The following is a 56,523-nucleotide window of genomic DNA, read 5'->3' on the forward strand; positions in this document are numbered from 1 at the left end:
GTAAAGTACATGATGCGTCCTCTAGTTGTGTCCAACTATTCGTCCGCATCCCCAATTGTGACCTTAAAACTTTCCCAGGATGAACTTTTTCCATGTTTTACCCCCTTGGATAACGAAGTTTTGTTCCGCATTTCGGGCACCGCAAAACCATTTCCTTGAGCCGTCTGATTTCAGCGTCCTTTTCTTCCAGGGTCTTGGCGAAATCCCCTATGCCGTTGTTATTGCTGGGGCTTGGACTCCCGTTAAATTTTCCGAAAATTTCTTCGAACATAAAAACTCCTTGTTGAAGTAAGTCCTCAACATGTTAGCAGGAATGCGCCTGCGAATACAGAACGCATTACGCCTTTGTTTGTTTTTGAATGTTTGGGATGATCTTGCGATGTTGTTGGCGGGGGCTTTCCCCGGCGTTACTTGCCACCCCCGAAGGGGTGAACTCGAGCAGGTCGTGTTCCTGCCAGCTATCCAACAGCATCAACAAGAAGGTTGATGGGCCCCACCGCGGATGCACGTACGGACCGAATGGTCTATGCCGACTGTCGCAGGGATTATCGAATTACGAAAATAATATACATAAACAACGTGGCATTGTCAAGCAACATAAATTTCGCCACTTCAGAAAACAAAAAAACGACCTGCAAATTGCGAGCCGCTGTACTTCTATAAACAGAAATGTAAGGAAAGGGCGTTCTCCACTGACGTGGGTCGGGCTATATTTTAGCGGCAACCGTCATTGCTTAGCCGCGGCAAAGCAGCCTTCGCCTGTAATTGCGATAAAGATGTCGTTCCCCAGCATCAGTGTGTCACCCGCCCCGATGTGATAAATTTTCCAGACCTCGATGCCATCAAAACGGTCATCGTGACAACGTTTGTAAGGCGGCGTTGTCTCGCGGCATTCAGTGTAAGTATAGTCCAGGCGTGTATCGAAACACCTTTCGAACTCAGAAATCCGATAACAGACTCGCAGCGGATCGTCCTTTTTTTGCAAGACCTTTACACGAAAGTCAACTTGCGTTTCCTCAGAAAGCGCCGTCCGGTTTAGACAATGGATCTTTGTAATGCTGTTGAATCTGGCAGAAACGAGCGTGTCGAAGCGGTTCTCCCTGTCGTGTGTCGTAGCACAAGCGCAAATAAGCAGGGCAAACGCAAAGGCGATGATAAATTTTTTATTTGCCCATCCGTTTCCCATACACGCTCCCCGGTCGCTCCCACTGATCCCATCCGTAGCCTGGCTTCAGCTGTATCCAGTCGTATGTGTCGCGATACCTTATCTGGTTCTCGTATTTCTTGTCGAACCTGTCCAGCACCTCCCTGGTATTCGATAGGGTCTGTCTGATTGGGGCTCCATCTTCGTAATATATGGTCTGGTTTTCCTTCGGCTTGAACCAATATTCTCCAACCACGTCGAACCCGCCGTTGACGGTTGCCAAAATGTCCGGGCAATTCTCACGGTACACGTCATTGGTCAGAAAATTACCGCCCATATCGGGAAAAGACCAGTCGTATGCACAGTACAACCCGATAATCTTCCCGTTCTCTTTCATGGCTTGCGCTTTGGCTAGGTGTAAGATGAGTATGTCGTCACAGGTGCCGTCCCTGTTGGGCGGAAAGTTAATCTGTCCGACATAAAGGCATACCTGCCTGTCGCCCAAGTCTATGAGTTCGCCCGGATGGTTCCAAGCTGTAGATTGCATGGAATTTGTGCGGGCGAAACGCCACACGCCGGTCGGCTTGTCGGCAAAAGCTAGGACAGAGAACGCGAGTAAAAACAGGATGTATTTCATGAATAATTCACTAATTTACATCTACTTTATTTGTTGTGAAAGTTTTATTTGCTCTAACAACTTCAACATTTGTGGTAATGTAAATATTGATTCTCCTATAAGGTTCGCCAGACCTAAAACTCTAGAATCAACAGAATCACCGAGATGTTCAATTTCATAAAGAAAATTTTCTATTTCTTTTTCATTCAAAAGCAACCGAATCAAGTCATCGATGCTTTTTACTTGATTGATATTTCTATTCTGTTTTAAAAGCAGAGCTTTCCTTTCATATTCTCTTACCGAAGAATCGTCCATAGTCAATCCTCTTTTTATAAACAACCAAATGTTGTGAAAAAAAATGTCTACAATATCTACATTTTGTATAAAAGCCATTAATTAATTTCACGAATTTTATCCATGCCTAATTGTAACTCTTCAAGAGCCTTCTTTTTTCGAAAATTCGAAACATTAGACATGTTTTGAATTGCTGTCTGCATATTATCAACATTTAAATCTGTTTCTTTTTTAGCTGAGCGAGCTAAGAATACATATACAACGCTCATCAGTTCATTGGCGGCGTTAATTTGTTCCTGTGAACCCTTAAGTCCCATTTTGTTATTATGAAACTTGCCAGCAATGTCAAAATAGAATTGCGACAAATCGTCACTATTGTTGATGTCGTCAATTCCATTAAGATAACTAGATGTCTTCGGAGTTGAAGGTTGTTCTGAAACGGATTCAGTTTGGCTATGTTCTACTTGTGATTTTTGATTTGCTTTCGCTTCGTCCACATAACCACAAAATTTGGGAATAAGCAACAAAGCGAGAAACATAACGATAAGACAACCACACCCTTTTCCAACTGCTTTGTTGACTTTTTTTCCGGTTGGTGTATTATTCCACGACTTCGCTTCTCGCTCAGCTTCTTTTGCGTCCCGTTTTGCAGTGCAGCGTGGGCAGTAATCAAAACCAAGGATTCCACCTTTTGTCCATCCGTCAGGCAATCCCGTGTGTATAGGGGATCGCCCCGTTGCCCTACATCCATCGCATCTATAGACATCATATTTCGGATGCTCATTGTAATTATCAACTTCGAGACTCATAAGAGAACTCCTTAATTTGAAGATTTATTGTCCCGTAGAAAAAACTACACACTATGTCGTACGGGTTTCGACTAAGTGTGGCATGACCTCATTTAAGATTGCTGTTTAAGTTCTTTTCGTATTTCATTAATGGCATTGAGAGCTCCCTCTATATCAGGGGATTGTGTTTCCAAAGTTCGACCTTCAAAATCGCCACTATACGAGGTTTTCTGAAAGTCAATTACAGCTTTTAAAACTTTTTCAATTTTGTTTAAAGAATCGTCAATCATTAGCAACATCCTTACTATATCCCACACTCTATTGCACACCATATCGTGCGGGTCTCGACATGATGCGTTTTGCATATGCAAAAAGTCTTAGTCAGGTTCTGTTAAAAACCAGGAGTTCCGCCCCTGCTCAGCAAGGAACTTCGCCAAATTTTGTATGGATACAAAAAAAGGCGCAGATCGTTGCGTTTACCTGTACGGGGCTCTAGACATGCCTCAATGCGATAAACGCAAACGACCCACGCCCCAAACGGGCTGTTGCCCTTGGTCATACGACCAAAGACCGGTTGAAAAGCCGGTCACGACAAACCGAGATACACCGCAAAACGGCATACCTGCGTGAGCGTTCGCCTTGTCCTCGCATTGGGAAATTGTCTAGATTTCGTACAGAGGGCAAGAGCTAAACTCTCTATTTCTTACTAAAAATAACATAAAATAGTCTAAAAAGCGCACGAAAGTGCAGAAAAATTCTTTTTTTTCGGAAAAAAGGCGTTTTTTCTCAAATGTGTATTCCATAATCGGCTCTTCCTTGTAGTTTGGACGTACCCTATCATAGTATTGTTTTTTGTGCGGGAAATGTAAAAGGCTACGTCCAAAGCGTTAAAGACATCTTTTACAATTTTCGATGGGGAAACGGAAATCTTAAAATTTGACGTTTTTCGCCATTTTCGGTCCAATTAGCCACTAGCGATGACTTTAGCCCGTGCATACCGATGAAAACGGTTTTTTGATTACGGGAATTATCCACTTTCTGAAAACAGGTGCCGACAAACTTTTGGGATAGCGTATAAGGCTTCACAACGCGTAAAAGGCATAGTGAGTCATAGCAAATAAGTATTAATTGCTTATGCAATTATTTATTTTCGGTGGAATAAACGTATATTTAAGCCAAACGCCTGGTACACAACCTTGTGGACCACAACTTTGTGTACTTTTTGGTGCACAACCTTGTGTACCGATGAAAAATAATGTGACCTTGGTTGCTTTTTCACGCCAGCGTATAGCTTTTATCCAGCAATTTTTTGATTTCGGTTAGCGGCACAGTCCCGTCAAGGAGGACGGTTACCCAGCTTTTCTTGTTCATGTGGTATGCGGGGAGGTAGCCGGGCTTTTTCAGGAGTCCCGGCAATTCCTTTGGGACTATCTTGAAGTTCGCCACTTCGATAATCTCGTCGCCCTTGAGGCCAACTTTTGATTTTTCGACAGTCCCCAATAGGCAATACCATTTCTTGTTTTCGTGCTTGCGGATGGCGGCGAATTGCGGAAACCGTTCCCACAGATATTCGGGCTTGTCTCCGTATTTTTGCTCCGCGTAGCCAATCAGGTCGTTTGCTGATTTCCTTTTAAAAATCTGCGTCTCGAAACATTCGCTGATGAATTTATCCGTAATAGCGAAAACTTCTTTGCGGATGCGGCCCACGAGGGCCCCCTGCACAGACAGCACCGAAAACAGTAGGTATTCTTCGCCGGAATCGTTGTCGAAGACCTTGACTGAAACCTTCTTGCCCCGTCCCACTCTGATTTCCAGACGGAATTGCCCGCCAAGTATTTCGCGGACGAGCGCATAGTTAGACCCTTCCTTCGTGAACCCGAACGGAATGAGCTTCTTGACAAGGAGTTTCTTGCCGTTGAATTGTTCTTCGATGCCTGTCACGAACGAAAAAATAGATAAAATTATTTACGGCTCAGTTAGAAACAGCGACTTCCCGGCGGGCGTCGCGGTACTTGTGCAGGCCTAGCATCACGCGGCGTGCAATCGGCTGCGCGATCAAGATTTCTACTGCGAGCGAAATGGCAAAATTGCGAGGCCACTTGTAAAAGAAATTCACCAGCGGCTCCATTGTAATTTCGCGGTTTCCGACCCAGGTACCTACAATCGTCAAGATGATGGACATCAGGAAAACCGTGCACATGATGTTGAGTGTAATCACCGCATGGAAACTGTCGCCCTTCTGCGTAAGCTTTGAAGTCAGGAACGCCGCAGGCTTATATGTGACAAGCACCGTCGCGATGACGCACGGCCAGAGTATCGGCATAATCGGGAATACGTGCGCCCAGCTTTCCATGCTAAAGCCCATCTCGAAACAGGTGATGAGTGGCGCGATGATGTTCATCGAGATAATCGAAAGCGTCACGAGAAAAAGGGTGAATTCGCGTTTGCCGCGCGGGAGTTTCATGTAAAAGTCCATTTTATCCTCTTTTGTTGCGGGCCCTGCGCAATAAAAAAGGCGCAAAACCCTTATGTTTGAGTTTCACGCTGAACCATTATACGCAATGAAATTTCGTGCCCATAAATAAAAATTTTTTTTGGCTTTGTCAAGAACTTGCCAACGGAAAAATTTTTTCCTAAATTCGCTTGCGAAATCAACGTGTAGCGGTCCCGCATAAGTCCAGTTGTAAGGCTTTGCGGGCTTTTTTTATGGCGATTCCATGCGGTTTCGCCAAGAGGAATTTATGAGCGGAAAACAGAAATTTACTTTCCTTATGCTGTTGCTTGGGCTGCTTTCGGCATTTGGCCCCTTCGTGACAGACCTTTACTTGCCGGCCCTCCCGAGCCTTGCCGATTACTTTGCGGCAAGCCCCTCGATGGCGCAACTGAGCCTCACCATGAGCATGCTCGGACTTTCGGTGGGGCAAATCTTTGTAGGCCCGCTGAGCGACAAGTACGGCCGCAAAAAGTTGTTGCTAGTTTGTCTGTTGCTTTTTGTTTGCGGGACAGTCGCCTGCATTGTCGCACCGAACATCGTAACCTTCAACGTGTTTCGTTTGTTGCAGGGCATGGCTGCGTCTGGCGGCATCGTGATTGCGCGTTCTATTTCGGCGGATTCCTACCGTGGTCCCGTCCTCACCAAGTTCCTTGCCATGGTGAGTGCTGTGAACGGAGTCGCCCCGATTATAGCCCCGGTGCTAGGCGGATTCTTGCTGAATTTCATGAGTTGGAAGGGAACTTTCGCGGTGTTGCTCCTGTACGGCGCTTTGCTGCTCTTTATGTCAGGGAAATTCCAGGAATCGCTCCCGGTAAAACGCCGCAGCAAAAAGTCTGTCTTGGCAAGTTTTAGCTTGTACGCAAAAGTGTTCAAGAACCGCACCTACGTATTGTATTTTCTGGTATGCACGTTCCCGATGATTATCTTGTTCGGGTATATCGCGTCTTCGCCGTTCATTTACCAGAAAATCTACGGCCTTTCGCCTGTGGGCTTCAGCCTCTGCTTTGCGTTGAATGCGTTGTTTACGGCGTTTGGCTGCGTCTTGTCGGGCAAAGTCGGCGATGAACGCAAGGCTCTCAAAATCGCTGGTGCAGGAATGTTCGTTTTCGCGATTGCCGTTGCTGCCGCCCTCATGACGCACGCTTTACTCCCGCTTCTGCAGGTCGCCTTCATGGGGCTTACGTTCATGTTCGGCATGAGTCAGCCCCCTGCAAACGCATTGGCTTTGAACGCCGAACGCGCAAATGCAGGCACCGCAGCCGCGGCCATCGGGGCATCAGGCTTCTTGATGGGCGGAATCGTCTCTCCGCTGGTCGGCATGGGCGACATTGCCACAAGTGTTTCGATCGTCCTTGTTGTGGGTGCCGTTTTGACGCTTGTTTCGGTTCTCGCCATCGGTTCACTATGCGCAAAAGGCATAGTGAGTCATAGCAAATAAGTATTTTGAATCGCTCGCACAATTATTTATATTGTGTGTATGCGAAACATTGTCCTTATAGCGTTGTTCTTTCTGGTAGCCTGCAGCGATGCTGCGAGCCATTCAACGCAACCTGAAACTCAGACGCCGAAATCGTCCGCAAGTAAAACGCCCGACGCAGTGCCCGCAAGTTCATCGGCCGGTTCAACATCTAAAGCGGGGGAGGCTACCATGAAACTCAAAATCCATGTGAACGACACCGCCTTCACGGCAACGTTCGAAGAAAATTCCTCCGCCAAGGCCTTCGCCGAATTCCTTGCGCAGGGCGACCTCACGCTCGACATGCACGACTACGGCAGTTTCGAGAAGGTGGCCGACTTGCCGCGCAGTTTTCCGCGTAACGACAAGCAAATCGACACCGACGCAGGCGACATCATCCTTTACCAGGGCAACTCCATCACCATCTACTACGACAAGAACTCCTGGAACTTCACGCGCCTGGCCCGTATCGACAGCGTGAACAAGAAACGCCTCCAGCAGATCCTCGGAAAAGGGAACGTGAAGGTGACATTCTCGGTGGAATAAACGTTTTCTTGTCACCTCAAGAAAAAAACAATAATTCCCTTGCTTTTCAAAAATAATGTTTGTATATTTACGAACAACAAACAGGAATGAAATGGCCCAAAAGAGCAAATACTGTGAAGAAACAGAGACCTTGGCGAGGTATGCCAAGGCTTTGGCGCATCCCGCACGCGTAAGTATCATGCAGTTCTTGGCCAAGCGCAATACCTGTTATTTTGGCGATATCCACGAAGAATTGCCCATTGCGAAGGCCACGGTTAGCCAGCATTTAAAGGAACTAAAAGAGGCCGGTTTGATTCAGGGTGAAATTGAAACGCCCAAGGTCAAGTACTGCATAAACAAAAAGAACTGGAAAAAGGCTCAGGCATTGTTCAGTGATTTCTTCAATAAAGATTTTTGCAATAGGAAATGCGATTGCTAAAAAAATTTGCCATATATGTTCGTTATTCTACGAACTACAAACAAAAAGAGGATAAAATGAAAAACATAAAAATACTCATGAGTCAGTGTGGCTGCAATATCGCCTTTGCTGCAACAGTTGAAAAAATCGTTAAGGAATCGGGCATAGAAGCTTCAGTTTCCCGCATTGACGATGTTGTCCAAATGCTTCCGTACAATGTCATGACTTTACCCGCGCTTGTTGTCGATGAACGGCTTGTGTCCACAGGTAAAATTAGCGAAGATAAAATAAAAGAACTTATCAAAGGTGAAATGTGAAGATACTCTTTCTTTGTACAGGCAACAGGTGCCGTAGTCAAATGGCCGAAGGATTTCTCAAGGCTCTGGATTCGTCGTTGACCGTATGTTCTGCAGGAACGTTTCCGGCAAAGAACGTGCATCCGGCTGCAATCGAAGTGATGAAGGAACGAGGGGTTGACATTTCCCTTAATAAGCCCAAAAATGTATCGCAGTACCTTGATACATCGTGGGACTACGTTGTCACCGTCTGCGACAAGGCGAAAGAAAGTTGTCCGATTTTTTTGGGGGGTGTTAAGAACAGAATTCATCTTGGCTTTGATGATCCTGACGCGTTCAGAGGGACTGAAACCGAAATTCTGCAGGAATTTCGTCGTGTAAGGGATGAAATAGACACGGCAGTAAGGGCTTTCTATGATACAATCATTCACCGATAATCTTGTTTACAACATCATTGGATTGGATGGCTCGTCTCCTTTGGGCTCGACGATAAATTTCTTCGTTTACGACAGCCTCAAAATTATCCTGATATTGCTTTTTATTAGTTTCCTGATGGGGCTGCTGAATACATTTTTCCCGATTGAGGCGATTCGCAATTTTTTGTCGTCGCATCGTTTGTACGGAATCCAATATTTCCTCGCCGCAATCTTCGGAGCGGTTACCCCTTTCTGCTCATGTTCCAGTATTCCCCTGTTCATCGGTTTTGTCAGGGGCGGCATCCCCCTTGGCGTCACGTTCAGTTTTCTTATAACATCGCCACTTGTAAACGAGGTTGCTATTGCTATGCTTGCGGGAACATTCGGATTGAAAGTGACTGTGATTTATGTAGGTTCCGGCGTGTTTCTTGGAACATTTTTAGGGATGTTCCTGGAACGGTTCAAGCTGGAAAGATTTCTAAGCGATTGGGTGAAAAATTTGCAGCGGACAAACGAATCCGTCAACAACGATGCAATGCCATGTAGCCTTAAGCAAAGGGGCGTTCAAGTACTGCAGAAAATACCCCAAGTAGCAAGGGATGCCCTTGGTGTAACGCGTTCGGTTTTGCCCTATGTGCTTGCAGGCATTGCAATCGGCGCATTAATGCACGGTTATGTTCCCTCGGGATTTTTTGAAGAATACCTGTTAAAAGACAAATGGTTTGCCGTTCCCTTGGCGGTAATTCTTGCCGTTCCCATGTACGCAAATGCAGCTGGAGTTATTCCCATTGTCGAGGTTCTTGTTCAAAAGGGTGTCGCTCTTGGAACGGCACTTGCCTTTATGATGGCCGTTGTGGGACTCTCGCTCCCCGAAGCCATGCTTTTGAAAAAGGTCATGACACTTAAGCTGATATTCGTCTTTTTCGGAACGGTTACAGCGGCAATCATCGTTCTTGGGATCGGTTACAATCTTTCTATAAGTTCCTGATTATTTAGTTTGTGTTAATGTCGGCGAACCAAGTGAATCATCGTTTTGAATTAGTTTTGGCGATTTTACTTCTATAAATCTACCAAAAATGGACTTTTCATGACTATTAAAGGTAAAAAACGTGCGCTCAGTCGAATAATTTCATTTCAAAGGAGATGTCGCCACGGTCGTAGGGGAATTTTTCCTTGTCGACAATATAAAAATTTCCGAACCGTAAAACCGTTAATCCCGGCCGTATTTTTACTATTGCGAATCGGTATTTTTTTTATCTAATTTATATTTAAGAAAGGTAGCCCAAAAAGGAACACTCCATGAAAAAACTCGCTAGAATTTACACTCTTGTCTTAACGTTCGCGCTTGCCCTGCTCTCCTTGGCAGGCTGCGCCGAACGCAACAGGACCGACCAGAATGCCGATGCGGATTTCTCGAAAAAAGGCGATGTGCTGGTGGTGTATTTCACCTGGTCTGGGCACTTGCGGAGCATGGCGCACTGGATTGCCGACGAAGTCGGAGCCGATTACGCCCGCATCTTGCGCAAGGAAGAATACCCTGTTAGCTACAACGAAACAGTCGATGTCGCCAAAAAGGAAAAGGACGGAAATATTTATCCCGAGATAAACCTCTCCCTGAGCGACAAAGAAATGGAACGTTACAAGACCGTGTTTGTCGGCTTTCCGGTCTGGTGGTACGACGTGCCGATGCCCGTGATGACTTTCCTGAAGCAGGCTAACCTGCAAGGTAAAAACGTCTACGCGTTTTTCTCTCACGAAGGGTCGTCCGACGGTGCCGGGAGCCTACCTACGCTCGAAAAGTTGATGCAGGCGAAGGGTGCTGCATTCGACAAGAATACCGCCCTTTCTGTGCGCGGAAGCAAGGTCAAGGATTCCGAAGCCGTTGTCCGCGATTGGGTGAAGGCGCTCTCGAAATAATAAACGAGGTCAAATCTTGATTTTTCGTCTAGACAAAATAGCGCTTCGTTGGATGGTGGTTTTGGCTTTTGCCTGTGCCACGGGTTCCGCTGCTGTCGAAGCAGATTCCGTAGCGGCTTTAGTGGGTGCTGATACCGCGCCAAAGCTTTCCCCGTTCGATCACCTGGGACACAACATGTTGCTGAGTGCGTTCGGCTGGCCGCTCGGGTTCCACATGCTCGGCGGAGCGCTTACGTACAAGTTCTCGATGGAAAATAACGACTTGATGGTTGCCCGTTTTGCGGCCCGTCAGGACCAGCTCACGTATGGCATTGCGTTCACTCCCGGCATGATGATGGGGACGTTCTTCCCGATTCTTATTCCGGGCTACATGTACTTTATCAGCGACAACCGCGCGCTGAACAACACCGGTGCCGTCGCCGTGCAGGCCACCGCCGTAGCGTTCCTCTACAACAACATCCTCAAGGCGATTTCGGCACGCGAGCACCCCGACGCAGAACTCAACAGCGGCGAGCGTTCCCGCGATTTCAAATGGGGATTTTTTAGGCGCGGCGTTTTTTACGGCTGGCCCTCGGGACATTCCATGACCAACGCTGCCATGGTCATGAGCATCGCAAGCTACAACCGCGATAAGCCCCTTGTCGTGGCAGGCTGCGCCCTGTATGCGGGCTATATCGCGACAAGCATGGTGCTCGGTGCAAAAGGCGAAGCCCACTGGTTCTCCGACGCCGTCGCGGGAACCCTGATGGGAGCATCCATCGGCTGGTACATCGGCAGCGTGTTCTACAAGGAAAAAGCCGGCGAAAAGCAGGCCCTGCCCAAGGTCACCATCGCCCCGCTATTTTACGACGATACCAAAGGCGCCGTGCTCAGCGTGAGAATATAAGCCTAATGTCTGGTTCACAACCTTGTGTAACGATGAAATTTACTTTTCTTTCGCCAAAACTCATCGTTTGAGCGAGTTATGGCGAAAATAAAGACAAAATCTCGCCAAAACTTAAATTTTTATTGACTTTTGGCGAAAAATGTTATAAATTTAAGATCATGAGTATAATTGGAAGAAATTCTGAAATCGAACTGCTAGAGCGATATATCGCCTCTAAAAATGCAGAATTCATCGCTTTATACGGTAGGCGCCGCGTAGGGAAAACCTTCCTCGTCAACCAGACCTTCAAAAGCCAATTCGCTTTTTCAATGACCGGAGTCCTGGAAGGTAAAAAGGACGACCAAATAGACGCGTTCCTTGACGCCATGGACATCTTCGGTTACAAGAGCAATGAACGTCCTAAAAATTGGATGGAAGCGTTTTCTCAACTGCGCAAAGCCCTTTCGGACAGAATTTCTAACGGCAACCCCTGTATCGTTTTCATTGACGAAATTCCAAGCCTCGATACACAAGGTTCTGGTTTTACAAAAGCCCTTGGGCATTTTTGGAATAGCTGGGCTTCGACCCAAGACAACTTTAAACTCATCGTATGTGGTTCCGCAACATCCTGGATGATAAAGAACCTCATCGACAGCAGAGGAGGGCTGCACAACAGGATTACACACGAGATAAAGCTTCTGCCTTTTACGCTCAAGGAAACCGAGGAATATCTACTCTCAAAAAACTTCACCTGGTCCAGGCAAATGGTCTTGCAGTCGTACATGTTCACAGGCGGTGTTGCCTACTACCTCAGCCTCTTCGACGAAAGCGAAAGCCTTGCCCAAAACATAGACCGACTTTACTTCTCCGAAAACGGGGAAATGCGGCGCGAATACAAGCGACTTTTCAAGACTCTTTTCAATGCGGCAGAACCATACATGCGTATTGTGGAAACACTCGCTCAAAAAAAACAGGGCATGACCCGCAAGGAAATCATCGCGTCAATGAAGGCTGAAAAAGGCGGAACCCTCTCCGAGCAGATTCAAAATCTCATCGAATGCGGATTTATCCGAAAATACATGGTGCGCGAAAAGAAGGTCGTCAAGGAAAACAGCGGCATTTATCAGCTGGTCGATCCGTTTACCTTATTCCACCTATACTTCAACAGCAAAGCCAAGGGTGACACCCGCTTTTGGGAGAACCACATCAATACCCCCGTCGTGAATACTTGGCTTGGGCTCGCTTTCGAAAAAGTCTGCCTGCTCCATACTCAACAAATTAAAGAAGCTCTCAGGATTGATGCGATTTCGACACAGCAGTATTCTTGGCGCAGCAAAGACAAGAAAACACCTGCCCAGATTGACCTGATTATCGACCGGGCCGACGGAATGATAAACCTTTGCGAATTGAAATACTCCGAAACGGATTACATCCTTACCGAATCGGAATTCAACAAGATGGAACGCCGTTTTGCAGCGTTCGTGAGCGAAACCGGAACCCGCAAGGGAATATTCAAAACGCTCATTACGGCATGTCCCTTGAAAAAGAACCAATATTCAGAATCAATTCCCGTTAAGCTTACTGCGGATTGCTTATATTGAAAAGCGCTTGCTTCCACTATGCGTCCTGCGCATACTGAGCATGAAAAATAAGCATTTTGCGCATACTCCGAAAATATTTATATTACATATGAAACACTTCGGAGTGACAAAATGAAGCTCAAGTTTTTAACAATTTTTTCAATCCTTGCGCTCGCTGCGAGCGTGTTTGCGGAGAGTGCCATGAGCAACATTACGGTAAACCTGCGCTATACGGGTAAGAACGGGGCGGCAAAGAAGTTCGCCGAAGAGATGGTCTCTAGCGGGACGGTGGCGAAAATCCGCGCCGAGAAGGGAAACGTCCGCTACGAATATTTCCAGTCGCTGGACGATCCCGAGACCATCTTGCTGATTGATGCGTGGGAAAGCCAGACGGCCATCGACGCGCACCACGCTTCACCCATGATGAAGACGATTGCAAAACTCCGCGACAAGTACGACTTGAAAATGACGGTCGAGCGCTACACGCCCGACAACACCATGCCCAAGACCGACGAAAAGTTCATCAGGAAATAGCCCGATGAAATCGCTCGCGTTGTTTTCGACTTTGCTCCTGGCTCGAAAGCGAGCGCTTCGCCATCGGCACCAGCCGCGAGGAAATCGAAGAATGGCTGGAAGACGTTCTGCACCCGTAACCCATAGTTGACCGATCTAGCTTTTTTGTAATTTCCGCAATTAAAAGTGTGTTTTATTGTCGTACTTTGGTGACTTGAATAATCAAGATGTGCATGTATGTTTAATCTGCAGAATTTGTCGCTCCGTCAGAAAGTTGCGAATATGCCCTTTTTAAACGACGTGATAATTCTTAAAATTGTGCCGTGAAGTTCCTGAAAGTTCTAAAAGCGTTTGTTATTCTTGTCATATCTTTTTGCGTTACCGCGTATGCACAAAATTTGGACAAAGAATTTACACAACTTCCGGACAGCCTCCGAATAAAGATTCTAGATAAGGACGCTGTTTTCAGCGTGCAGGAAGCGCGGGATCTGTTCAATTTCCGCAGGAGTATGGGTGACACCCTGGTTCCCAAAGAAAATGCTCCCGACACGACCATTATTCCCAAAGACAGCCTGTTTGGCACCCACGTGAATCCGCTTATCGTCGGGACCGAAGTGCTCGGGCTCAACGCCTTTGTTTGGGCTTGGGATTACTGGGTCTTGGACAAGAGTTACGCACATACGGGCCCCAGCTATTGGAAGCGGAACTTCCGCGAAGGCTGGGAATGGGACCATAACCATTGGGCCATCAACTTTTACGGACACCCGTATCAGGGCTCCATGTACTACGCCACGGCCCGTGCCGGTGGCTACGGCTTTTACGGAAGCATGGCGTTTGCCGCCCTTGGGAGCTCCACCTGGGAAATGTTCTGCGAAACGGAATACCCGGCGCCGAATGACTTAATTTCTACGACAGTAGCTGGCTCCATGTTTGGCGAAGTCCTCTACAGGCTTTCCCGCGCATCGTACAACGGTTCCAAGGTGCCCTGGTACAGGCATCTGCTCGCTTTCGCCCTGGAACCCGCCGGATATGCCCAGCGCAGGGTGTTCGGCAACAGGGATTTTTACACGGGCTGGACACCAATCGAGTTGACGGTTGCCACGGGTATTGGCTCCAGGTTCGGTTCTGACTATCGGTTCGGTGGCGAAGATGCCGACGAGCTGGATGCCGAATGGAACGACCGTCACGGAATGATGGCGGTTTCCCTTGAGTATGGTCGGCCCTACATGAGGGTAAGGCGGCCGTTCGATTACTTCACTTTAAACTTCTTCGGCGAAGGCGGACTTGAAGGGGATGTGTTGCAGATGGATATCATGGGGAAACTTGTGAACAGAGGTATCCACGGGCGAGGCCATTGGCTTGATTTTTCGGTGAATCTGGATTACGATACTTTTTACGGGGACCTTGCTACGGTAAGCACGCTTTCGCTTGGCGGGGCCATGGACATAGCCCTTTGGCTGACTCCCAACTTGCGGTTCCGTGTCATGAACCAGGTTTACTGGATTATGCTTGGCTCTGCCGACATGGGCTACGATGACATTATCCAAGAATTTCACCCGGATTACAAGCCCGACATGGATAGCTACCAGTACAATTCCGGCGTGAAATACAGCCTGATGATAGAAACCCTATACAAGAGGTGGAGAATCTACAACAAGACGACGATAGATGCCATGAAGACCATCGAGGGAACGACTGCGGAATATGGCGTTTCGGGCTGGGATTTCTTGCTCCTCAACAATACCGCGGTGGAATACAGGCTGTTCTCCTGGTTGGATCTGGGCCACAGGCTTGATACCTACGTGAAAATGGCTGCCTATTCCTCGGAATATGCAGAACCCATGTCCAGGCGCATCCATGCCTTTTCGTGGTACCTGAATTTCCACCTGCTAGGGAGTTGACGCCAGCGTCACCTTGAAAAATTCCACGTTCATTTCGCGGTCGGCGAGCGGCACAATCTTGCGGTCCTTGGGAATTTCGTAATCGAACTGGTGGTCCGAAACGAAGGTCAACAGCGAAGACTGCTCAATGAGCTTTGAAATGCCCTTCACGCTGTCGTGTTTGATGAAGGTGGCGTCGGGAATCTTCTTGCGCTTGACCTGCTCCCAGAAACCAACGTTGCTGCGCTGGATGATTGTTTCTCCCTTGAGTTCCCGGAGCCGGATGGACTTGCGCTTGGCCAGCGGGTGTTTTTTCGGGAGCGCAATCGAGAGCCGCTCCTGCATATACTTTTCGGCGCGGTATTTCTTTGCGCGCGGGGCCTTGAGCGTGATGCCGATATCCGCCGAACCCTCGTTCAGCGCCTTCAGAACGCCCGCCTCGTTGTCGATAATCTTGTAGGTGACCTGTGCCCCCGGGTGCTTTTCTTGCAGTTCCTGCACCATCCGCATGGCGGGGAGGATCGCCACCGACGCGATAGAGAACGTGCGCGTACCCGCTCCCTGCGGGCTCACCTTTTCCATCATCTCGCTTTGCAAGTCCATGATGCGCTTAGCGTATTCGGCGACCGTGCGTCCCTTCTCGTTCATCTCAATGCGGTTCTTTTTGCGCTCGAAAAGTGGAGCGCCGATTTCGTCTTCCAGCTTCTTGAACGCGCGGCTCACCGCCGGCTGCGAAGTGTAGAGCTTGTCCGCAACGGCAGAAAGCGTCCCGTATTCCAGGAACCCGGCCAGCAATCGCAAGATGTAAGTCTCGACAAACATAAAAAGCCCCTTTTGGGGGAGAATATAATAAATCCGCTATGCGCCAAGTGAATAGTGGGAAGATTTTCACCAGTTTTCGTAGCGGTGGCCCGTATCGAGGGTGGCGATTTGCTTCATTTCGTCGTCTGTCAACTCGAAGTCGAAAATCGATATGTTTTCTGCGATGTGGTCAGGGTTCTTGGAGCCCGGAATGGCAATGTAGCCCGATTGCACATGCCAGCGCAACACCACCTGTGCGGCCGATTTCCCGTGAGCCTTCGCTATCTTTGCGACAACCTTGTTCCCCAAGACGTCTTCGGTGTGGCCGCGCCCGCCCAGCGGGTAATAAGATTCCACCACAGCGCCATAGCGTTTTGCGTATTCCTTGAATTTCGTGTTCTGGTAAAACACGTGGTTCTCATTTTGCACCACGGCAGGCTTGATTTCGAAATCGGCAAAAAAGCGCTTCGCCGTCTTTTCGGTGTAGTAATTCGAAATGCCGATGGAACGGATCTTCATCGCCTTCACTGCGCGTTCCATAGCCTTGTAAACCGCCTTGTCCTCGGCGTCGCTCCCGTGCTGGTGCAACAGCATCAAGTCGATATATTTGAGCCCCAGCTTTTCAAGAGAGTCGTCGATGTCTTCGTCTAAGGAGTTGCTCCACGGCACCAGTTTCGACGTCACGAACAAATCTTCGCGCTTCACAAGCCCGTCGTCAATTGCTCGGCGGATTCCCCTACCCACGGCTTCTTCGTTGTCGTAATATTTTGCCGTGTCAATCAATCGATACCCGTTCTTGATGGCGACATAGACAGCGTCTTCAGCCACCTTGCCGCGCAAAGTCCAGGTGCCAAGCCCGAGAACCGGCATGTCGAAACCCGAATTCAACTTGACCGTTGGGGCTGCCCCTTTGCTATTCTGCACGATTGAACCTCCTTTGTCCGAAACCTTCGGCACCGCCTGCGACGCTGCATCGCTCGAACACGCCATGAACAGGAAAACGAACAAGAAACTGAACCACCTCATGCCCTAAAAATAACCAAATCCCGCAACAAATCAAAATACTTATTTTGCATAAAAGATATGCTTTGAAGGCATGGGCGGGGGAAGCCTCCCCCTCGCTCACCTTCGTTGGCTCAAGGACCAGGCCGGGAAACGCTCAATAAATGGCTAAATTTCAAAAATTATTTAGTAGGAAAATTATTTTTCTGCTAAATAATTTGTTATATTAGGGGTATGGAATTCCTAGATCGTGAAGAAGAATCGAAAAGGCTGAAGGCGGAACTCTCCCGGAAGGGGGCGTCTTTTGTCGTTGTCTATGGCCGTCGCAGGTTGGGCAAGTCCACCTTGTTAAAGCGCGTCTTGAAGGAAAACGATATCTATTTTATGGCGGACCGTTCGGAAGAATCCGCCCAGCGCCGTTTCCTGGCCATGGCGATTGCAGTCCGGTATGAGGGTTTCGATTCCGTTGCTTATCCCGACTGGGAGTCGCTTTTTAGGGCCTTCAACTACAGGTGCGCGAAGGGTTCTACGCTCTGCCTGGACGAGTTCCCGTATCTTGTGAAGTCGTGCGAGATGTTGCCCTCTACGCTGCAAAAGCTGCTGGACGAAAAGTCCTTGAACTTCAACTTGGTGATTTGTGGCTCGTCGCAACAGATGATGTTCAATGTCGCCCTCGACGAAAAATCGCCATTGTATGGGCGTGCCCATGAAATTCTCCGGTTGAAGCCTATTCCGGTTTCTTACTTGCCTTCTGCGTTGAAAATTTCGGCAAAGGAGGCCGTTTCTGAATATGCCGTTTGGGGCGGAGTGCCCCGATATTGGGAATTGCGTGAACGGTATCGGAGTTTCATGTCGGCCCTGAGGGAATTGGCCCTCTCTCCCTTGGGCGTCCTTCACGACGAGCCTGTGCATATTTTGCGCGACGACATGCGCGACCTGGTGCAGGCGTCCACACTTCTAGGAATCATCGGGAACGGCGCGAACCGAATTTCGGAGATTGCGGCGCGTGCCGAAAAGAATGCGGCGACTTTGAGCGCCCCTTTAAAAAGGCTCGTGACCATGCAGCTTGTGGACCGGGAAATCCCTTTCGGTGAAAATCCTAAAAATAGCAAGCACGGCATTTACCACTTGTCCGACCCGTTCATTAATTTCTATTACCGGTTTATCAGCCCGTATCGTTCGCTGTTGGAACTGGGGCGTGTTGATTACGTGGAAGAAATCGTAAAACAGCATTTCCCTGAATTTGAAGGTTTTTGCTGGGAACGCCTTTGCCGGCAGGCTGTTAGCGGGCAGGTTGTCGGTGACGAAATGTTCAATGTGGCTTCCAGGTGGTGGGGCAATGTCGGCAAGTCAGAACGGATCGAAATCGATGTCGTTGCCGAAAGCATGGACAAGAAAACGCTACTTGTCGGGGAATGCAAATGGACGAATAGCGAAAATGCAGGGCGCCTGTTTGCTCATCTGAATGAGCAGGTCCAGAAATTGTCGTTCGTCTACAAGTATAGAAAAATCGTCCCGGTTCTTTTTTTGAAAGAAAGACCTCGCGACAAGACGGATGGAATTGTCTTTTTGCCGGAAGATGTCCTTAAAATTATTTAGTAGGAAAATTATTTTTCTGCTGAATAATTTTCGTGATGCCCGTTTTTGTAATTGGATTGCTCGCCTTTTTCTTTTTTACTCCCGGTTCGCGAAAGCCTTGATGCCGCCTTCCATGAGGGTTGCGGCAAGGTCAATCATTTGCTGGAGCGGGATTTTGCGGCCGTCTTGCACCCACTGGCGGCAAAGTACAAGAAGTCGCCCGCGCAGATTATCCTACGCTGGCATGTGCAGGAAGGCTTCTCTACGATTCCGGGGGCCCGCAACCCGGATTACATCAAGGAAAACATCGAGGTCTATAACTTCAAGCTTTCCGAAGACGACATGAAAAAGATTCGCGGCCTCGACAAGGAAAAGCGCTTCTTTACCTCGACCCTTGCCGAAATCCAGCATTTCAAGGACTGGAACCCCGGCGACTAAAGACCTTCATTGCCGCCGACCGTTTGTTCACTATGCACTACACGCATAGTGATCATAAAAATTACGCATTACGCGGCCGTCCTGAAATTATTTATATTAAAGGCAACCGGTTCAAGAAATTTTTAACAGAAAAGGCGGATTCCATGAAAAAAATCACCTTGATTCTTTTATCACTTCTTCTAGGAGTCTCTATGGCAGCAGAAAAGAAAATCCTCGTCGTTTACTATTCCCGTGCCGATGAAAACTATTCCGTCGGGAACATTTCCAAGGGCAATACTGAAATCATTGCCGAGATGATTGCGAAAAAGACGGGCGGCACGCTTTTGCACGTGGAACCCGCGAAGGAATACCCCAAGGGCTACGACGACTGCATCAACGTGGCCAAAAAGGAACTTGCGCAGGACGCACGCCCGGCCATCAAGCCGGTGAACGTGAACCCCGAAGAATTCGACGAAATTTACGTCGGCTACCCGGTGTGGTGGGGCGAAATGCCCATGCCCATGTTCACCTTCTTCGAGAAGTATAACCTGAAGGGCAAGACGATTCACCCGTTCGTGACCCACGAAGGCAGCGGCCTCTCGGGTGTTGCGCGCCTCAAGAAGGTGACCGGTGCGAACGTGACTCCCGGCCTTGCCATCTACGGACACGTGGCCCAGAACGAACGCGACAAGGCCCAGAAAGAAGTCGACAAGTGGGTGAAGTAATCGGCTAGCGCCTTATGGGCGGAACTGGCTTATTGTTTCCACTCTTCGGTGATGGCGCAGAAAAAGTTCTCGCTCCAGAGATTCAGTTTGTCGCTGTCGGCAATGAACGGCCGGACATCCCTTTTCGCCTCCTCGAAATCGACGGAGTGGAAACGTTCCTTTAGTAGATCCTTGAGTCCATCAAAAGTCAAGGTGTCCGCACTTTTCCAGTGCCCAGTCTGTTCCATTCTCTTTTGCAGGTGCGGCAAGTTTACGCCCGTGTTCTGCGAGATATACCATACAAAGTCGTAGAAATCGCGACCCTTGACCCTGCTTTTCCATCCGCGACAAAGTAACGCGTGGAGTTTGCCCGCAAAAAGCGAGGGCTTGTCGTAGAGTCGGACCATGAACGGCGATGGCAGCAGCCGATACTTGCTTTCGTAGGTGGCTGACTCTGGTGGATTCGTGTCCACCTCGAATTTGATTTTCAGGATTTCGTTCCCGGGAACGGGCAAGGGGGAGTGCTTTGCGGGAACAATTTTAAGCAAGTGCTTGAGCGTGTTGCCCTTGAGAAAGGCCGACTGCACCGGAGATCCGTGCGGCTTGCTTTTCGCTTCGACAGACATCTCCAGGCCGACAGAGTAGAGCTCTTCTTCAAGCACGCCAAAATAACGTGAAAGCTCGAAACCTTCGTCTGGCTTGATCAACGAAAAGTCCAGGTCCTCCGAAAAACGGTCCAGCCCATAGAATATGCGGAGCGCTGTGCCGCCATAGAAGGCGGCCTTGTCGAAGAACCCTCCACGTGAAAGTCCGCACAGGGCGACTTCCTGCGAAATTTCCTTGAGGGCGTTTCTGTAGTCCGAAACGTTTTTGCAATTATATTTCGCAAGCATTGAATCAAGTACGTGAGCCATGCCTACCTCATCTTGGATAGAATTTGTAGATTCTTCTTTCTGTACAAGGGGGCGACCTTTTCGATGAAGTCGAAATCTAGGTTCCGTAAATCACCGACTTCGATGCGCAAGTTTTCGAACAGGAACGTTTCCATGGCGCGCTTGCCTGCAATCGGGTGCTCCTTGTAGAGCTTGTCGCAAAGGGCCTTTTCACAGGTGGCCATTGCGTAGGGCCTGTCTTCTGCGTTTTCGATGTTGACTCCGTGCGGAAAGACGTCGGGCGGGACATCGGAATACGAAAACTCGCCGAAGGGCGTCTTGTACAGTTTGGTCTTGTTCTTCTTGAACGATGCGGAAGTAAAGAGATGTACGGCTTCGGGAATGAGCCCGTGCCTTGAAAGGGCATAATCGAAGGAAAGATACGATGGGCCGTAAATCGCCCCTGCAAGGGCTTCGCCCGGGGTGTTCTTGTCGGTCTCGTACAGCCCGCGGATAACTTGCGTTATTTCGCCGCGCAGGGTCATTTGACGCAACTTCATTTGGGGCTGCCTGTATTTTTGACCAAGGTCTGAAAGAATTTCTGATACGGTTCTTATCACGATTTCCTCCAATAACTATAAAAATAATATATTAACTGGAGAAAATCAAGTGATTTTTTGAAAAATACGTTTTTTATGTCTTATACTGAAAAAAGTTGACACTACTCAAAAAAGCAGGAGTAGTGCCAATGAAGACAAAACAGGTAATAAAGAGAGTCGCGGAATACGACCAGTTCGGATATCCCCGATGGACTAGCGTTACCAGCGAAAAGCGCATCTTCGACGACGAAGACAAAATGGCGGTTGTCGCCGAATACCAGGCGGGAAAGATGACTGCGGCACAAATCGTCGAGAAGCACCACCTAAGTAGCAGGCAGGTCCTATTCAACTGGATGGACCGCTACCTGCGCGAAGAATCGCTATCTTTGGGGACAAGCGAGGCTGAAGACATGGCCAAGGACCCCGAAGAAAGGATACGCGAGCTTGAACTCGAGAACCGTCGCCTGCAGAAGGCGCTGGATACCGAGACGCTGCGCGCGAAGGCCTTCGACACCATGATAGAGCTTGCCGAGAGCAAGTTCAACATACCCATCAGAAAAAAATCTGGCACCAAACGGTAGCCCTGCTACGCAGGAGGCTCCCAGGCACATCCCTGGAAGCCCTCTGCGGGCTGTTTGGTTATAGCAGGCAGGCGTTCTACAAGCGAAGCGACAATGACTTCGCGGGCGACGCGATGGAGTGCGTGGTCCTGGACGCGGCACGCCGTTACCGCAAGGACAACCCCGGACTTGGCTGCGCGAAACTGCACAGGATCATCTCGGCCAGCATGGGGGCTCCGGACATGATGGGCCGGGACTCGTTCGTGGAGCTGCTCCGGGAAAACGACCTCATGGTGCGACTGAAGCGGCGCAGGCGCTACAGGACGACGAACTCGGAACACAACTACAGGAAGTACCCGAACCTGATCGCAGGCGTAGTCCCGAACCGTCCGAACCAGATATGGGTCGCGGACATCACCTACGTGGAAACCGACGAGGGCGTGTGCTACCTGTCACTGGTGACGGACGCCTACTCGCACAAGATCGTTGGCTGGGCGCTTGGCCCGACGCTGGAAACACGCTATCCGCTAAAGGCGCTGCTCATGGCGCTGGGCACGATCCCGCTCGAACACGCCCACGCCCTGATACACCACTCCGACAGGGGCAGCCAATACTGCAGCCACGAATATGTGGGAGTGCTCAAGAAGCTCAACATAGGCATCAGCATGACACAAAGCGGCGATCCGCTGGAGAACGCCGTCGCGGAACGCGCAAACGGCATCCTGAAAACTGAATGGCTGTACAAGATGAAGTTCGCAACACGCAAGGAGTGCCAGGCCGAACTCGAGAGAATAATCCCGTTCTACAACGGTGAACGGCCCCACATGAGCATCGGGATGCAGACTCCTAACGAAGCGCACGGTCAAGAGGGACCGCAAAAAAGGTGCTGGAAGACGCCCCGCGAACGTCGCGAGGCAGGCAAAAAGATATCTTTGGATGGAGAAGGCCCAGTCGGCAGTGACAACCAAGTCGGTTGAACTGTCAACCGGGATCGATATACCGGGGAAAAGGTGTAAACCAAGTCAGAGAAACTGTCAACCCGGTCAGTAAAATCACCTAAGAAGTGTCAACCTTTTTCAGTGATGGTCATTATGCTTCTCTTATGACATACAGACGTATTTGGGGTGGATGATGGTTGAAACGATTTTTCACTATGCGTTTCGCGCATACTGAGCATGAAAAAATGGTATTTTGCGGGGTTTGCGCATTTATTTATATTAAAGGTGTAGATAAAAAAGGAACAAACCATGAAACTAGGGACGATTATGACGATGCTTGGTATGGGTGCGGTGCTTGCCGCATGTGACTGCTGCCCGCAGGGCGAGGCGAAGGCACTTTCGCAGGACAAGGAACTGCGTGCCGTGATGGACAATTTCACGCAGAACGAGGTTCCGGCGGCGACCCCGCTTGTGGAAAAGCGCGAGGTAGAGTTGATTCGCCTGGTGTCGCTTGTGACGCAGCAGTCGGGCGCTCTTTTGCAAGAAGAAGTGGCGACGGCGCTTGCGCAGGGGCTTGCTTCCGAAGAGATTCTCGAGGCGATTTACCAGTGCGCCCCCTACACCGGGTTCCCGCGGACAGTGGATGCGGTGGAAATTGCCCGCAGCGTGTTCAAGGCGAAGAACATGAAGGTGAATGAAAATCGTGGGACGGTGACGGCACAGTCCCGCCTGGAGGCGGGTGCCGACACGCAGGGAACGCTGTTCGGCCAGAGTTTCCGCGACATGGCGAAGAACGGCAAGAGCGGTATGCCGACCATCAACTACTTCCTTGCGAGCAACTGCTTTGGCGATTACTACACCCGCAAGGGGCTCGACCTGAATACCCGCGAACTCTTGACGATGGCGATTCTCGTGAACCTGGGAACGGAGCCGCAGCTCAAGGCGCATATCGGCGCGAACCTGAAGATTCGCACTGCCGAATACGTGGAACAGGCGATTTTCAACTGCCTGCCGTATTGCGGTTACCCGCGCACGCTGAACGCGTTGCGACTGCTCAAGGAAGCGGTGGCTGAGGCTGAGGCAGCAAACGCGACGGCTGGTGCTGTAAACGCGTCGGGTGCAAAAAGTATGCCGGGAAAGGACTGGAGTGTGTTCCCGGTGGGCAAGCCGAACGACGCCTACGCCAAGTATTTCGTGGGCAAGAGCTATCTCGACATGATCAGCAAGGAACAGGTGGGTGTCGGAAACGTGACTTTTGAACCGGCATGCCGCAACAACTGGCATATCCATCATGCAAAGAAGGGCGGTGGCCAGATTCTCATCGCGACGGCGGGCCGCGGCTACTACCAGGAATGGGGCAAGCCGGCGGTGGAACTGAAGCCCGGCGACGTGGTGAACATTCCGGCTGGCGTCAAGCATTGGCACGGGGCGGCTCCGGATTCCTGGTTCCAGCATTTGGCGATTGAAGTTCCCGGCGAAGGAACGAGCAACGAATGGCTCGAGCCCGTGAGCGACGAAGACTACGGGAAGTTGAAATAATGTTTGACAGAATTCTCGCTTGCGCATTTATTGGCCTTATGACGGCAGGAACTTTTGCGGCGGCACCTGCGCCCGATGGCTTCGTGCTTATCAAGGGCGGGACCTTCGACATGGGAAGCCCCGCAAACGAGGACTGGCGTGTCAACGACGAGACGCTGCACAAGGTGAAAGTCTCCGATTTTTACCTGGGCAAATACGAGGTGACGCAAAAGCTTTACCGCGAAGTGACGGGCGAAAATCCCTCCAGTTTCAGGGGTGACGACTTGCCCGTTGAAAACATCACGTGGCTCGAAGCGGTTCGTTTTTGCAACAAGTTAAGCGAACGCTACGGACGCACTCCCGTTTACGCCATCGAAGGCGATGCGGTCAGCTGGAACCGCGAGGCGAACGGCTACAGGCTCCCCACCGAAGCGGAATGGGAATACGCGGCCCGAGGCGGCACAACCTCGCCATTCTACACAAAGAAGGCTCCCGGTGCCGACGACGTGAATTTTTACGGGCATTATCCGTATCAAATCGAGCAGAACTATTTCAACGACGAGGTTCTGGAAACACGCCCCGGCGTTTACCGCGGGAACACGCTTCCCGTGGGTAAATTCAAGCCCAATCCCTTCGGGCTTTATGACATTTACGGGAACGTGGGCGAATGGTGCTTTGACTTTTACGGCGATTACGGAGTTTCTGCGGGCTCGGCAAGCGTGGCGGTCGATCCGGCGGGCAAGCCTTCGGGCACAAGGCGCGTACATCGCGGTGGCGGCTGGAACGATTTCGGCAAGAACCTCCGCAGCGCCTATCGCGGGGCCATGCAGCAGTCCAGCAAGAGTTACAATGTGGGGCTCAGGCTCGCCATGAATGCGGGTGCAGGCGTCAAGGGAACATTTGTGACCCAGGAAACGGCGGGCTTTAAGGGTGAAAAAGCACAAGCGGCGACGAACCCGAAAGGCACTTCCCGCGCGCTGATTGTTTTCTATTCCTGGAGCGGGAATACCCGCGGGGTCGCCCGCGAAATCAAGAAGCAGACCGGTTTCGACATGGTGGAACTTGAACTGGTGAAACCCTATTCCGACGACTACAACACCGTCTTGAGGCAGGCGCAGAACGATCAGCACAAACAGGCGCGCCCTGCCCTCAAGAAAAAGCCCGACGCAAAGAAGTGGGCCGATTACGAAACGATTATCATCGGTTACCCCAACTGGTGGGCGAGTATCCCGATGCCTATCGCGACTTTGCTCGAAAGTTACGACTTTGCGGGCAAGCGGATTCTGCCGTTCTGTTCCCACGGCGGCGGGCGCTTTGGCCAGAGCATCACTGCGATTGCGAAACTTGCGCCCAACGCAAAAATCGGCGAAGGCCTTTCGGTGCATTACTCCGGCGGTTCGAGTCTCTCAAAAGATGTGGCCAAGTGGCTTGAGAAAAACGGCGTGAAGACGAAATAATGTATATTCCTTGATATGCCTATTTCCGCCAAAATCCGTATGATGCTTGATATCGCGATGACGGTCGCGACGCTCGTGCTGATGGGCGGCAATTATTTTTTTGAATCGACTGCCGTTCACGAGATTCTGGGCGTGGTGCTGCTTGTTCTGTGGGCGGTGCACATCACGCTGAACAGGCGGTTTTTCCTTTCGCTGTTCAAGGGCCGCTACAACGTATTCCGCATCTTGCAGGCGGTCGTGAATTGCGGAATCCTTTTGTGCGCGATTTTCCTGATGGTGAGCGGAATCATGCTTTCGAACCACGTGTTCGCCTGGCTCGGGATTGAATCGGGCGCAAACTTCGCCCGCACGGCACACCTGCTTGCAAGCCACTGGTATTACGTGTTCATGTCGCTCCATATCGGGCTGCATTTGAGCCTGATTGCAAACCGCTTGGGACTTGCGGGCGCTTTCAAGTCAAAGGCGGCGCTTGTCGCAACTCGTATGGTTGCCGCTCTCGTGGCGGGCTACGGAATTTACGCTTTCGCCATTCGCGGACTTTGGAAATACATGTTCCTGCAGCAGCCGTTTTTCTTCTTTGATGCGGAACGCGGCTACGCCCTCTTTTTCGTGGACTATATCGCCATCGTCGTGCTGTTTGCTGTCGCGGTGCATCTTTTTAATGCAATAATTTCAACCCGACAATCCCGGATAAGATAAGCAAAACGCAAATGGCTTTCGGGATAGAGAAATGCTCCTGAAATAGATAAACGCCCAGGGCGAACGTTCCCACCGTGCCTAGTCCTGTCCATATCGCATAGGCGGTGCCGAGCGGCAGTTTCTTTACGGCAAGCGACAAGAATACGGCGCTCAAAAGGAAACCGATTACCGTGATGACAGAAGGGACTGTTTTGGAAAAGCCCTCCGAGTATTTCATGGCGCAGGCCCAAACCACTTCGAGAACGCCCGCCACGGCAAGCATAAACCATTCCATTTCTTTACCTCCAGGAATCTTTATCTTCAAAGACCTAACGATAAAGAATGCGTGTTTCCCTGTTACCCGGTGGCAGCAGGGCGCGGTTCAAATTATGGAACAAAGATAGTTATTCCGCAAAAAAAATTCTATCTTATTCAGCGATGAGGTCCGTTAAACAAAATGTTTCTTCGATGATTGCGGTCGCGTTGTTCGCGATTCTTTCTGCCGTTGTCGAAGGTTCTTTTGTTTACGATTACGGCACCGAAATAGGGCGGGCTTCGGAATATGGCAAGGTCACCGCCGACAATGTGCATGCCGAAAGTCCGCTGTTCCTGTTGCGGGAATCGACTGCCGAGGCCATGCAGTTTACACGCAGATCGGGCCAGCAGGTGTCCTTGCGTGCATCGCGCGGCAACGGCCTTCAAGGGGACGGCGGACGCAGTTCGGTAACGTTCAAGCAGGCTACTCCATTTCCGACTAGGATCGCGCGGCCAACTGTTTGCGCCCAATGCGGCTTCCCTTTGCCGCTAGTTTATCAGAAATCAAAAGAGTATTACGTTTATACGCTAGAGCGAATGCTCTGTTAGCAAGTTCTTTCTCCGAACACTCTGTCACAGGTAAATTGCCGCGGCCCCAACCGGGGTGCGCGATTACATTCATTTAAAAAAAAGAGAAAGAACATGGAAAACATTTCTAAAATGATGATGGCAAGAGCTGTCTTCAACAAACCCTATATCAAGACCGAAAAGAAGTTTTTCGGTTTCAAAACCAAAGTCACCTACACTAAGACGAATTCGCCCGTTGTGGGAACTTGCCTGGACTACAGCCCCACGGAGGGCCAAAAGGTCAAGGAAATTATCGAGGCTTCTCCAAGCGCCTTGGACGCGGTCGTTCAAAAAAATGGTCATCCGAAAACAGGCGACAACGGGAACTTCCGCCTGAATCTCTGCTATTCGCAGGACCGCGAATTTGCGGCACTACATCTGCAGCAGTTCTCGGGATTCGAGTACCATACCGTAGGTGAAATCCGTTTTGCCGAAGGTGAAGAAGCGCATAAACTTCTCGCCGTTTTCGTGAAATAAACGGACATATCGTCAAAAGGCTCCCTCGGAAACGGGGGGGGGGCCTCGTTGACACCGCGTTAGGGGCCGGGGGACGCCCAATAGATTGCTAAATTTCGAAAACTATTTAGTAGGAAAATTATTTTTCTGCTGGATAATTTTCGTAACATCCGTTTTTGTAATTGGTTTGGCTCGATGAGCCGGGGAACGCCCATGGAAGCGCCTGGCCGCCAAGAGTCCTGCTTCAAAGAGCAGATACGTCGGTGCGCCCAGAAGTAGTTGGCTTATTATGTCGGGTGGAGTAAGGAGTGCGGCGAACAACAGGATTGCCACCACCACGTAGGGGCGCTTGCTGCAGACGGTCTCGTAATTCACGATGCCCGCACGGATAAGCGCGTAGGTCACTAGCGGGAACTGGAACATACATCCGAACGCAAGCGAAAGCCATAGCGCGAGTGTTACCAGGTTAGAGACTCCGAATACGGGCTGCAGGGTGGTGCTTGCAAAGCTCATGCCGAACTGCACAATCAGCGGAAAGCAGACGACAAGGCAGAAGGCGACGCCCGCGATAAACAGCCCGCTGGTCATGGCCACGATGGAGCGGATGAAGCGCTTTTCGTTATCGTACAGGGCAGGGAGCACGAACTGCCACATGTTCCAGGCGATGTAGGGCGAAAACAGCACGCAGTCCAGCAGTGCAGAAATCTTGAGCTGCAGCAGGAACACTTCCATCGGGGAAAAGTAATGGAGCGTGACGCCGCCCTGCAGGGCGATTTGCTTACAGAACCAGTCCAGAACGTAGGGCGAAACAAGGAACAGGGGCACGATGCCTATGGCAAGGGCGATAATAGAACGCAAAAGCGCCCGTCGGAGCGCTTCCAAATGCGAAATCAGCGTAGCCTCTTGATCCTGTTTCGAGGACATCAGCCTTTCTTATCTTCAGCCTCGGCGGCTTTTTCCACAGTCTTCTGCAGGTCTTCGGCTTCTTCCTTCAGGGCGTCTTTCGCCTTCTTGTACTCGTTCTGGGCCTTGCCCAGGGAACGCGCAAGTTCAGGAATGCGCTTTGCCCCGAACAAAAGGAGCACCACGACCACAATCAGGATTATTTCTGGAATTCCAATGGACATTTTTTACCTGCCTTTTCCTAGAAATATAACATAATTTCTTTGTATATTTTAGGCAAAAGACAAAGGAGTTTATGATGAAGGTCGTTTTATTCAATGGAAGTCGTCGTGAAAAGGGTTGCACTTATACGGCGCTGAGCCTCGTGGCCGGCGAACTCGAGGCCGCTGGCATCGAGACTGAAATCTTCTTTGTGGGTGGCCGCGTGCTGAAGGGAGAAACCGACGCCGTGGTTCACGAAGCCAAGGAAATCCTTAAAACAGCCGACGCTGTCGTTTACGGCTCCCCGGTCTATTATGCATCCCCAAGCGGCGAGATGCTGATGTTCCTGGACAGGCTTTACGGCATTGCCGAAGCGGAACTTCTCTTTAAGCCGGCAGCAACCGTTGCTTCTGCCCGCCGTGCCGGCACTACCGCAACGCTCGACGCCCTGAACAAGTACCCCACCTTTGCGCAACAGCCCCTGGTGACATCGCGCTACTGGAACATGGTTCACGGTTCTAGTCCCGAAGATGTGCTGAAAGACGAGGAAGGCGTGCAGGTGATGAAGGAACTGGGCCGCAATATGGCGTGGATCCTGAAGAGCATCGAAGCGGGCAAGAAGGCGGGCATTGTGCAGCCTGTTGCCGAAAAGAAAATTTTCACGAACTTTATCCGCTAGAATGGGAACGATGCGCTTGCGTTTTGCGAAGAACAAGAAACTCATGATTACGGCGATTATCTTATCTGTACTTTTTATTTTGGGAGATGTGGGCGTGTTGTTCTTATCGCAGGCAAGTTTCGGGCGCATCCCGCAGGGCAAGCGCCTTGAACGTATCAAGCAGTCGCCGAATTACGACGGAAAGCAGTTCGTGAACGAGGTAGAAACCGTCACCATGACGGGCGACAGGGGCGTGTTTGCCGTGTGGAAGGATTTCCTGTTCGGTGACAAGAGTCAGACCGTTCCCGATACCGCATTGAACGTGCTCAAGACCGACCTGAAGTCGCTACCGCAGGACCGCGATTGGATTGTGTGGTTCGGACATTCCTCGTACCTGCTTAATTTATCTGGAAAGAAGGTGCTGGTGGACCCGGTTTTTTACCAGGGCTCGCCGGTGAGTTTCGTGAACAAGATGTTCAAGGGAACGGACGTCTACAAGCCCGCCGACATGCCGGATATTGACTACCTGGTGATTTCGCACGACCACTGGGACCACCTGGATTACCGGGTGGTGACGGAACTGGAACCTCGCGTAAAGCACGTGGTGACTGGCCTCGGCGTGGGCGAACATTTTGAATACTGGAAATATCCCGTTGAAAAGCTTACCGAACTCGACTGGTGGGAATCTGCCGACTTGGGTGATGGCTTTAGCGTGACGGCGACTCCGGCAAGGCATTTTTCGGGCCGCGATCTTCACCAGAACAAGACCCTGTGGGCATCATTCGCCTTCAAGTCTCCTAAGCGCACTATATGGATTGGCGGTGATTCGGGTTATGGTCCGCACTTCGAGAAAATCGGAAAGAAGTTTACCGACATCGATTTGGCGATTCTTGAAAACGGGCAGTACGACAAGGATTGGTCGCTTATCCACACTATGCCGGAATACCTGGGCAAGGAAATGGTGGAACTGGGCGCGAATCGCTACATGACCGTTCACCATTCTAAGTTCTGCCTGAGCAAGCATTCGTACACGGAACCGCTGGAAAATGCGAAACGTGCCGCCCAGGAATCGGGCAAGCCCGTGCTCATGCCACAAATGGGTGAGGTTGTGTACCTGGAGTAAACCGCATTACCTATGTTTGCGCGTCGATGGCGATATAGTATTTTTCTATATTTGGGCGCGGATGAAAAGACTTTTAGATTTTGATAGCGAGCATTTGTGGCATCCGTATGCGGCGCTGAAAAATACTCCCGCAAGATTTCTTGCCAAAACAGCTCACGGAACAATGATAGAAACGGCAGGCGGCTTGAAACTGATTGATGCCGTTTCGAGTTGGTGGTGCATGGCGCACGGACATAACGCCCCTGAAATCGTTGAGGCGATTCAGAAGCAAAGCGAAAAAATGTGCCATGTGATGTTCGGCGGTTTTACGCACGAGCCCGCGATTGAGCTTGGCGAAAAGCTGGTGAATTTTTTGCCCGAAGGCTTGAACAAGATTTTCTTTGCGGATTCGGGAAGCATTGCCGTGGAATGTGCCGCTAAGATGGCGGTGCAGTATCAATATTCCCTCGGACATCCGGAGCGCTGCAAGTTGGTCGCCCTGAAGGGCGGCTACCACGGAGATACCGCAGGTGCGATGGCGCTTAGCGACCCGGACGGGATGCATACGCTTTTCCGCGGAATCATGCCGCACCATTACTTTGCGGAACGTCCGAACTGCCGCTATGACGAGGCGTGGAATCCGACGGATTTCGCTTCAATGGAACGCGTCGTCGAAGAACATAAGGGTGAAATCGCTGCCGTAATTTGTGAGCCCGTATTCCAGGGCGGAAACGGCATGTGGCTTTACAATGCGGGTTACCTGAAATCACTCCGCGAACTTTGCGACCGTTACGGTATCTTGCTTATTTTGGATGAAATCGCTTCGGGCTTTTATCGAACGGGGCCGCGCTTTGCAATGATGCATGTGGGGATAAAGCCGGACATCATGTGCATCGGCAAGGCGCTCACGGGCGGAAGCATTACGATGGCGGCCTGCGTTGCGTCCGAGAAGGTTGCCGAAACAATTACGAATAGCAAAATTCCGGCATTTATGCACGGCCCGACTTACATGGCGAACCCGCTCGCTTGTGCCGCAGGAATTGCTTCGCTTTCGCTGTTCGAAAGTCGCGATTATGCCTCGAGCGTCAAACGGATTGAAAAACGCCTCAAGCAGAATCTGGAACCGCTTCGTTCGCTTGAAAATGCGGCGGACGTGCGTGTTCTCGGCGCTATCGGAGTCTTGGAACTGAAGGCGAAACCTTCCGCAGACGACATTCTGCGCGTGATTCGCGAAACCGGCGTGTGGCTCAGGCCTTTCTGCAATTACGTGTATACGATGCCTCCGTTCATTACGACCGATTCTGAAATCGACCGCATCTGCGAAGCCATCAAGATGATTGGCGAATGTGAACCCGCGCCTGTCGTAGAAGGCGAAGACGAATTTCATGAGTAAGTAGACATCCTGTCATCCTGGAGCGAAGCGATAGGATCCATTGAGATTTTTATGGAATATTATAGTTTAAAAATGCGGGCCTCACAGCAAGTGGGCGAGGGCGAACAGAAACGCGAGCAGCATATTTCCGGCGCAGAACGCATTGTAAATCGGGATTCTGTTGAGGCTGTTTGTACGGCGATGGTGCGTCGGGCCATGACGCATTCCAAGGGCGACCCTGATTTTATCAATGTGAAAATTGAGAAGGTTCACGAAAACGATATCCAGGTTTTGAAGGCCTTGCCGGTGACACGTATCGATGTGGAAACGTGGCAGGAAGGGCTGGAGAAGGCTTTTGGGGTGGTTGGCGACGCTGCGACCGGCATTCGTGAAAAGCTTCCAGAACTGTTGCACGAAACTTTCCCGATGCGTGGGGCGATGCTCTACGATATCGCGACGGGCGAACGCCTGGAACCTGACCACGAACGCGGCGTGCGTGCGACTTATATGGATGCACTGCATTCGAGCGAAGTGGATGGCTGCAAGAATCATTTTAACGAAGCGATTGTGCTGGCAACCAAGGTGGCGAATGCTCCCGGAATGGTGGCGGAATTTTGCGTGAGCGACGACCCGAATTACGTGACGGGCTATGTCGCGAGCAAGGAACTCGGTTATGTGCGCATCATGAAGATGAAGGAAATGGGCGACGAAAACGGAGGCCGCATTTTCCTGTTTGATTCGCGCAAGGCCAAAGCCGAAGAGTGCATTGAGTATTTGCAGAAGAAGAAAGTGCTCGTAGAAATAGCTGACAGAACTTAGATTGTCATCCTGAGCGGAGAACCGAAGGTTCGAAGTCGAAGGATCTAGGGCAGAATAGCATGAACGAAAGAATCTTAGACTTATTTACGAAAGACGCTTTGGAAACGGCGCGTGCGAACAATACTTACCGCTCGATGCGCTTGATGGAAACGCCGGAATCGTCGTGCGTAAAAATCCGCATGTCCAATGGCGCTTCGCAGGAACAGATCCTGCTGGCTTCCAATTCTTACCTGGACTTGGCGAACGTCGACGAACTCAAGCAGGCGATGGCCCAGGCAGTTTTGGAGTGGGGTACAGGGAGCGGGGGAGCCCGCCTTACTACGGGTAACAAGACTCCGCATCAGGAACTGGAAGAATTTATCGCAAAATTCAAGGGCGAAGAATCCGCTATCACCTTCAATACGGGCTACATGGCGAATGTCGGTACGATTTCGGCTTTGTGCGGCAAGAACGACTTTGTCTTTAGCGATGAATTGAACCACGCGAGCATTATTGACGGAATCAGGTTGTCGCGAGCCAAATGCTTTGTTTACAAGCATAACAATATGGCGGATTTGGTGCGGGTTATTAAAGAGGCCAAGTCGGAACAAGATGCAAAACAAGATGCGCGGACCTTCCGCGGCCTTATCGTGACGGATGCTGTTTTCAGCATGGATGGCGACCTTGCGAATTTGCCGGAACTTTTGCGCATTGCTAGGGAGCAGGGCGTTTTGTTGATGATTGACGAGGCGCACGCCACGGGTGTGCTCGGCAAGACCGGTCGCGGGCTTGCCGAACACTACGGCTGTGCTCACGCCGATGTAACCGTCGGCACATTGAGCAAAGCCGTCGCCGCCGAGGGCGGCTTCGTGGCGGGCAAGCAACAACTGATTGATTTTTTGCGCAACAAGGCCCGCAGCTTTATCTTCACGACGGCGATGGCCCCTGCTGTTGTCGCTGCCGCCTGCAATAACTTGCGTTACATCGATGCACACCCTGAACGCGTGCAGAACTTGCGCGATAACGTGAAATTTTTCTGCGAAGCCTTGCAACGCGAAGGCGTGAACGTGGAACAGTCTCCTTCGGCGATTGTTCCGATTGTCATTGGCGACGAGGCCCGCGCTTTGGAAATTTCTGCAAAACTCCAGGATGCGGGAATATTGATTCCTGCCATTCGTTACCCGACAGTCGCCAAGGGACAAGCCCGCCTCCGTGCAAGCTTGATGGCCACACATACGCATGAACAACTTCATGCCGCCGCAACAACCATCGCTCAAATCATAAATGATTGCTTGTGAAGCGTCGCTATTCCTAACCACTAATCACTAACCACTGTTTATTTTTTATGTCCAAAGGTTATTTCGTTACAGCGACCGGAACCGATGTCGGCAAGACCTTCATTACCGCCCTTCTCGTTAAAAAATGGCGCGATTCCGGCATTGATGCGGGCTACTACAAGGCGGCCCTCAGCGGCGCAGAACTCCGCGACGGCAAATGGGTTGCAGGTGATGCCGATTACGTGAAACGCATCGCAAATCTTCCCGATACGCAAGAACAGCTCGTCAGCTATGTCTATAAAGAAGCCGTCTCTCCGCATCTCGCTGCCCGCAAAGAAGGCAACCCAGTAGAACTCGCGAAAGTCAAAGCCGATTTTGAAGCGGCCTGTGTTCGTCATGAATTCGTTTTCGCCGAAGGCAGCGGAGGAATCATTTGCCCCATCCGCTACGATGACCAGAAAGTATTCCTCGTCGATATCATGAAAACGTTAGGCCTTCCGCTGCTTATTGTTACGACAGCGGCTCTCGGCTCCATTAACGCCTGCGTGCTCACGGTGGAATACGCTCGCAGCTGTGGCCTCGATGTTCGCGGCCTCATCGTGAATCGCTACGGCTCTAGCGGTAACCTCGAAATGGAAGACGACAACATCCGCATGATGCAAGATTTGACGGGGCTTGAAATCCTTGCAAAAGTAAAAAACGGCGACACCGATCTAGGTGTGCAACCGTTTTAAAAACTAAAGAAACAAATCAGTCGGCGCTACGATGCGTCAATGTCGGCGGCAATATGCAAATCGAAGTCGGGGTAGGCTTCGCTGATTTCCTTGTGGAGTATGTCCAGCCCCTCTTGCGGCTTGATCTCGAAATTCATGACCACATCAAAACGCATGGTGCGGTCTTCAAGGTTCACGTAAAAGCCGTGGAGTTGCAATGCCCAAGGGTGCTCCTTTACCAACTTCAACACGTTGCTGCGAATTTTGGCAGCTTCGTCATTCTTGGTGTTGTGTGAATACACGCCTACGCCCGTGAGAATCACGCCGGTTTCTTTGAGTACGCTTGCCTGTACCCTGCGGGTCAGTACGTCGACTTCTTCGACGGTCATGGTGTCGGGGAGTTCCAAGTGCACGGAACCGAGAAACTTGTCTGGACCGTAATTGTTGAGAATGACGTCGTAAGCGCCGCGGACTTGCGGTTCTTCGGTGAGTAGCGCCTTGATTTTCTTGACCAGGTCGCCATCGGCGCGCTTGCCCAGAATGTCGTCCAGGGTTTCGATCAGCATGCCGATGCCCGACTTGATGATGAATCCTGAAATCACGAGGCCTACGTAGGCTTCAAGCGAAATGCCTGTGAGAATGAAGACGATGGCCGAAGCCAGCACCGAAAGGGAGAGAATGGCGTCGAACAGGGCGTCTGCACCCGATGCCACGAGTGCGCCTGAGTTTACGCGTTCGCCTTGGCGTTTCACGAATTTGCCGAGCACGAGTTTTACCACTACTGCCGAGGCGATAATCACCAACGAAGCCGTGGAGTAGTCCGCTGCTTCGGGGTGGATAATCTTCGTGACCGATTCCACCGCCGAGGTACCGCCGGCGTAAAGCACGATTGCCGCAACTACCATTGCGCTCAAGTATTCGATTCGACCGTAACCGAGCGGGTGTTTTTTGTCGGGCAACTTGTTCGAAAGTTTTGCGCCCACAATCGTAATGACCGAGGACAAAGCGTCAGAAAGGTTGTTCACAGCATCTAGCGTCACGGCGATGGAGTTTGTTGCAAAACCGACGAACGCCTTGAATGCCGACAGCACGATGTTTGCCGCAATGCCGATGATGCTTGTTCGGACAATGACCTTTTGGCGGTTTTCTGCTTCGTTCATAAAATCTGATCCTTTTTTTAACGGAAATTAGAAATAAATGACCTTTGGAATTTTTTGTGGACAGCGATGTCAACGGAAAAAAGTTTACATGCGAGCGGAACAATTTTTTTGAAAGTATTTTCTGAAATAGAAAATCAAAAAGGAGTGGTTTTATGAATCATACTCTATGGACAGGTGTGTCCGTTGGCGTTCTTATGGCGTTGTCTGCAATGTCGGCAAATGCATTTACCCTGACAGGCAAGGTGAGCGACGATGGCGGCAAGGCTATCCGTGGCGCAGATGTTTTGCTTGTTCAAAAAGGCCTCAATGCGAAAACGGATGCCTCGGGCGCGTTCACGATTCACCAGGACGAGGAATCGCAGGCATTGGCGAGCAGGATTGCTGTCGGATATCTCTCCGTGAACAACGGCGTTTTATCGTTTTCGCAGGGGCAAAATTCTCCGGTACAGGTGCAGATTTTCGACGTGTTCGGAAACCGCCTGCTGAATGAAACTCTCTACGGCGCGGGTACGGTTGACATGAAGTCTTCCGTTAAAGCGCAGGGCAAGTACTTCGCGCGCGTCCGCGTAGGTAGTGCTTCGCAAACGTTCCAGTTTGTCGCCGATGGAAGTTTCAATACGGCATTCGGCGCGAAGTCTGGAGCAAAGGCGCTTCTCAAGGTGGGCGATTCGGACAATCTGCGCGTTGTTGCCGACGGTTTCGATACCCTCAATGTAAAGCTCGACAATCTTGACACGAATCTTGCGCTTACGCTCAAGAAAACCGCTCCGTCGCAACCGCAGTACGAATACGGATGGGGCCTCAAGAACGACCCGGTCCCTACTCGTGGTTGTGGCAAGGACACGAAACTTGATTACAAGTATCGTGGCGACAAGCCCTACATTGATTTCAGGTGGAGCAAGGGCGTGCGTACCGTGCGTATTGACATGCCGAAAAGTTACGACAAGAACAAACCGTACAAACTCATTTTCGGAATGCAGTGCATGGGCGGAGCCGGAAGTATCGTGCAAGATGAAGGCTATCATGGCCTCAAATGGATTGACAAGAACGAAACCGCAATTTTCGTTGCGCCCGAAGGCAATGGAAACCAGCTGCCCTGGGGGCAAGATGATTACCTCCTGTTTGACGAACTCCTCGCATACCTCGAAGGAAACTTCTGCATCGATTCGAGCCGAGTGTTTTCCACGGGATTCAGCTACGGCGCCATGTTCAGCAATGGCCTTTCGTGGAACCACCAGGACGTGCTTCGCGCAGTGGCCGTTTACGAAACCGCGGAACGCAACATCTGGCTCCCGCAGCGCAAGAATATGGGAATCGGCTGGATGGGCGTGCTCGGCCTCGATGACGGCATGTGCACCCCTGAAATGGGCAGGAACGCGCGCGACATCATCTTGACGCTCAACTCCGAAGGCGGCAAGGCGAAGAACGAACGCGCCGAAGAAGCCCAACGCAACGCCCCGCACAAGTGCTACGACTACACGACCGTCGAGGAAAGATTCCCCGTTCGCTGGTGCACGCAGAGCGGTGGCCACATCTGGGACCACAAGGACCCCGGCCAGCAGCAGTCCTGGGTGCCGCAAGCCACATGGGATTTTTTCGAGAAGTTCTAGCGGATAAATACATCATTCTGTTGTCAATTTATCAAAACGAATTCGAATAAAGCCTTATATTAAGCGAATTTTTCAACTTATTTTATAGTAAGTAAAGTTCGTATGGGAGGCTTTATGTCGTTTTCAATTAAGAGATTTCCCTTTTTTGCAGGTTTTGTCGCGTTTTTGGGCACCCTCGCCAGTGCGGCAACGATTAACGTAGATATCGGCAAGGAATACCAGCGCATCAGCGGCTTTGGGGCCGCCTCGGCATGGGCCGGTTCCATCACCGACAAGAATGCCGCTTTCCTCTGGGACTCCACCAGTGGCGCCGGGCTTACGCTGCACCGCATCCGCATTGCCCCGGACGGCACCACATCTGAAACGAGTATCGCAAAAAAGGCGAGTGAATACGGCGTCAAAGTCTGGGCTGCCCCATGGACATCCAGATACACCATAAATTACGACGGCGACAAAAAGCACCTGGATTTCAATCACGCTCAGGACTGGGCCAACACCATTTTGAAGTTTACGCAAGACATGCGGAAGGCTGGTGTTAATCTATATGCAATTTCGTCGCAAAACGAGCCCGACGGCACCGGAGACAACCACTACGAACCCGATGAATTGGCGCGTTGGGTCGGCGACTACCTTGGCCCCACCCTCGATACCACGGGCATCAAAATCATTGGCACCGAAGCCATCAACTGGTACGGATTCCCCAATTACAAAAAAGCCTTCTTCAACAATCCCGCCGCCCTGAAATATACGGACATTTTCGGGACGCACGAATACGGCGGAGATCCGGCTGCTTACCCCGAAATCCACGAAGCCGGCAAGGAATTCTGGGAAACCGAAGTCTATGATCTTGGAAGTAACAAGGAAGACGTGGGCATGGGAAGTGCTCTCCGCGTTGCAGGTGTAATCCATGACGCCCTGACTATTGCGAACATGAACGCCTGGCATTTTTGGTGGATTTATTCCTGCAGCGAAGCCAGCTGCGGCAACGGAGCCCTCTGGCCGCAAGGACAAGGCAACCCCGACAATGTGGAGCCTACCAAGCGACTCTGGGTCATGGGGAACTTCAGCCGCTTCGCGCGACCCGGCTCCTGGAGAATCGACGCCACCAAGAATCCGGAAGCAAACGTAAAGGTCACCGCCTACCGCGACTCCCTCAAGACGAAAATCGCAGTCGTCATTCTCAATTCCAAGAACGAGGAATTCAAGGCGGACTTTGATTTCGGAAACACAAAGATTGGAAGTTTCAAACCCTACGTCACCGACGACAATAGCAACCTCAAAGAAGGAACCGAAGTCAAAGTCGACGATACAAAGTGCAGTTACAGCATCCCGGCCCGTAGCGCAACGACAGTCGAATTCATTCTGTGGCAGGAGCCAAAGGTTGAACCGCCTTCAGACTCTACCGATGCAATTGCCTTCGGGACGCATGCTGCGCCCCAAAGCCTTCAAAGTACATATAAAGTATTTAGCCCGCTCGGCGCGTTCATCGGTGAATTCCAAGCCGGACATATCGGCGATCTCCGCAACGCCATGACAAACGCAGGCTTAAGCCGCGGCGTGTACATGGTCAAACGTGGCAATGCCAAAACGCAACATATGATTTTGAAATAGCCCAATTCAAGATATAGGGTTAGTTAAAGCAAAAAACGCAGGCTCGTGTTGAGTCTGCGCTTAATGCTTTAGATCCTTCGACTTCGAGGCTTATGCCTCTCCGCTCAGGATGACATGTTGTATCACTTCTTCACGTGCCTATGGTACTCCTGTAAACTGCACACTTCAAATCTTCCGAAGTCGTGCTTGTCCATGAGGCCTTCGACGGTGGAGGTGAGGGCGGCGATGGTCGTCGTGATAGGAATGCCGGAGACGACCGCCTTGGAGCGCATCTGGATTTCATCGACCATGGCTTCGGCGCCGTTCTCGGTGGTGTTCACGATCCACTGCACTTCCTTGTCGTGAATGAGGTCCAGTAGGTTCGGGCGGCCACGGGAGATGCGGAACACGGCGCGGGTCTTGATGCCTTCGTTGTAGAGCATCGTAGAGGTGCCGCGGGTGGCGTAAATCTGGTAGCCCATGTCTACGAGGCGCTTGATGAGCGGAACGGCCTTCTGCTTGTCTTCGTCCTTGAGCGAGACGAAAATGTTGCCTTCGCTCGGCACCTTGTTGCCTGCAGCGAGCTGGCTCTTGAGGTAGGCAAGGCCGCGGTCGCGATCGATGCTCATGACTTCGCCGGTAGACTTCATTTCCGGAGAAAGCGTGATGTCCACGCCCGGGAACTTGACGAACGGAAACACGGCTTCCTTGACGCTCACGTAAGGCACGTGGACTTCTTCGGTAAAGCCGATTTGTTCGAGGGTCTCGCCGAGCATGCAGCGGCTTGCGTAGCTGGCGAGCGGAACGCCGATGGACTTGGAAACGAACGGCACGGTGCGGGAGGCGCGCGGGTTCACTTCGATCATGTAGAGTTCGCCATCCTTGACGGCGAGCTGCATGTTCATGAGGCCGACCACGTGGAGTTCCCTTGCAAAGTCCTTCGCATATTGGCGAACCTTGTCCTGGATTTCCTTGGAAAGCGTCATGGGCGGAATCACGCTTGCGGAGTCGCCGGAGTGGATACCTGCGGGTTCCACGTGTTCCATAATGGCGCCCACCACGGTGTGCTTGCCGTCGCTGATGCAGTCCACGTCGAGTTCGGTGGCGTCTTCCAAGAAGCGGTCGATAAGAATCGGCTTGCCTTCGCCAATAGCGGCGGCTTCTTCCACGAACTTGCGCAGGTATTTTTCCTTGTAGACAATCACCATGCCGCGGCCGCCGAGAACGAAGCTCGGGCGCACAAGCACGGGGTAGCCAATGCGGTCGACAATAGCCAAGGCTTCTTCCACGTTGTGGGCGATGCCGGATGCGGCCTGCTTGATACCGACCTTGTCGACCAGCTGCTTGAAGAAGTCGCGGTCTTCGGCGAGGTCAATGTCTTCGGGGCTCGTGCCGACCACGTTTGCTCCGGCCTTTTTGAGGCGCATGGCGAGGTTCAGCGGAGTCTGACCACCGAATTGCACGATGACGCCTGCGCAGTTTTCGCGTTCGTAAATGCCCATCACGTCTTCGAGCGTGAGCGGCTCGAAGTAGAGCTTGTCGGAGGTGTCGTAGTCGGTGGAAACCGTTTCGGGGTTCGAGTTCACCATGATGACTTCGTAGCCTTCGCGACGCAGCGTAAAGGCTGCGTGGCAGCAGCAGTAGTCAAATTCGATACCCTGGCCGATTCGGTTCGGACCGCCGCCGAGCACCATGATGCGCTTCTTGCCGCGGTTGCCGATAATCGTGCGGACCGGTTCGGAATTTTCGGCCCAGCAACTGTAATAATACGGCGTAATGGCTTCGAATTCGCCAGCGCAAGTGTCTACGGAGTAGTAGCTCGGCTTGAGGCCAATCTGCTTACGCACTTCCATGACGTCTTCGGGGCGCTTGTGGAACATGTAGGCAATCTGGATATCGCTAAAGCCGAATTCCTTGGCCTGGCGAAACAGCGGAATGTTCTTGGCGAGGCCGGCGAGAGACTTGGCGGCCTTGATTTCGTCTTCAAAGTAGGCGAGTTCTTCCAAGTGACGCAAGAAATAGCGGTCAATCTTGGTGAGTTCGTAAAGTTTTTCGATGCTCCAGCCGCGACGGAAGGCTTCGTACAGCACGAAGATGCGTTCGGCGTTCGGACGGGCGACTTCCTTGGTGAGCGTTTCGTCGTCGTATTCCTTGAACTTTTCGCACTTGGCGCAAGAACCGAATCCACCGTAACCTGTTTCGAGCGAGCGCAGCGCCTTCTGCATGGCCTGCTTGAAGTTGGTGCCGATGGCCATCGCTTCGCCCACGGACTTCATCTGGGTGCCGAGTGTAGAATCGGCCTTCGGGAACTTTTCGAAGGTGAAGCGCGGAACCTTCACCACCACGTAGTCAAGCGCCGGCTCAAAGCAGCTCGGGGTCGTTTGCGTAATGTCATTGCGGAGTTCGTCGAGCGTGTAGCCCACGGCAAGGAGCGCTGCAATCTTTGCGATGGGGAAGCCCGTTGCCTTGGAGGCGAGTGCAGAAGAACGGGACACACGCGGGTTCATTTCGATGATGATGCGGCGGCCGGTCTTCGGTTCGATAGCCCACTGCACGTTAGAACCACCGGTTTCCACGCCGATGGCTTCCATGACCTTCAAGGAGTCGTCACGCATGGCCTGGTAGGCGCGGTCATCGAGGCTCTGGATCGGGGCGACCGTGATGGAGTCGCCTGTGTGCACGCCCATGGGGTCGAGGTTTTCGATGGAGCACACGATAACGGCGTTGCCCTTCTTGTCGCGCATGACTTCCATTTCGAATTCTTTCCAGCCAAGCAGCGATTCTTCGATAAGCACTTCGTTGTTGAGCGATGCGTCGAGACCGCGGTTCACGATGGTTTCGAATTCTTCGGGATTGTGGGCGATACCGCCGCCCGTGCCACCCAGCGTAAAGCCTGGACGAATAATCAATGGCCAGCTGCCGATGGTGTTGGCGATTGCGGTAGCTTCGCTCATGGAGTGTGCCGAACCGGAGCGGGGGAGGTCCAGGCCAATCTTGAGCATGGCTTCCTTGAACAGGTGACGGTCTTCGGCGCGCTGGATGGATTCGGCCTTTGCACCGATAAGTTCCACCTGGTAGCGGTCCAAAATGCCGCGTTCATTGAGTTCCATGGCGAGGTTCAAAGCGGTCTGACCGCCGAGAGTCGGGAGCAAGGCGTCCGGACGTTCGCGACGGATGATTTCGTGCAGAATATCGACGCTCAGTGGCTCGATGTAGGTGCGGTCGGCCATTTCGGGGTCGGTCATGATGGTGGCCGGGTTGGAGTTCACGAGCACCACTTCGTAGCCTTCACGGCGCAGCACCTTGCAGGCCTGCACGCCGGAGTAGTCGAATTCGCAGCCCTGGCCAATTACGATCGGGCCAGAACCAATGAGCATAATCTTCTTGATGTCTGTACGTTTAGGCATTCTTCTTGCCTCCATTCACATTCTTCTGCGCGGCTTTTGCGGTCGCGGTTTTTGTTTTGCCATTTTTCTGAGCAAGAGCGGCTTTTACAAGCCCGCTGAACAGCGGGTGCGGTGCCGTAGGACGGCTCTTGAATTCCGGATGGAACTGGCAGGCTTCGAAGTAGGGGTGGTTCTTGATTTCCACCATCTCGACGAGCTTGCCATCGGGCGATGTACCGGCAATCTTGAGGCCGGCCTTTTCGAGTTCCTTGCGGAATTCGCTGTTGTAGTTGAATTCGTAGCGGTGACGATGGCGTTCGCTAATTTTTTCACTCTTGTAGAGCTTTGCGGCGTTGGAATCCTTCATGAGCTTGCACGGGTAAGCGCCGAGGCGCATGGTGCCGCCCTTTTCGGTGACGTTCTTCTGTTCGTCCATCAGGTCAATGACCGGGTGGGCCGTCTTTTCGTCGAATTCCGTGGAGTTGGCGTCCTTCCAGCCGAGTACGTTGCGTGCAAATTCAATCACGCAGCATTGCATGCCGAGACAAATTCCCAGCAGCGGGACCTTGTGTTCGCGGGCGTAGCGAATGGCTACGCACTTGCCGTTCACGCCGCGGCTACCGAATCCACCCGGAATCAGAATGCCGTCGGCGTTCTTGATGAGGTTCGGATTCTTTTCGAGTTCTTCGGCCTCGATACATTCCACCTTCACCTTGGCGTTGTGTTCCATGCCGGCATGCTGCAAGGCTTCGTGCACGGACTTGTAGGCGTCGCGGATGGCGATGTACTTGCCCACAAGCGCGATGGTGCATTCATACTTGGGCTGGGTAGCCTTCTTGACGAGTTTGTCCCATTCGGAGTGGATAATCGGATGCACGCTCAGGCGGAGCTGTTCAAGCACGCGGAGGTCGAGCTCTTGCTTGGAAAGTTCGCGGGGCACGGCGTATACAGAATCCGTCACGTCCTTTTCTTCGATGACGCATTCGGGCTTCACATTGCAGAAGAGCGCGAGCTTGTCCAAGTGATCTTGCGGGATCGTCATTTCGGTACGGCACACGAGAATGTCCGGGAAGATACCGATGTTGCGGAGCTCGGCAACCGAGTGCTGCGAAGGCTTTGTCTTGAGTTCGCCGGCCGCCTTCAGGTAAGGCACGAGAACCAGGTGGATAAAGCAAGTGTTTTCGACGCCCACTTCAAAACGGAACTGTCTTGCGGCTTCGAGGAACGGAAGCGATTCAATGTCGCCAGCCACACCGCCGATTTCGCAGAGCACGATGTCGGCGCCGCTTTCGGCTGCAGAGCGGAAGGCGTCCTTGATTTCGTTGGTAATGTGCGGAATCACCTGCACCGTACCGCCGAGGTACTTGCCCGCGCGTTCCTTCGCGAGTACGGAAGAATAGATGCGGCCCGAAGTGTAGCTTGAAGCCTTGGAACACTGCACGCCGGCAAAACGTTCGTAGTGGCCTAGGTCAAGGTCGGTTTCGTAGCCGTCGTCGGTCACGAAAACTTCACCGTGCTGGTAGGGGCTCATGGTGCCCGGGTCCACGTTCAGGTACGGGTCCAGTTTCTGCATGAACACCTTGTAGCCGCGGCTCTTGAGAAGGAGCGCCAGCGATGCGGAGGTGATTCCCTTACCGAGGGAGCTGACCACGCCGCCGGTAATGAAAATGTACTTGGTCTGTTTTTTTGCGGCAGCTTTAGAGGAGGACATTTTTTACCTCTTTGGGGACTTCAGCGGGCTTGGGGGTGCTGACTTGTTTTGCTTTGAATTCTTCGATCATTTGTCTGAATTCACTAAACAGGTAGAGAGAATCGTTCGGGCCCGGAGCAGATTCCGGGTGGTACTGCACACTGAATGCCGGCAGCGTCGTGTGGCGGATGCCTTCGACTGTGTTGTCGTTCAGGTTGATGTGAGTGACTTCGACTTCTTCGGGGAGCGTGATGGCGTCGATAGCGTAGTTGTGGTTCTGGCTCGTGATTTCGACGGCGCCAGTCTTTACGTTCTTGACCGGATGATTGCAGCCGTGGTGGCCGAACTTGAGCTTGGACACGTTTGCGCCAAAGGCGAGGCCGAGCAACTGGTTCCCTAGGCAAATGCCCATCAGAGGAACTTTACCTAAAAGCTGCTTGACAACGGCAACAACCTGCGGAAGGCTGTTCGGGTCGGCAGGACCGTTTGAAAGGAACACGCCGTCGGGGTTCTTTGCCATGATCTGTTCATAGGTGGCGGTAATCGGGAGCACAGTGACCTTCATACCTTGTTTTACCAGGTTTCTAAGAATATTTGTCTTGATGCCGAAATCGAGTGCGACCACGTGCAGGTCGCCTTCGGTGCTGAGCTCGTAGCCGTTCGGGTCGCTTACTTTGCTGGCGTAGTCCTGACCGTCCAGACCTTCCCATTCCTGAGCCTTCTGGATAGCTTCTTCTTCGCTCATGTCGGTACCGTCTACGTGCAGGTAGGCCTTCTGGGCGCCGTTGTTGCGCAGATGAATCGTGAGGGCGCGGGTGTCGACGCCTGCAATGCCCGGCTTGTTGTGCTTGAGCATGTAGTCGTGCAGGCTTTCTTCATTCAGTTCCTTAGAAACTTCGTCCAACGAGTTTACGACGATTCCGTTCAGGAACACGTCGCGCGATTCGGATTTTTCATGGTTTGCTGCGTAGGCGCCGACTTCGGCGGTGGTGAATACCACGAACTGGCCTGCGTAAGAGGGGTCGGTCAAAATCTGCTTGTAGCCGGCCATACCGGTGTTGAAAACGGCTTCACCGACGGTATCGGTGGTAGAGCCAAAGGCGTAGCCCCTAAAAACGGTTCCGTCTGCCAGTGCCAGAAACGCCTTCTTTTCGCGTTTCGCTTTCCAGTTGAATCTATCTGTCATATATTGCTCGCGTTAAGTGAAAACTTGTTTTGTAATGTCATTCTGGAGCCCTGTAAGGGCGATAGAATCCATATGGACCCTATCGCGCGGCGTGGCCTTGCTCCAGGGTGACAGTAAAAAATAAAGGCAAAAGCCAAATGCTTTTGCCAAACGATAAAGACGATAAAAAATGTGAAAAAAAGAAATTTTGTGAAATCCAGAGAGAGCCGCCTGGTTGCGTTGCGAGATTCCTGCAACGGCGGTACTCATGTGTGCCTCGATGAATTCCGATATTTTCATCGGGCTCAAAATATAGTAAATCTTGAGCCAAGGGAGGAAGAGTGTTTTTGAATAATTTTTTTGAGTCACGAGGGGTTAAACTTTTTTAAAAGCAATCCGCCGGCACAAGGCCGACGAATTGCATTTTTGAGGTTCGGATTATTATGAGGTTTTGGAGTACAATTAGTAAATAAATTGGCATTTGGCTGCGCACCTTCGACGCGCAGCCGATGTTATTCATCTACTAATAGATGAACAACATCTCACGATACTTCGGCAGCGGCCACTTTTCGTCGGGCACGATGCTTTCGATCTTGTCCACGATAATGCGGAGGTTTGCCATAGCGTCGAGAATGACTTCGTGCTTTTCGCCGAGGGCGGTTTCCATCTGGGCGACTGCGGCTTCAAGTTCCTTGAACTTGTCGCCGAGTTCGCGAGCGTAACCGTCTACAGCGTAGAAGCCCTGGCCCTTAGCTAACTCGTTGGTCTTCAATGCGTTAGAGTATGCGCAGAGTACCTGCGGGAGCACCACGTTCTTCGCGATGTCGAAAGCGATCTTGCCTTCGATGTGAATCTTCTTGTGGTAATCTTCCATGTTGACTTCGTAGCGGGAGTCGAGTTCGCGCTTGTTGAACACGCCGTACTTTTCGAACAGAGCCACGTTTTCCTTCTTGGCGAGGGCCTGGAGGGCTTCCATGGTGGTGCGGATGTTCGGGAGGCCGCGCTTGGCTGCTTCTTCGACCCATTCGTCGGTGTAGCCGTTGCCGTTGAAAATCACGCGCTTGTGTTCCTTGACGATTTTCTGCAGCAGGTTCTGCAGTTCTTCGTGGAACTTGTCGGCCGGAACGCTCTGCAGCTTGTCGGCGATGAGGTCGAAGGCTTCGGCGACGATCGTGTTCAAGATGACGTTCGGTTCAGAGCAGCTCTGGCTGGAACCCGGAGCGCGGAATTCGAACTTGTTGCCGGTGAAGGCGAAGGGCGATGTACGGTTACGGTCGGTAGCGTCGCGCGGGAGCGGCGGAAGCGTGTCAGAACCGAGCTTGAGGGCGCCGGCCTGCTTGCTGGACTTGGGGTCTCCCTTTTCGAGCTGGTCGATGACGTCGGCAAGCTGGTCGCCGAGGTACATGGAGATGATTGCCGGAGGAGCTTCGTTGGCACCGAGACGGTGGTCGTTACCGGCGCTAGCGACTGCCATACGGAGTAAGTCGGCATGGGTGTCGACAGCATAGATGACGGCGCAGAGCGTGGTGAGGAAGATGGCGTTCTGGTGCGGGTCCTTGCCCGGGTTCAAGAGGTTCGTCTTGCCGTAGTTTACGGACCAGTTGTTGTGCTTGCCGGAACCGTTGATGCCGGCGAACGGCTTTTCGTGCAGCAGGCAAACGAGTCCGTGGCGGTCGGCGACCTGGCGGAGTACTTCCATAATCTGCATGTTGTGGTCGCAAGCGAGGTTCACTTCCTCGAACATTGGGGCAAGTTCGAACTGGGCCGGTGCGACTTCGTTGTGGCGGGTCTTGGCCGGAATGCCGAGTTTCCAGAGTTCCTTTTCCACATCGTTCATGAAGTTGATGATGCGTGCCGGAATGCTACCGAAGTAGTGGTCTTCCATCTGCTGGTGCTTAGCAGGTGCTGCACCAAACAGAGTGCGGCCGGCCTGGTACAGGTCAGGGCGCTGCAGGTAGAAACGCTTGTCGATCAAGAAATATTCCTGTTCGGCACCGAGCGTGACGGTGACCTTCTGCTGGGCAACTCCAAAGAGGCCCATGAGACGGTCGGCGGACTTCTGCAGAGCCTGAATAGAACGGAGGAGCGGAGTCTTCTTGTCCAAGGCTTCGCCAGTATAGCTACAGAAAGCGGTCGGGATGCAGAGCGTTGCACCGTTGCCGTGACGCTTGATGAAGGCCGGAGAGGTCGGATCCCAGGCGGTATAGCCGCGGGCTTCGAAAGTAGAACGGAGGCCGCCGCTCGGGAAGGACGATGCGTCCGGTTCGCCGACGATCAGGTTCTTGCCACTGAAGGCCATGATGGCCTTGCCGTTTTCGGGTTCCAGGAAGGAGTCGTGCTTTTCGGCGGTGGAACCGGTGAGCGGCTGGAACCAGTGCGTGAAGTGGGTGGCGCCGCGGTCGATTGCCCACTTCTTCATGGCGTGGGCGACTTCGCCGGCGATGCTCGGATCAAGCGGTGCGCCGCCATCGATGGTGGCGAAGAGCTTCTTGCAAATGTCCTTGGGAAGATATGCGCGCATGGCCTCGGCGTTGAATACGTCTTCGCCGTAGAAGTCGATGTTTGCGGGTGCTGCGGGGAGGTTAGCGCCGGCGTTTTCGCTGGCGATTTCCTTGATAGCTTTTAATCTGTATTCGTTGCTCATGGCAATCTCCTATGAATTTTGTTTTCGGTGCCATAAAAGCAAAACGCGTGCCAAAATCAAAAAATGGCGAATTCTTTGTAGAATCGCCAAATTTCTTGTTTTTACAAAAATTCAATCTTTTTCAAAAATTGAAAATTCGCTTATTCGTTTACGGAATCTGTAAAGCCTGTGTCGGGGCTTTCTGAATTTGTATAGGTCGGCGGCGTGTAACCGTCGTCCTTGATGCAGCGGACAAAATGATAGTCTTCGTGGCAGAGCATGGCTTCGCAGTAATCGGTGCCGCCAAAGCGGTAATGCCTTAATTGCTTGACTTCTACATTGCCGTTTTCGTCGGGCCAGAGCGGGATTTCCTTGGAATCTACGGTCCAGTAAGAGCCGAAAGCATAAGTTTCTCCTGTTTCTTCGGTACATTCGCTATCGTAATAGCGGCGGGTGAGAGTCGAAAAGTTCATGCCGTAAGCGTTCGTGGGGTAGAAGAATACTTCGGCGTCGGTAGAATACGATTGTGATCCGCTCAGTTTTCCAATTTGGTGTATAGAATAACGCGGCCTGCGGTAAGCGGTCGAGAATAAGTCGTCGTAAGAGGCCGTAGGCGAAAGATCCGAGAGCAAGTTTGCAAATTCTGTCTGGGTCGGGAGTCGCCAGCCTTCGGGGCAAATATTGTATTCGATGTCGGCGGTGGGATATTCAAGGCCTGCATCCGTCGGGATTTTTACATTGGGCCTGTTGGCGTCAGTAAAGGGGCGGCTGCCGCTGGTCTTGTAGCGTAAATCCTGGGCCATCCAGATGCGGTCGCCTACGCTAATGGTTCTGTAGGTCTGTCCGTCGCGCACGTCGGTCAATTGCGCAAAGTTGGGCTTGTGCGGCAGTCGGGTGAATCCCCAGAATTTGATTAACGCAATGCATACATCCTGGTAAAGCTTGCCTGGGTAAATATCTTCGATTTCGATGATAATCTTGAATACGTTCTTGAGCGGCTTTTCGAACATGATTACGTCGGCAAGGGGATCTTTGTGCCCGCGCCAATTGGGCTTGGCAAGCGTATGCACCTTGATCAGGTTGTCGGTGGTGTTCTGGTAAATCTTGATGGTCTTTGCGAGGCTGTAATTTGTGTAAGCCGAAGAATCCCGCAAAAAACCGTTATAAAGGGTGATAAGGTCCAAACGCGGGGCCTCTACCAAGAATTCCAAGGTGATGGGCTTGTTCTTGTACTTGGCCCCCCAAACCTGAAAAAACGGGTGCACGTGCTTTTTCATGACCATGTTTTCGGGTCTGTACGTGGTTTGTCCAATGTCGGGCAGTGTTGCCGAAGCCTTGATTCCGTTAATCGGGATAGAGGTAATTGCGTGCGATAACGAAGCGGCAACAAGAACGGCAACAAAAAAACGAATCATGCGAGGGCCCAAACTAAAGACGAACGGAAAATATAAAAACAACTAGTTCTATATATATATGGAATTTTTACGAAAAATGAATAAAAAAAGGTAAAATTTTCTTTTATATTTAGATTGAAATTGAGGGAAAATCTTGCGGATGCGATTGTCGTATATATTGCTGTTGCTAGTCGGCTTTGTTGTCATGGCCGAGGCGCACCCGCACGTGTTTGCCGATGTATCTGTTAAGGCTGTATTCAGTCAAGATGCCTTTACAGGGGTCCAGAATCGTTGGACCTTTGACGAGGTATACAGTGCGGCAATGTTTGCCTCTGCAGATGAAAATGGCGATGGTAAAATTACAGGGAAAGAAATCGACGAGGTGAAAAGACTCGTGCTTGATCCGTTGCAGCAAAGCGGCTATTTTAACTATGTAACGGTTGAAAGTAAGTTTGCTCCGGCACAGAAAATCGAAGGGTTTTCGGCGGCTATGCAAAATGGAAAATTGGTGCTGGATTTTAAGGTGGCTTATTCTATTCCGGCAACATCGGAATACACGATGCTTGTCATTGTTGTCAGTGACCAGACGAATTACATTCAGATGACGACGGATATGGAAAATGCGGATGTCGATGCTCCTGATGGACTTGATGTCGAGTTCTTTCCTGACGAAGTTCGTGGATTGACCTTGTTCCGGGCTTTCAGAAGTGATACGGAAGGTCTTTTTTTAAGGTTTAAAAAGTGATGGCAGGGGCTTTATGAAGAAGTCTATTGTGTTTTTGCTTGTTCTTTTGATTGCGGTGGCGGCTTCGGCGGCTGTCAAGAAGAAACGTTTTGACGTGGGTGGGGGCGAAGCTCCGGCTGCAACGGAAATGGTGGCGCCTGCTGAAGGTGCGTCTGCTGTGCCTGCGGCGGTGCCAAAAAAAACGGTGGAAAAAACGCGGTCTTTGTATACGGTGATTGCGGAGGAACAGAAGGTGCTTCGCGAAAAGTTGACGGCGGCGATTTCGGCGATGAAAAGCGGCGACTGGGATGCCATTTGGAAGTTTCTCGCGATTTGCCTTGTGTACGGTATGTTGCACGCGCTTGGTCCCGGACATGGAAAGTCGATTGTGGTCGGATATTTTATTGCGCGTCGTGGTCGCTGGCGGCAGGGCGTTGCGCTTGGTGCGGGCATTACCGTGACGCATACGATGAGTGCTGTATTGTTGCTGCTTGTTTTGTACGCGATTTTCAAGGCGACGGTATTCAATGCGTTCGAGATGGGCCGTATCGGCATTGAACGGGCGAGCTATGCGTTGATTATGCTCACGGGTGTGTTGCTTGTGGTGCTTGGAATCAAGGATTTTATAACGCAACGGAAGCAGGCTAAAATTGCCGCGGAAGGTGGTGCTGTTGCGCGGGATGGTGCTGTCGCGGAATCTAAATTGCCTCCGATTGCCCGCTGGCGTGAAATCTTGGGTGTTGCCGCTGTTACGGGAATTGTGCCTTGCCCGGCTGTGGCGTTGATTGTGCTGTTTTGCCTGTTGAATTCCATGGTGGCGCTGTCGCTCCTGGGTGCGCTTGTCATTTGCGTCGGTATGACGATTACGAATGTGGCCTTCGGTATTGCGGCCGTGGCATTCCGCAAGGGAATCGACAAGGGGAGTGCCCACACGCGTATCGCGACAAAAATATACACCGTCGCGACTCTCGCAGGCGGTGTTATAATCTTTATTTCGGGGCTGTTGCTGTTTACGAACCAGTTCGCGGGAAGGGTGTAGCGACGCCGCAAGCGGTCTTATTCCGCGCTTTCCATCTCGTTAATCAGCTGGATATTGTACAGCTTTTGCACCTGTAAAATGTCCAAGATGACGGCGATGCGCTCGTAAGTGGTTCCCTTGTCAATCTTGATGGCGACAGGGGATTTCTTGTTCTGCACCGTTGCCGCCTTTTCGCGGAGTTCGTCGGGCGTGCCACGCTGGCCGTTAAAGGCGAGTTCCGTCTCGGAAAGCTCTATGTACAGGCCCTCGGGCGTGTCGCGCTTGGTTTCGGTCTGTGTTTCGGGCAGAATCAGCTTGAGTACCGATTCGTCTTGCTTGAAGACGGATGTCACCAAGAAGAACACCAGCAGCAAGAAGACGCAGTCGATGAGCGGCGTCATGTCGGGGCGGATTCGGCGGGTGCGCTTGGCCATTTATGCATCCTCGTTTGCGGAATCGGCGCTTTGAGAACGAATGTGGTCCTTTTCCTTGAGAATGCGGCCCAGCTGCAAAAGCACATCGTTTTCTACGTTGTCCTGCTCCGATTCCATGCTTGCATTCAAGTAGTTGAATGCGATGACGTGCGGAATCGCGACCACGAGGCCAATCACTGTCGTAATGAGGGCGAGTTTGATGCCTGTTGCGAATGCGCCTGCGTCAGAAAGGCCCGAAACGGCGATGACACTGAAGGCGTTGAAGATGCCGAATACGGTTCCCAAAAGGCCCAGCAGCGGAGAAATGCTGGCAATGTTTTCAATCGTAGTCATGCCCTTCTGTAACGGCGAGAAAGCGAGCGCGATTTCGGTGCGGATGCTTTCCATGATGATGTGGTGGTCGGTGTTGTGGCTCACCACGCGGTGCAGAATTTTGGAAGGAAGGCGCTTGCGGATGCTCCTGTTGAAGAGAATCAGCGAGATGATTTTCCACACGATGATGGAATAACCGACGAAGTTCATCGCCACGAGTACGTAGGCGATAACGCCGCCCTGTTGAATAAAGTCTAAGATGTAGTTCATTGTGTTCCTGTTTTAGGTTGTATGTAAATGTCTTGTTGCTTTGTCATGCCCGCGAAGGCGGGCATCTCCTTTTAATGCAGATTGTATTTAATCGGTATCTCCATTTTCCAGGTGTCCTTGCCAAGTACAGCTGGAATCGGGTCGAACTTTGGCACGGCTTGTACGGCGGCAAGCGCGCTTTCGTTCAGTGAAGAATACGGACAAGGCTTTGCCACAACCGCACCGCTGATGCTCCCGTCTTTTGCAACCGTAAATTGCACGCGCACGGTTCCTTCTTGCTTTAGGCGGCGGGCTGTAGCGGGGTAGTCCTTCTGCTTTTCGAAAGCCTTGCTCAGCCCCATCAGGTAAGCGCGAGTCACCTTCATCAGCGAATCCTTCGAGGGCTTCGGCGGTGGAGGTGGCGGCGGGGGCGGTGCCACTGGCTCAGGCGGTGCTTCGACAACGGGTTCGGCATCCGTAACCACAATCGGTTCCGGCTCTGGCTCCGGTTCAGGCTCCGGCACCGTATCTTGCACGATGTTCGGGATAATTTTTGCGCGAACCACCTTCTTCACGATTTTCTTGACTTCGGGCGGGGGCGGAGGTGGCTGGAGCAGTAATTGCTCCACATGAATCACCTCGGCGTCTTCGCGGGTGGTAACCACCTGCGTTCGCTTCAAGAATCCCCAGGCGTAAAAGCCCGCATGTAGCAATACGGCGATAACAATGCCAAAGCAAAATACACGCCGCATCGTGAACGCGGAATAGGGATTGCGGGAGTTTGATTCAAATTCAAAATTCATTAGGTCTTATTAGAAGTAGTACTTCGCTTTCGCCCAGATTTCGCGATTCTTGTCGTAGCCTGCGAGTTGTCCGCGCTTGCCGCCAAAGTGGTCGTAACCAAGCGAAATCATTACCTGGTCGGTGACGGAGTAATCGCCCGAAACGCGTGCGTAATAAGCGAGGTTGTCAATGTCGAACATGCCGTAGAGCGAAAGCTTGAGCGTGTTGTTCAGGAGCTCCTTCGAAATGCGGAAAGTCATTTCTGAGGAATTCTTTTCGGCGGCTAATTTGTCCGAATAATCAGCGATGTACTTGTGTAAATACTGCACCATGAAAGTCCAGTTGTCGCCGGCGTACCAGTCGATTCCACCGAGCGCATTGAACGTGTTCTTGCGGGCGTAATCGAGGTTGTTTGCATAGCCGAGCGCTTCGCCGAAATATTCCGCAATTTCAGCGCGAAGTACGAATTCGCCGACAGGCATCGAGAGGTCGCCTCCGATCATGGTCATGGTCTCATGAATGCCGTGGATGACAATAGAATCCTTGATGGGATCGTAGCCTGCGACCGTAACGGGCGACTGGTTATGCGTATGGAGTGCCGAGATAGAGAAGTCTAGATTCGAGAGGAAAAACGAGACGCGCGTTCCGAAGTCGCCGTTCTTGAATTTGGCATCGGGACCATCCGGGAAATCGATGCTTGCTTTTTCGGGCAATTCAGGACGCCAGGGGTTTTCTTCTTGCATGGGCATCTGGAAGTATCGCGGTACGGGCACGTAAACGATTTCGGCATTCACGCGCTCGCCGGGGTACTTGATGCGGAAACCGTCAACAGCCATACGCATGTCATCGTAATCACTCGACATGAATTCGGTGTAGTCTACAGGCGAAATCAAGTCGGTAACGCGAAGCCCGTCGGCGACGCCCCACACCACAATCTGGCGGCCCGCACGGATTTCAAGAAAGTCGTTCTGGTAGTTGAAATACGCTTCTTGCAACTGCACGCCGGTGCGGTCTTCGAGAATGCTGTTGTGCACGCCATTCAGGCTAGTGAACAAGTAGGCGTTCTCGTAATCTACGCGGAGTTCAGCGCGCAGGCGCGTCCGCGACGTGGTAAAATCGTGCGGATGCTGCGTCTGAACGGCGTGATACGTGTCCACGAACCCGTTGAATTGAAACGGGCTTTCTTGGGCGAAGGCTGCGACAGCGGCCGCCGCCGCCAATAACAATGCTGCTAGAGATTGCTTCGTCACTTTATTTCTCCTTAATTTGTCATTCCCGACTTGGTCGGGAATCTCCTTTTCTACTAAAAAAATGTTTTGTAAAGGGGAGATGCCCGCCTTCGCGGGCATGACAAAAGTGGGGATAGTTCCTTACAGTCCTCTTTCCAAGCGCGGCACGGTGAATGTCTTTGCGTCCAGCGGGATGTTGAACTTGATGTCGCCGAATTCAAGGAGTGTCTTGTGATTGGTTTGCACGTTTTCCATGCTCATCTTGGCGATAGACCAGAATCCGTCTACCTGAACCACGTTTTCAACTTTCAGCGAGCGGTGCAGTTTGCCGAGCTTGTCGTAGTATTCCACCTTGGCGGCAATCAGGCAGTCCTTGCGAATCCAGGAAATTTTTTTCGAGAAAATTTCGTCGCCCTTTTTCGGCACGGATTCAACCACCCAGCAATCGATTCCGTCCACCTTTTCTTCGCGGAGGAGCTTGTGGGTGTCTTCGTCGATGTTGCGCTGGCCCACGTCGTCGTAAGTGAAGTCGGAACCCATGAAGTAATCCGTCTTGGAACTCTTTCCGCTGATACGGCGCGTCTTTTTCATGGCGGGCAGGTAAAGCCACTTGTCGTCATCCTTGTTGATGTCGTCGTAATCGACCGTCAGGAATCCCGTGCCCTTCACGTCGTTGGGGTAGCGGAAGAACATAATCTGCTTGGTGTCCTTGCCCACATCCATCGCGAACGAGGTAATCTTGCGTTCGCGCTTGGCTCCGCTCTTGTTGATGAGTGTCATCGAGAGCTCGGAACTGCGTGTGTCGCCATCGGGACGGTCATGCACCTTCTGCACGATGTCGCGGCCGGTCAAAGTTTCTGCGCTTACTATGGCGCTCAAGGCGACAATAATTGTCGCGGCTGTTTTTGCGAATTTCATATTCATAAATTTCTCCTATTTTCCAAAAATCTTGAATTTCTTGATTAAAAGCGGTGTCACGAACAGGTCGGCGAGCAGTGCCGAGACAAGTCCCACGAACACCACGAAGCCGAAGTTGAACATCTGCGTTGCGGCCGAGGTGGTAAAGCCCGCAAAGGTCGCCACCATGATAATCGTCGTCATCACGAGAGCCGGGCCCGCCGTGCGGAACACATTGAGAATCGATTCGCGGTAATCGTGGGTGCGGTCAAATTCCACATGCCCATGGTTGATGAAGTGAATCGTATCGTCAACGGAAAGGCCGATAATCATCGGGATGAGTGTCGCCGTCATCATGTCAAGCGGAATGTCCGTGAGTCCAAGGTAGCCGCCCACGAAAATGCCCGGCGCAATGTTCGGAATCATGCCGATAAGGCCCGTGCGAATGCTGCCGAAAACGATCATCAAAAGGACAGCCACGATGACTACAGAAATCAGGAACGAAGTCATCTGGCCCACTTCCAGGTACTGCTGCATGGCGGTGAATTGCGGCAAGTTACCCACGGCAGTCACCTTTGCGTCCGGGTAAAGCTTGCGTGCGAAATTCTGCAAGTCCTCAATTTCCTTCTGGAGTTCGTTGGAGTTGTAGCTTGAAATTTCAATCATCAGGCGGAGTTTCTTGTAATCGTAATCCATCCAGTAGCTTGCTTCGCTGCCGCCCGCGTTTTCGTAGAGCAAAAGCAACTGCGCGACTTCTTCTTCGGTTTCGGGAATTGCGTATTTGTCCTGGCGGTTTTCGTTCAGCGTGCGGTCCAAATCCTTGACGATGTCAAGAATGGAGGTGGAACGCTTGGTGAGCGGGTACTTGCCGGCATGATCCTGCAACTGTTCGAGCTTTTTCAGGTTTTCGACTTCCTTGGCCTTGTCGTTTGCGCCAAAGTCAATCACCAGGTCGTAAGAGTAGAAGCTTCCGATTTCGGATTCTGCCACGTAGAGCATCTTGTTCACGTATTCGACCTTGCGGCCCATGGTGCGTTCCACGTCAAAGGCGGGTTCTATCTTGGTGAGCCCGAAAACAGAAATTGCAGTCACGGTGGCGAATACGATGGCGATGGGCTTTCCGTGCCCGAGAACGAACTTGCCGATAGAATCGAGAATGATTCCCATGCGCGTGTCGCCGCGTTCAAGCACCTTGGCGTTTGGCTTCTTGTCTTTGCCGAAACTCAAGAGAATCGGCGAAACCGTCAGCGCCACGAGAAGAATAAACGCAATCGCAATCGACGAGAGAATGCCCACGGAGCGAATCGGCTTGAGCATCACCGAAAGGAAACTGAGCAACGCGACAATCGTGGTAAGGCCCGAGAACAGCACCGACCAGCCTGTTTCACGCATGGCGTAAAGCACCGATTCCTTGCGCTTGCCGGTAAGCATCATGTTCTTGCGGAAGAACGAGTTGATGTGGATGTTGTATGCAATCGAGACGGCGAAGGCCAAAATCACGGGTACCATGATGTTGGTCGCATCCATGTAAAGCCCGAGATAACCCACCAGGCCAAATGTCATGATGACGC

At 51.6% G+C, this 56,523-nt stretch carries 59 protein-coding genes (1 of these 59 only partly in view); 31 read left to right on the forward strand and 28 right to left on the reverse strand.

Annotated features, from left to right (window positions below):
• Positions 1-97: 97 nt before the first annotated feature.
• The 8 genes from B7988_RS15060 to B7988_RS09930 form a co-directional block, all read right to left on the reverse strand.
• Entirely contained in the window at positions 98-271 is a 174-nt protein-coding gene (locus B7988_RS15060) for a hypothetical protein (protein ID WP_170930613.1), read from the reverse strand.
• Between the two features lie 456 nt (positions 272-727).
• The gene (locus tag B7988_RS09900; protein ID WP_088657769.1) at positions 728-1,186 is read right to left on the reverse strand and encodes a hypothetical protein; all 459 of its coding nucleotides are present in this window, start codon (positions 1,184-1,186) and stop codon (positions 728-730) included.
• The gene (locus tag B7988_RS09905) at positions 1,164-1,781 is read right to left on the reverse strand and encodes a hypothetical protein (protein WP_088657770.1); all 618 of its coding nucleotides are present in this window, start codon (positions 1,779-1,781) and stop codon (positions 1,164-1,166) included. Before B7988_RS09905 ends, B7988_RS09900 begins: the two co-directional genes overlap by 23 nt.
• A gap of 21 nt (positions 1,782-1,802) precedes the next feature.
• Complete coding sequence (locus tag B7988_RS09910; RefSeq protein WP_141225627.1) at positions 1,803-2,075, reverse strand: hypothetical protein; 273 nt, start codon at positions 2,073-2,075, stop codon at positions 1,803-1,805.
• Between the two features lie 77 nt (positions 2,076-2,152).
• Positions 2,153-2,863 (reverse strand): hypothetical protein, encoded by a 711-nt coding sequence (locus tag B7988_RS09915; protein ID WP_088657772.1) that lies wholly within the window; start codon positions 2,861-2,863, stop codon positions 2,153-2,155.
• A 92-nt stretch (positions 2,864-2,955) separates the two neighbouring features.
• Positions 2,956-3,132: a hypothetical protein gene (locus tag B7988_RS15065; protein WP_170930614.1), complete on the reverse strand. Its 177-nt coding sequence runs from the start codon at positions 3,130-3,132 to the stop codon at positions 2,956-2,958.
• A gap of 985 nt (positions 3,133-4,117) precedes the next feature.
• Positions 4,118-4,783 (reverse strand): MmcQ/YjbR family DNA-binding protein, encoded by a 666-nt coding sequence (locus tag B7988_RS09925; RefSeq protein WP_170930616.1) that lies wholly within the window; start codon positions 4,781-4,783, stop codon positions 4,118-4,120.
• A 31-nt stretch (positions 4,784-4,814) separates the two neighbouring features.
• Positions 4,815-5,318 (reverse strand): hypothetical protein, encoded by a 504-nt coding sequence (locus B7988_RS09930; protein WP_088657775.1) that lies wholly within the window; start codon positions 5,316-5,318, stop codon positions 4,815-4,817.
• A 265-nt stretch (positions 5,319-5,583) separates the two neighbouring features.
• On the opposite strand from B7988_RS09930, the gene B7988_RS09935 reads away from it, so the two are divergent.
• The 11 genes from B7988_RS09935 (at position 5,584) to B7988_RS09985 (ending at position 15,223) form a co-directional block, all read left to right on the forward strand.
• Positions 5,584-6,774, forward strand: a complete 1,191-nt coding sequence (locus tag B7988_RS09935; RefSeq protein ID WP_170930618.1) for a Bcr/CflA family efflux MFS transporter — start codon at positions 5,584-5,586, stop codon at positions 6,772-6,774.
• A 210-nt stretch (positions 6,775-6,984) separates the two neighbouring features.
• Positions 6,985-7,338 (forward strand): cyclophilin-like fold protein, encoded by a 354-nt coding sequence (locus B7988_RS09940; RefSeq protein ID WP_088657777.1) that lies wholly within the window; start codon positions 6,985-6,987, stop codon positions 7,336-7,338.
• A 91-nt stretch (positions 7,339-7,429) separates the two neighbouring features.
• A complete protein-coding gene (locus B7988_RS09945; protein WP_088657778.1) occupies positions 7,430-7,756 on the forward strand; it encodes a winged helix-turn-helix domain-containing protein in 327 nt (108 codons plus the stop codon).
• Between the two features lie 56 nt (positions 7,757-7,812).
• A complete protein-coding gene (locus B7988_RS09950; protein WP_088657843.1) occupies positions 7,813-8,052 on the forward strand; it encodes a thioredoxin family protein in 240 nt (79 codons plus the stop codon).
• Positions 8,049-8,468 carry an arsenate reductase ArsC gene (locus B7988_RS09955; protein ID WP_088657779.1) on the forward strand — a complete coding sequence of 140 codons (420 nt, stop codon included), beginning with the start codon at positions 8,049-8,051 and terminating at the stop codon, positions 8,466-8,468. The genes B7988_RS09950 and B7988_RS09955 overlap by 4 nt, the downstream gene beginning before the upstream one ends.
• Positions 8,446-9,435: a permease gene (locus B7988_RS09960; protein WP_088657780.1), complete on the forward strand. Its 990-nt coding sequence runs from the start codon at positions 8,446-8,448 to the stop codon at positions 9,433-9,435. Before B7988_RS09955 ends, B7988_RS09960 begins: the two co-directional genes overlap by 23 nt.
• Before the next feature lie 311 nt (positions 9,436-9,746).
• Positions 9,747-10,364, forward strand: coding sequence for a flavodoxin (locus tag B7988_RS09965; protein WP_088657781.1), 618 nt, complete (start codon positions 9,747-9,749; stop codon positions 10,362-10,364).
• 16 nt (positions 10,365-10,380) lie between these two features.
• Entirely contained in the window at positions 10,381-11,250 is an 870-nt protein-coding gene (locus tag B7988_RS09970; RefSeq protein ID WP_141225628.1) for a phosphatase PAP2 family protein, read from the forward strand.
• Between the two features lie 158 nt (positions 11,251-11,408).
• Positions 11,409-12,830, forward strand: a complete 1,422-nt coding sequence (locus tag B7988_RS09975) for an ATP-binding protein (RefSeq protein WP_088657783.1) — start codon at positions 11,409-11,411, stop codon at positions 12,828-12,830.
• A 180-nt stretch (positions 12,831-13,010) separates the two neighbouring features.
• The gene (locus tag B7988_RS09980; RefSeq protein WP_088657844.1) at positions 13,011-13,343 is read left to right on the forward strand and encodes a putative quinol monooxygenase; all 333 of its coding nucleotides are present in this window, start codon (positions 13,011-13,013) and stop codon (positions 13,341-13,343) included.
• A gap of 488 nt (positions 13,344-13,831) precedes the next feature.
• Positions 13,832-15,223, forward strand: a complete 1,392-nt coding sequence (locus B7988_RS09985) for a DUF3943 domain-containing protein (protein ID WP_141225629.1) — start codon at positions 13,832-13,834, stop codon at positions 15,221-15,223.
• On the opposite strand, the gene B7988_RS09990 is transcribed toward B7988_RS09985, so the two are convergent.
• Positions 15,212-16,024 (reverse strand): LysR family transcriptional regulator, encoded by an 813-nt coding sequence (locus tag B7988_RS09990; RefSeq protein ID WP_088657785.1) that lies wholly within the window; start codon positions 16,022-16,024, stop codon positions 15,212-15,214. The genes B7988_RS09985 and B7988_RS09990 overlap by 12 nt on opposite strands.
• 66 nt (positions 16,025-16,090) lie before the next feature.
• Positions 16,091-17,029, reverse strand: a complete 939-nt coding sequence (locus B7988_RS09995) for an aldo/keto reductase (RefSeq protein ID WP_249268949.1) — start codon at positions 17,027-17,029, stop codon at positions 16,091-16,093.
• Between the two features lie 210 nt (positions 17,030-17,239).
• Between B7988_RS09995 and B7988_RS10000 the strand changes: the two genes are divergently transcribed.
• The 3 genes from B7988_RS10000 (at position 17,240) to B7988_RS10010 (ending at position 19,725) form a co-directional block, all read left to right on the forward strand.
• Complete coding sequence (locus tag B7988_RS10000) at positions 17,240-18,604, forward strand: ATP-binding protein (RefSeq protein WP_088657786.1); 1,365 nt, start codon at positions 17,240-17,242, stop codon at positions 18,602-18,604.
• Positions 18,605-18,655: 51 nt separating this feature from the next.
• A complete protein-coding gene (locus tag B7988_RS10005; RefSeq protein WP_088657787.1) occupies positions 18,656-19,021 on the forward strand; it encodes an aldo/keto reductase in 366 nt (121 codons plus the stop codon).
• A gap of 191 nt (positions 19,022-19,212) precedes the next feature.
• Complete coding sequence (locus tag B7988_RS10010; protein WP_088637357.1) at positions 19,213-19,725, forward strand: flavodoxin; 513 nt, start codon at positions 19,213-19,215, stop codon at positions 19,723-19,725.
• Between the two features lie 29 nt (positions 19,726-19,754).
• Here B7988_RS10010 and B7988_RS10015 read toward each other — a convergent pair whose 3' ends face one another.
• Both B7988_RS10015 and B7988_RS10020 read right to left on the reverse strand, forming a co-directional pair.
• Positions 19,755-20,618, reverse strand: coding sequence for a nucleotidyl transferase AbiEii/AbiGii toxin family protein (locus tag B7988_RS10015; protein ID WP_088657788.1), 864 nt, complete (start codon positions 20,616-20,618; stop codon positions 19,755-19,757).
• Between the two features lie 2 nt (positions 20,619-20,620).
• Complete coding sequence (locus B7988_RS10020; protein ID WP_249268950.1) at positions 20,621-21,136, reverse strand: hypothetical protein; 516 nt, start codon at positions 21,134-21,136, stop codon at positions 20,621-20,623.
• A 188-nt stretch (positions 21,137-21,324) separates the two neighbouring features.
• On the opposite strand from B7988_RS10020, the gene B7988_RS10025 reads away from it, so the two are divergent.
• From B7988_RS10025 to B7988_RS10045, 5 genes are all read left to right on the forward strand, one after another.
• On the forward strand, positions 21,325-21,756 hold the full coding sequence (locus B7988_RS10025; RefSeq protein WP_088657318.1) for a transposase: 432 nt from the start codon (positions 21,325-21,327) through the stop codon (positions 21,754-21,756).
• A 32-nt stretch (positions 21,757-21,788) separates the two neighbouring features.
• The gene (locus B7988_RS10030) at positions 21,789-22,712 is read left to right on the forward strand and encodes an IS3 family transposase (protein ID WP_249268959.1); all 924 of its coding nucleotides are present in this window, start codon (positions 21,789-21,791) and stop codon (positions 22,710-22,712) included.
• Between the two features lie 288 nt (positions 22,713-23,000).
• Complete coding sequence (locus B7988_RS10035; protein WP_249268951.1) at positions 23,001-24,212, forward strand: carboxymuconolactone decarboxylase family protein; 1,212 nt, start codon at positions 23,001-23,003, stop codon at positions 24,210-24,212.
• On the forward strand, positions 24,212-25,648 hold the full coding sequence (locus B7988_RS10040) for a flavodoxin (RefSeq protein WP_088657791.1): 1,437 nt from the start codon (positions 24,212-24,214) through the stop codon (positions 25,646-25,648). The genes B7988_RS10035 and B7988_RS10040 overlap by 1 nt, the downstream gene beginning before the upstream one ends.
• A 15-nt stretch (positions 25,649-25,663) precedes the next feature.
• Positions 25,664-26,347: a DUF4405 domain-containing protein gene (locus B7988_RS10045; RefSeq protein ID WP_088657792.1), complete on the forward strand. Its 684-nt coding sequence runs from the start codon at positions 25,664-25,666 to the stop codon at positions 26,345-26,347.
• On the opposite strand, the gene B7988_RS10050 is transcribed toward B7988_RS10045, so the two are convergent.
• Entirely contained in the window at positions 26,307-26,621 is a 315-nt protein-coding gene (locus B7988_RS10050) for a multidrug efflux SMR transporter (protein ID WP_073318870.1), read from the reverse strand. The genes B7988_RS10045 and B7988_RS10050 overlap by 41 nt on opposite strands.
• A gap of 143 nt (positions 26,622-26,764) precedes the next feature.
• Between B7988_RS10050 and B7988_RS10055 the strand changes: the two genes are divergently transcribed.
• Together B7988_RS10055 and B7988_RS10060 are read left to right on the forward strand one after the other, a co-directional pair.
• On the forward strand, positions 26,765-27,190 hold the full coding sequence (locus B7988_RS10055; protein WP_141225631.1) for a hypothetical protein: 426 nt from the start codon (positions 26,765-26,767) through the stop codon (positions 27,188-27,190).
• A 93-nt stretch (positions 27,191-27,283) separates the two neighbouring features.
• Complete coding sequence (locus tag B7988_RS10060) at positions 27,284-27,685, forward strand: hypothetical protein (RefSeq protein WP_088657794.1); 402 nt, start codon at positions 27,284-27,286, stop codon at positions 27,683-27,685.
• 102 nt (positions 27,686-27,787) lie between these two features.
• Here B7988_RS10060 and tatC read toward each other — a convergent pair whose 3' ends face one another.
• Both tatC and tatA read right to left on the reverse strand, forming a co-directional pair.
• Positions 27,788-28,588, reverse strand: a complete 801-nt coding sequence (tatC, locus tag B7988_RS10065) for a twin-arginine translocase subunit TatC (protein WP_088657795.1) — start codon at positions 28,586-28,588, stop codon at positions 27,788-27,790.
• Complete coding sequence (tatA, locus tag B7988_RS10070; RefSeq protein WP_073189532.1) at positions 28,588-28,791, reverse strand: twin-arginine translocase TatA/TatE family subunit; 204 nt, start codon at positions 28,789-28,791, stop codon at positions 28,588-28,590. Before tatA ends, tatC begins: the two co-directional genes overlap by 1 nt.
• Positions 28,792-28,865: 74 nt before the next feature.
• Between tatA and B7988_RS10075 the strand changes: the two genes are divergently transcribed.
• The 6 genes from B7988_RS10075 (at position 28,866) to bioD (ending at position 34,709) form a co-directional block, all read left to right on the forward strand.
• Positions 28,866-29,447, forward strand: a complete 582-nt coding sequence (locus B7988_RS10075) for a flavodoxin family protein (RefSeq protein ID WP_088657847.1) — start codon at positions 28,866-28,868, stop codon at positions 29,445-29,447.
• Position 29,448: 1 nt separating this feature from the next.
• Positions 29,449-30,549 (forward strand): MBL fold metallo-hydrolase, encoded by a 1,101-nt coding sequence (locus tag B7988_RS10080; protein WP_170930620.1) that lies wholly within the window; start codon positions 29,449-29,451, stop codon positions 30,547-30,549.
• A 61-nt stretch (positions 30,550-30,610) separates the two neighbouring features.
• Positions 30,611-31,921 (forward strand): adenosylmethionine--8-amino-7-oxononanoate transaminase, encoded by a 1,311-nt coding sequence (gene bioA / locus B7988_RS10085; protein WP_088657849.1) that lies wholly within the window; start codon positions 30,611-30,613, stop codon positions 31,919-31,921.
• Between the two features lie 51 nt (positions 31,922-31,972).
• Positions 31,973-32,719 carry a 6-carboxyhexanoate--CoA ligase gene (locus B7988_RS10090; protein WP_088657796.1) on the forward strand — a complete coding sequence of 249 codons (747 nt, stop codon included), beginning with the start codon at positions 31,973-31,975 and terminating at the stop codon, positions 32,717-32,719.
• Positions 32,720-32,778: 59 nt separating this feature from the next.
• The gene (gene bioF / locus B7988_RS10095) at positions 32,779-33,996 is read left to right on the forward strand and encodes an 8-amino-7-oxononanoate synthase (RefSeq protein WP_088657797.1); all 1,218 of its coding nucleotides are present in this window, start codon (positions 32,779-32,781) and stop codon (positions 33,994-33,996) included.
• Positions 33,997-34,043: 47 nt separating this feature from the next.
• On the forward strand, positions 34,044-34,709 hold the full coding sequence (bioD, locus tag B7988_RS10100) for a dethiobiotin synthase (RefSeq protein WP_073054826.1): 666 nt from the start codon (positions 34,044-34,046) through the stop codon (positions 34,707-34,709).
• A 26-nt stretch (positions 34,710-34,735) separates the two neighbouring features.
• Here bioD and B7988_RS10105 read toward each other — a convergent pair whose 3' ends face one another.
• Entirely contained in the window at positions 34,736-35,848 is a 1,113-nt protein-coding gene (locus tag B7988_RS10105) for a cation diffusion facilitator family transporter (protein WP_088657798.1), read from the reverse strand.
• Between the two features lie 152 nt (positions 35,849-36,000).
• On the opposite strand from B7988_RS10105, the gene B7988_RS10110 reads away from it, so the two are divergent.
• Both B7988_RS10110 and B7988_RS10115 read left to right on the forward strand, forming a co-directional pair.
• Positions 36,001-37,458, forward strand: a complete 1,458-nt coding sequence (locus tag B7988_RS10110; RefSeq protein ID WP_249268954.1) for an esterase — start codon at positions 36,001-36,003, stop codon at positions 37,456-37,458.
• A gap of 114 nt (positions 37,459-37,572) precedes the next feature.
• A complete protein-coding gene (locus tag B7988_RS10115; RefSeq protein ID WP_088657851.1) occupies positions 37,573-39,069 on the forward strand; it encodes a glycoside hydrolase family 30 beta sandwich domain-containing protein in 1,497 nt (498 codons plus the stop codon).
• A gap of 122 nt (positions 39,070-39,191) precedes the next feature.
• Here the strand turns inward: B7988_RS10115 and carB are convergent, their stop codons facing one another.
• The 6 genes from carB to B7988_RS10145 all read right to left on the reverse strand — a co-directional run bounded on the left by carB (position 39,192) and on the right by B7988_RS10145 (position 49,327).
• Positions 39,192-42,455, reverse strand: coding sequence for a carbamoyl-phosphate synthase large subunit (gene carB, locus B7988_RS10120; RefSeq protein WP_088657799.1), 3,264 nt, complete (start codon positions 42,453-42,455; stop codon positions 39,192-39,194).
• Positions 42,448-44,145 (reverse strand): CTP synthase, encoded by a 1,698-nt coding sequence (locus tag B7988_RS10125; protein ID WP_088657800.1) that lies wholly within the window; start codon positions 44,143-44,145, stop codon positions 42,448-42,450. The genes carB and B7988_RS10125 overlap by 8 nt, the downstream gene beginning before the upstream one ends.
• Positions 44,132-45,310, reverse strand: a complete 1,179-nt coding sequence (gene carA / locus B7988_RS10130) for a glutamine-hydrolyzing carbamoyl-phosphate synthase small subunit (RefSeq protein ID WP_088657801.1) — start codon at positions 45,308-45,310, stop codon at positions 44,132-44,134. Before carA ends, B7988_RS10125 begins: the two co-directional genes overlap by 14 nt.
• Before the next feature lie 12 nt (positions 45,311-45,322).
• Entirely contained in the window at positions 45,323-45,559 is a 237-nt protein-coding gene (locus B7988_RS10135) for a hypothetical protein (protein WP_141225632.1), read from the reverse strand.
• A gap of 253 nt (positions 45,560-45,812) precedes the next feature.
• Complete coding sequence (locus B7988_RS10140) at positions 45,813-47,933, reverse strand: glutamine synthetase III (protein ID WP_088657803.1); 2,121 nt, start codon at positions 47,931-47,933, stop codon at positions 45,813-45,815.
• 140 nt (positions 47,934-48,073) lie between these two features.
• Positions 48,074-49,327 carry an FISUMP domain-containing protein gene (locus tag B7988_RS10145; protein ID WP_141225633.1) on the reverse strand — a complete coding sequence of 418 codons (1,254 nt, stop codon included), beginning with the start codon at positions 49,325-49,327 and terminating at the stop codon, positions 48,074-48,076.
• Between the two features lie 157 nt (positions 49,328-49,484).
• Here B7988_RS10145 and B7988_RS10150 point away from each other — a divergent pair, with 157 nt between their 5' ends.
• Both B7988_RS10150 and B7988_RS10155 read left to right on the forward strand, forming a co-directional pair.
• Positions 49,485-50,051, forward strand: coding sequence for a DUF1007 family protein (locus B7988_RS10150; protein ID WP_170930622.1), 567 nt, complete (start codon positions 49,485-49,487; stop codon positions 50,049-50,051).
• Between the two features lie 13 nt (positions 50,052-50,064).
• On the forward strand, positions 50,065-51,069 hold the full coding sequence (locus tag B7988_RS10155; protein ID WP_088657806.1) for a hypothetical protein: 1,005 nt from the start codon (positions 50,065-50,067) through the stop codon (positions 51,067-51,069).
• Positions 51,070-51,086: 17 nt separating this feature from the next.
• On the opposite strand, the gene B7988_RS10160 is transcribed toward B7988_RS10155, so the two are convergent.
• The 6 genes from B7988_RS10160 to B7988_RS10185 all read right to left on the reverse strand — a co-directional run.
• Entirely contained in the window at positions 51,087-51,482 is a 396-nt protein-coding gene (locus tag B7988_RS10160) for a biopolymer transporter ExbD (RefSeq protein WP_072809024.1), read from the reverse strand.
• A complete protein-coding gene (locus B7988_RS10165) occupies positions 51,483-52,064 on the reverse strand; it encodes a MotA/TolQ/ExbB proton channel family protein (RefSeq protein ID WP_072799342.1) in 582 nt (193 codons plus the stop codon).
• Between the two features lie 71 nt (positions 52,065-52,135).
• The gene (locus B7988_RS10170) at positions 52,136-52,795 is read right to left on the reverse strand and encodes an energy transducer TonB (RefSeq protein ID WP_249268955.1); all 660 of its coding nucleotides are present in this window, start codon (positions 52,793-52,795) and stop codon (positions 52,136-52,138) included.
• A 60-nt stretch (positions 52,796-52,855) separates the two neighbouring features.
• Positions 52,856-54,076, reverse strand: a complete 1,221-nt coding sequence (locus B7988_RS10175) for a DUF1302 family protein (RefSeq protein WP_088657852.1) — start codon at positions 54,074-54,076, stop codon at positions 52,856-52,858.
• A gap of 120 nt (positions 54,077-54,196) precedes the next feature.
• Positions 54,197-54,973, reverse strand: coding sequence for an outer membrane lipoprotein-sorting protein (locus B7988_RS10180; RefSeq protein ID WP_088657853.1), 777 nt, complete (start codon positions 54,971-54,973; stop codon positions 54,197-54,199).
• A gap of 15 nt (positions 54,974-54,988) precedes the next feature.
• Positions 54,989-56,523, reverse strand: the 3' portion of a protein-coding gene (locus B7988_RS10185; protein ID WP_088657808.1) for an MMPL family transporter. Its footprint extends 841 nt past the window's final position; only the last 1,535 of its 2,376 coding nucleotides appear in the window; its start codon lies beyond the right edge, outside the window; it ends in the stop codon at positions 54,989-54,991.

The organism is Fibrobacter sp. UWB1 (assembly GCF_002210325.1).
GTDB lineage: Bacteria > Fibrobacterota > Fibrobacteria > Fibrobacterales > Fibrobacteraceae > Fibrobacter.

What these genes read in the sequence shown, in the direction of transcription:
- B7988_RS15060 (WP_170930613.1), bottom strand. Translation starts at nt 271, where the DNA reads ATGTTCGAAGAAATTTTCGGAAAATTTAACGGGAGTCCAAGCCCCAGC.
- B7988_RS09900 (WP_088657769.1), bottom strand. Translation starts at nt 1,186, where the DNA reads ATGGGAAACGGATGGGCAAATAAAAAATTTATCATCGCCTTTGCGTTT.
- B7988_RS09905 (WP_088657770.1), bottom strand. Translation starts at nt 1,781, where the DNA reads ATGAAATACATCCTGTTTTTACTCGCGTTCTCTGTCCTAGCTTTTGCC.
- B7988_RS09910 (WP_141225627.1), bottom strand. Translation starts at nt 2,075, where the DNA reads ATGGACGATTCTTCGGTAAGAGAATATGAAAGGAAAGCTCTGCTTTTA.
- B7988_RS09915 (WP_088657772.1), bottom strand. Translation starts at nt 2,863, where the DNA reads ATGAGTCTCGAAGTTGATAATTACAATGAGCATCCGAAATATGATGTC.
- B7988_RS15065 (WP_170930614.1), bottom strand. Translation starts at nt 3,132, where the DNA reads ATGATTGACGATTCTTTAAACAAAATTGAAAAAGTTTTAAAAGCTGTA.
- B7988_RS09930 (WP_088657775.1), bottom strand. Translation starts at nt 5,318, where the DNA reads ATGGACTTTTACATGAAACTCCCGCGCGGCAAACGCGAATTCACCCTT.
- B7988_RS09935 (WP_170930618.1), top strand. Translation starts at nt 5,584, where the DNA reads ATGAGCGGAAAACAGAAATTTACTTTCCTTATGCTGTTGCTTGGGCTG.
- B7988_RS09940 (WP_088657777.1), top strand. Translation starts at nt 6,985, where the DNA reads ATGAAACTCAAAATCCATGTGAACGACACCGCCTTCACGGCAACGTTC.
- B7988_RS09945 (WP_088657778.1), top strand. Translation starts at nt 7,430, where the DNA reads ATGGCCCAAAAGAGCAAATACTGTGAAGAAACAGAGACCTTGGCGAGG.
- B7988_RS09950 (WP_088657843.1), top strand. Translation starts at nt 7,813, where the DNA reads ATGAAAAACATAAAAATACTCATGAGTCAGTGTGGCTGCAATATCGCC.
- B7988_RS09960 (WP_088657780.1), top strand. Translation starts at nt 8,446, where the DNA reads ATGATACAATCATTCACCGATAATCTTGTTTACAACATCATTGGATTG.
- B7988_RS09965 (WP_088657781.1), top strand. Translation starts at nt 9,747, where the DNA reads ATGAAAAAACTCGCTAGAATTTACACTCTTGTCTTAACGTTCGCGCTT.
- B7988_RS09975 (WP_088657783.1), top strand. Translation starts at nt 11,409, where the DNA reads ATGAGTATAATTGGAAGAAATTCTGAAATCGAACTGCTAGAGCGATAT.
- B7988_RS09980 (WP_088657844.1), top strand. Translation starts at nt 13,011, where the DNA reads ATGAGCAACATTACGGTAAACCTGCGCTATACGGGTAAGAACGGGGCG.
- B7988_RS09985 (WP_141225629.1), top strand. Translation starts at nt 13,832, where the DNA reads ATGGGTGACACCCTGGTTCCCAAAGAAAATGCTCCCGACACGACCATT.
- B7988_RS09990 (WP_088657785.1), bottom strand. Translation starts at nt 16,024, where the DNA reads ATGTTTGTCGAGACTTACATCTTGCGATTGCTGGCCGGGTTCCTGGAA.
- B7988_RS09995 (WP_249268949.1), bottom strand. Translation starts at nt 17,029, where the DNA reads ATGAGGTGGTTCAGTTTCTTGTTCGTTTTCCTGTTCATGGCGTGTTCG.
- B7988_RS10000 (WP_088657786.1), top strand. Translation starts at nt 17,240, where the DNA reads ATGGAATTCCTAGATCGTGAAGAAGAATCGAAAAGGCTGAAGGCGGAA.
- B7988_RS10010 (WP_088637357.1), top strand. Translation starts at nt 19,213, where the DNA reads ATGGCAGCAGAAAAGAAAATCCTCGTCGTTTACTATTCCCGTGCCGAT.
- B7988_RS10015 (WP_088657788.1), bottom strand. Translation starts at nt 20,618, where the DNA reads ATGGCTCACGTACTTGATTCAATGCTTGCGAAATATAATTGCAAAAAC.
- B7988_RS10020 (WP_249268950.1), bottom strand. Translation starts at nt 21,136, where the DNA reads ATGAAGTTGCGTCAAATGACCCTGCGCGGCGAAATAACGCAAGTTATC.
- B7988_RS10025 (WP_088657318.1), top strand. Translation starts at nt 21,325, where the DNA reads ATGAAGACAAAACAGGTAATAAAGAGAGTCGCGGAATACGACCAGTTC.
- B7988_RS10035 (WP_249268951.1), top strand. Translation starts at nt 23,001, where the DNA reads ATGACGATGCTTGGTATGGGTGCGGTGCTTGCCGCATGTGACTGCTGC.
- B7988_RS10040 (WP_088657791.1), top strand. Translation starts at nt 24,212, where the DNA reads ATGTTTGACAGAATTCTCGCTTGCGCATTTATTGGCCTTATGACGGCA.
- B7988_RS10045 (WP_088657792.1), top strand. Translation starts at nt 25,664, where the DNA reads ATGCCTATTTCCGCCAAAATCCGTATGATGCTTGATATCGCGATGACG.
- B7988_RS10050 (WP_073318870.1), bottom strand. Translation starts at nt 26,621, where the DNA reads ATGGAATGGTTTATGCTTGCCGTGGCGGGCGTTCTCGAAGTGGTTTGG.
- B7988_RS10055 (WP_141225631.1), top strand. Translation starts at nt 26,765, where the DNA reads ATGAGGTCCGTTAAACAAAATGTTTCTTCGATGATTGCGGTCGCGTTG.
- B7988_RS10060 (WP_088657794.1), top strand. Translation starts at nt 27,284, where the DNA reads ATGGAAAACATTTCTAAAATGATGATGGCAAGAGCTGTCTTCAACAAA.
- tatC (WP_088657795.1), bottom strand. Translation starts at nt 28,588, where the DNA reads ATGTCCTCGAAACAGGATCAAGAGGCTACGCTGATTTCGCATTTGGAA.
- tatA (WP_073189532.1), bottom strand. Translation starts at nt 28,791, where the DNA reads ATGTCCATTGGAATTCCAGAAATAATCCTGATTGTGGTCGTGGTGCTC.
- B7988_RS10075 (WP_088657847.1), top strand. Translation starts at nt 28,866, where the DNA reads ATGAAGGTCGTTTTATTCAATGGAAGTCGTCGTGAAAAGGGTTGCACT.
- B7988_RS10080 (WP_170930620.1), top strand. Translation starts at nt 29,449, where the DNA reads ATGGGAACGATGCGCTTGCGTTTTGCGAAGAACAAGAAACTCATGATT.
- bioA (WP_088657849.1), top strand. Translation starts at nt 30,611, where the DNA reads ATGAAAAGACTTTTAGATTTTGATAGCGAGCATTTGTGGCATCCGTAT.
- B7988_RS10090 (WP_088657796.1), top strand. Translation starts at nt 31,973, where the DNA reads ATGGAATATTATAGTTTAAAAATGCGGGCCTCACAGCAAGTGGGCGAG.
- bioF (WP_088657797.1), top strand. Translation starts at nt 32,779, where the DNA reads ATGAACGAAAGAATCTTAGACTTATTTACGAAAGACGCTTTGGAAACG.
- bioD (WP_073054826.1), top strand. Translation starts at nt 34,044, where the DNA reads ATGTCCAAAGGTTATTTCGTTACAGCGACCGGAACCGATGTCGGCAAG.
- B7988_RS10105 (WP_088657798.1), bottom strand. Translation starts at nt 35,848, where the DNA reads ATGAACGAAGCAGAAAACCGCCAAAAGGTCATTGTCCGAACAAGCATC.
- B7988_RS10110 (WP_249268954.1), top strand. Translation starts at nt 36,001, where the DNA reads ATGAATCATACTCTATGGACAGGTGTGTCCGTTGGCGTTCTTATGGCG.
- B7988_RS10115 (WP_088657851.1), top strand. Translation starts at nt 37,573, where the DNA reads ATGTCGTTTTCAATTAAGAGATTTCCCTTTTTTGCAGGTTTTGTCGCG.
- carB (WP_088657799.1), bottom strand. Translation starts at nt 42,455, where the DNA reads ATGCCTAAACGTACAGACATCAAGAAGATTATGCTCATTGGTTCTGGC.
- B7988_RS10125 (WP_088657800.1), bottom strand. Translation starts at nt 44,145, where the DNA reads ATGTCCTCCTCTAAAGCTGCCGCAAAAAAACAGACCAAGTACATTTTC.
- carA (WP_088657801.1), bottom strand. Translation starts at nt 45,310, where the DNA reads ATGACAGATAGATTCAACTGGAAAGCGAAACGCGAAAAGAAGGCGTTT.
- B7988_RS10135 (WP_141225632.1), bottom strand. Translation starts at nt 45,559, where the DNA reads ATGAGTACCGCCGTTGCAGGAATCTCGCAACGCAACCAGGCGGCTCTC.
- B7988_RS10140 (WP_088657803.1), bottom strand. Translation starts at nt 47,933, where the DNA reads ATGAGCAACGAATACAGATTAAAAGCTATCAAGGAAATCGCCAGCGAA.
- B7988_RS10145 (WP_141225633.1), bottom strand. Translation starts at nt 49,327, where the DNA reads ATGATTCGTTTTTTTGTTGCCGTTCTTGTTGCCGCTTCGTTATCGCAC.
- B7988_RS10155 (WP_088657806.1), top strand. Translation starts at nt 50,065, where the DNA reads ATGAAGAAGTCTATTGTGTTTTTGCTTGTTCTTTTGATTGCGGTGGCG.
- B7988_RS10160 (WP_072809024.1), bottom strand. Translation starts at nt 51,482, where the DNA reads ATGGCCAAGCGCACCCGCCGAATCCGCCCCGACATGACGCCGCTCATC.
- B7988_RS10165 (WP_072799342.1), bottom strand. Translation starts at nt 52,064, where the DNA reads ATGAACTACATCTTAGACTTTATTCAACAGGGCGGCGTTATCGCCTAC.
- B7988_RS10170 (WP_249268955.1), bottom strand. Translation starts at nt 52,795, where the DNA reads ATGCGGCGTGTATTTTGCTTTGGCATTGTTATCGCCGTATTGCTACAT.
- B7988_RS10180 (WP_088657853.1), bottom strand. Translation starts at nt 54,973, where the DNA reads ATGAAATTCGCAAAAACAGCCGCGACAATTATTGTCGCCTTGAGCGCC.